The sequence below is a fragment of the Acidithiobacillus acidisediminis genome (assembly GCF_023277115.1).
Taxonomy (GTDB): domain Bacteria; phylum Pseudomonadota; class Gammaproteobacteria; order Acidithiobacillales; family Acidithiobacillaceae; genus Igneacidithiobacillus; species Igneacidithiobacillus acidisediminis.
The window spans coordinates 1,701,351-1,757,199 of the sequence record NZ_JALQCS010000001.1; the positions used below are offsets into that span (position 1 = coordinate 1,701,351).

The 55,849-nt window shown below is 57.4% G+C and carries 59 protein-coding genes and 3 tRNA genes (2 of these 62 only partly in view); 30 read left to right on the forward strand and 32 right to left on the reverse strand.

From position 1 onward, the window contains the following. The 16 genes in view from M5D89_RS08555 to M5D89_RS08630 are tightly spaced (at most 49 nt apart) and all read right to left on the reverse strand, a layout consistent with a single transcriptional unit that may run on beyond the window. A protein-coding gene (locus tag M5D89_RS08555) for a Ppx/GppA phosphatase family protein (protein WP_248885402.1) crosses the window boundary here: on the reverse strand, positions 1-1,016 show its 5' portion. 493 nt of this gene lie to the left of the window's left edge; 1,016 of the gene's 1,509 nt are visible here — the first part of the coding sequence; it begins with the start codon at positions 1,014-1,016; the stop codon falls past the left edge of the window. Positions 1,017-1,021: 5 nt separating this feature from the next. Continuing rightward, positions 1,022-1,735: a phosphate signaling complex protein PhoU gene (gene phoU / locus M5D89_RS08560; protein WP_248885403.1), complete on the reverse strand. Its 714-nt coding sequence runs from the start codon at positions 1,733-1,735 to the stop codon at positions 1,022-1,024. A gap of 11 nt (positions 1,736-1,746) precedes the next feature. Beyond that, positions 1,747-2,514, reverse strand: a complete 768-nt coding sequence (gene pstB / locus M5D89_RS08565) for a phosphate ABC transporter ATP-binding protein PstB (protein ID WP_248885404.1) — start codon at positions 2,512-2,514, stop codon at positions 1,747-1,749. Positions 2,515-2,559: 45 nt separating this feature from the next. Then, positions 2,560-3,912, reverse strand: a complete 1,353-nt coding sequence (phoR, locus tag M5D89_RS08570) for a phosphate regulon sensor histidine kinase PhoR (protein ID WP_248885405.1) — start codon at positions 3,910-3,912, stop codon at positions 2,560-2,562. Further along, positions 3,909-4,652, reverse strand: a complete 744-nt coding sequence (gene phoB / locus M5D89_RS08575; protein WP_248885406.1) for a phosphate regulon transcriptional regulator PhoB — start codon at positions 4,650-4,652, stop codon at positions 3,909-3,911. The genes phoR and phoB overlap by 4 nt, the downstream gene beginning before the upstream one ends. Before the next feature lie 22 nt (positions 4,653-4,674). After that, positions 4,675-5,739, reverse strand: a complete 1,065-nt coding sequence (gene mnmA, locus M5D89_RS08580; protein WP_248885407.1) for a tRNA 2-thiouridine(34) synthase MnmA — start codon at positions 5,737-5,739, stop codon at positions 4,675-4,677. 11 nt (positions 5,740-5,750) lie between these two features. Then, positions 5,751-5,945 (reverse strand): Fe-S cluster assembly protein IscX, encoded by a 195-nt coding sequence (gene iscX / locus M5D89_RS08585; RefSeq protein ID WP_248885408.1) that lies wholly within the window; start codon positions 5,943-5,945, stop codon positions 5,751-5,753. Then, positions 5,945-6,283, reverse strand: a complete 339-nt coding sequence (gene fdx, locus M5D89_RS08590) for an ISC system 2Fe-2S type ferredoxin (protein WP_248885409.1) — start codon at positions 6,281-6,283, stop codon at positions 5,945-5,947. The genes iscX and fdx overlap by 1 nt, the downstream gene beginning before the upstream one ends. Continuing rightward, complete coding sequence (gene hscA, locus M5D89_RS08595; protein ID WP_248885410.1) at positions 6,280-8,151, reverse strand: Fe-S protein assembly chaperone HscA; 1,872 nt, start codon at positions 8,149-8,151, stop codon at positions 6,280-6,282. The genes fdx and hscA overlap by 4 nt, the downstream gene beginning before the upstream one ends. A gap of 29 nt (positions 8,152-8,180) precedes the next feature. Continuing rightward, entirely contained in the window at positions 8,181-8,750 is a 570-nt protein-coding gene (gene hscB, locus M5D89_RS08600) for a Fe-S protein assembly co-chaperone HscB (RefSeq protein ID WP_248885411.1), read from the reverse strand. A gap of 43 nt (positions 8,751-8,793) precedes the next feature. Next, on the reverse strand, positions 8,794-9,117 hold the full coding sequence (iscA, locus tag M5D89_RS08605; RefSeq protein ID WP_248885412.1) for an iron-sulfur cluster assembly protein IscA: 324 nt from the start codon (positions 9,115-9,117) through the stop codon (positions 8,794-8,796). 10 nt (positions 9,118-9,127) lie between these two features. Beyond that, positions 9,128-9,526 (reverse strand): Fe-S cluster assembly scaffold IscU, encoded by a 399-nt coding sequence (gene iscU, locus M5D89_RS08610; protein ID WP_248885413.1) that lies wholly within the window; start codon positions 9,524-9,526, stop codon positions 9,128-9,130. Positions 9,527-9,550: 24 nt separating this feature from the next. Beyond that, the gene (locus M5D89_RS08615) at positions 9,551-10,804 is read right to left on the reverse strand and encodes an IscS subfamily cysteine desulfurase (RefSeq protein WP_248885414.1); all 1,254 of its coding nucleotides are present in this window, start codon (positions 10,802-10,804) and stop codon (positions 9,551-9,553) included. A gap of 11 nt (positions 10,805-10,815) precedes the next feature. Continuing rightward, the gene (locus M5D89_RS08620; RefSeq protein ID WP_248885415.1) at positions 10,816-11,304 is read right to left on the reverse strand and encodes an Rrf2 family transcriptional regulator; all 489 of its coding nucleotides are present in this window, start codon (positions 11,302-11,304) and stop codon (positions 10,816-10,818) included. 49 nt (positions 11,305-11,353) lie between these two features. Then, complete coding sequence (gene cysE, locus M5D89_RS08625) at positions 11,354-12,091, reverse strand: serine O-acetyltransferase (RefSeq protein ID WP_248885416.1); 738 nt, start codon at positions 12,089-12,091, stop codon at positions 11,354-11,356. Next, on the reverse strand, positions 12,091-12,879 hold the full coding sequence (locus tag M5D89_RS08630) for an RNA methyltransferase (protein ID WP_248885417.1): 789 nt from the start codon (positions 12,877-12,879) through the stop codon (positions 12,091-12,093). The genes cysE and M5D89_RS08630 overlap by 1 nt, the downstream gene beginning before the upstream one ends. A gap of 26 nt (positions 12,880-12,905) precedes the next feature. Here M5D89_RS08630 and M5D89_RS08635 point away from each other — a divergent pair, with 26 nt between their 5' ends. Next, a complete protein-coding gene (locus M5D89_RS08635; RefSeq protein ID WP_248885418.1) occupies positions 12,906-13,697 on the forward strand; it encodes an inositol monophosphatase family protein in 792 nt (263 codons plus the stop codon). 3 nt (positions 13,698-13,700) lie between these two features. Here the strand turns inward: M5D89_RS08635 and M5D89_RS08640 are convergent, their stop codons facing one another. Beyond that, a complete protein-coding gene (locus tag M5D89_RS08640; protein ID WP_248885419.1) occupies positions 13,701-14,567 on the reverse strand; it encodes an ATP-binding protein in 867 nt (288 codons plus the stop codon). Positions 14,568-14,629: 62 nt separating this feature from the next. Between M5D89_RS08640 and M5D89_RS08645 the strand changes: the two genes are divergently transcribed. The 4 genes from M5D89_RS08645 to argA are packed head-to-tail and all read left to right on the forward strand — an operon-like array spanning position 14,630 to position 17,159. Then, positions 14,630-15,187: a septation protein A gene (locus tag M5D89_RS08645; protein ID WP_248885420.1), complete on the forward strand. Its 558-nt coding sequence runs from the start codon at positions 14,630-14,632 to the stop codon at positions 15,185-15,187. 45 nt (positions 15,188-15,232) lie between these two features. Then, positions 15,233-15,529, forward strand: a complete 297-nt coding sequence (locus M5D89_RS08650) for a YciI family protein (RefSeq protein ID WP_248885421.1) — start codon at positions 15,233-15,235, stop codon at positions 15,527-15,529. Continuing rightward, the gene (locus M5D89_RS08655; RefSeq protein ID WP_248885422.1) at positions 15,529-15,837 is read left to right on the forward strand and encodes a BolA family protein; all 309 of its coding nucleotides are present in this window, start codon (positions 15,529-15,531) and stop codon (positions 15,835-15,837) included. Before M5D89_RS08650 ends, M5D89_RS08655 begins: the two co-directional genes overlap by 1 nt. A gap of 8 nt (positions 15,838-15,845) precedes the next feature. Continuing rightward, the gene (argA, locus tag M5D89_RS08660; RefSeq protein WP_248885423.1) at positions 15,846-17,159 is read left to right on the forward strand and encodes an amino-acid N-acetyltransferase; all 1,314 of its coding nucleotides are present in this window, start codon (positions 15,846-15,848) and stop codon (positions 17,157-17,159) included. Positions 17,160-17,170: 11 nt separating this feature from the next. Here the strand turns inward: argA and M5D89_RS08665 are convergent, their stop codons facing one another. From M5D89_RS08665 to M5D89_RS08700, 8 genes are all read right to left on the reverse strand, one after another. Beyond that, positions 17,171-18,148: a LabA-like NYN domain-containing protein gene (locus M5D89_RS08665; RefSeq protein WP_248885424.1), complete on the reverse strand. Its 978-nt coding sequence runs from the start codon at positions 18,146-18,148 to the stop codon at positions 17,171-17,173. 1 nt (position 18,149) lies between these two features. Continuing rightward, a complete protein-coding gene (gene ilvD / locus M5D89_RS08670) occupies positions 18,150-19,826 on the reverse strand; it encodes a dihydroxy-acid dehydratase (RefSeq protein WP_248885425.1) in 1,677 nt (558 codons plus the stop codon). Positions 19,827-19,924: 98 nt separating this feature from the next. Next, on the reverse strand, positions 19,925-20,977 hold the full coding sequence (locus M5D89_RS08675) for an AI-2E family transporter (RefSeq protein WP_248885426.1): 1,053 nt from the start codon (positions 20,975-20,977) through the stop codon (positions 19,925-19,927). Between the two features lie 5 nt (positions 20,978-20,982). Then, a complete protein-coding gene (locus tag M5D89_RS08680) occupies positions 20,983-22,206 on the reverse strand; it encodes a malic enzyme-like NAD(P)-binding protein (protein ID WP_248885427.1) in 1,224 nt (407 codons plus the stop codon). 5 nt (positions 22,207-22,211) lie between these two features. Next, positions 22,212-22,412, reverse strand: coding sequence for a 50S ribosomal protein L31 (gene rpmE / locus M5D89_RS08685; RefSeq protein ID WP_248885428.1), 201 nt, complete (start codon positions 22,410-22,412; stop codon positions 22,212-22,214). Positions 22,413-22,479: 67 nt separating this feature from the next. Continuing rightward, a complete protein-coding gene (gene rho, locus M5D89_RS08690; RefSeq protein WP_431307151.1) occupies positions 22,480-23,850 on the reverse strand; it encodes a transcription termination factor Rho in 1,371 nt (456 codons plus the stop codon). After that, positions 23,847-24,173, reverse strand: coding sequence for a thioredoxin TrxA (gene trxA, locus M5D89_RS08695; protein ID WP_248885429.1), 327 nt, complete (start codon positions 24,171-24,173; stop codon positions 23,847-23,849). The genes rho and trxA overlap by 4 nt, the downstream gene beginning before the upstream one ends. Before the next feature lie 140 nt (positions 24,174-24,313). After that, positions 24,314-24,406: transfer RNA gene (locus M5D89_RS08700), tRNA-Ser, on the reverse strand. Between the two features lie 114 nt (positions 24,407-24,520). Here M5D89_RS08700 and M5D89_RS08705 point away from each other — a divergent pair. Continuing rightward, positions 24,521-24,597, forward strand: a tRNA-Arg gene (locus M5D89_RS08705). A gap of 83 nt (positions 24,598-24,680) precedes the next feature. Continuing rightward, positions 24,681-25,916 carry a hypothetical protein gene (locus M5D89_RS08710; RefSeq protein WP_248885430.1) on the forward strand — a complete coding sequence of 412 codons (1,236 nt, stop codon included), beginning with the start codon at positions 24,681-24,683 and terminating at the stop codon, positions 25,914-25,916. 98 nt (positions 25,917-26,014) lie between these two features. Here the strand turns inward: M5D89_RS08710 and M5D89_RS08715 are convergent, their stop codons facing one another. Then, a complete protein-coding gene (locus M5D89_RS08715; protein WP_248885431.1) occupies positions 26,015-26,509 on the reverse strand; it encodes a DsrE family protein in 495 nt (164 codons plus the stop codon). A 229-nt stretch (positions 26,510-26,738) separates the two neighbouring features. Between M5D89_RS08715 and M5D89_RS08720 the strand changes: the two genes are divergently transcribed. The 6 genes from M5D89_RS08720 to M5D89_RS08740 all read left to right on the forward strand — a co-directional run bounded on the left by M5D89_RS08720 (position 26,739) and on the right by M5D89_RS08740 (position 29,026). Further along, positions 26,739-27,335 (forward strand): cytochrome P460 family protein, encoded by a 597-nt coding sequence (locus tag M5D89_RS08720; RefSeq protein ID WP_248885432.1) that lies wholly within the window; start codon positions 26,739-26,741, stop codon positions 27,333-27,335. A gap of 24 nt (positions 27,336-27,359) precedes the next feature. Continuing rightward, a complete protein-coding gene (locus M5D89_RS08725; protein ID WP_248885433.1) occupies positions 27,360-27,569 on the forward strand; it encodes a hypothetical protein in 210 nt (69 codons plus the stop codon). Continuing rightward, entirely contained in the window at positions 27,527-27,760 is a 234-nt protein-coding gene (locus M5D89_RS14435; RefSeq protein WP_431307152.1) for an IS1096 element passenger TnpR family protein, read from the forward strand. The genes M5D89_RS08725 and M5D89_RS14435 overlap by 43 nt, the downstream gene beginning before the upstream one ends. A 197-nt stretch (positions 27,761-27,957) precedes the next feature. Next, on the forward strand, positions 27,958-28,200 hold the full coding sequence (locus M5D89_RS08730; protein WP_248885434.1) for a type II toxin-antitoxin system Phd/YefM family antitoxin: 243 nt from the start codon (positions 27,958-27,960) through the stop codon (positions 28,198-28,200). 3 nt (positions 28,201-28,203) lie between these two features. Next, entirely contained in the window at positions 28,204-28,608 is a 405-nt protein-coding gene (locus M5D89_RS08735) for a type II toxin-antitoxin system VapC family toxin (protein WP_248885435.1), read from the forward strand. Beyond that, positions 28,553-29,026: a hypothetical protein gene (locus M5D89_RS08740; protein WP_248885436.1), complete on the forward strand. Its 474-nt coding sequence runs from the start codon at positions 28,553-28,555 to the stop codon at positions 29,024-29,026. The genes M5D89_RS08735 and M5D89_RS08740 overlap by 56 nt, the downstream gene beginning before the upstream one ends. A 130-nt stretch (positions 29,027-29,156) precedes the next feature. Here the strand turns inward: M5D89_RS08740 and M5D89_RS08745 are convergent. Beyond that, positions 29,157-29,233, reverse strand: a tRNA-Arg gene (locus M5D89_RS08745). Positions 29,234-29,361: 128 nt separating this feature from the next. On the opposite strand from M5D89_RS08745, the gene M5D89_RS08750 reads away from it, so the two are divergent. Continuing rightward, positions 29,362-30,663, forward strand: a complete 1,302-nt coding sequence (locus M5D89_RS08750) for an ISNCY family transposase (RefSeq protein WP_346347697.1) — start codon at positions 29,362-29,364, stop codon at positions 30,661-30,663. A 77-nt stretch (positions 30,664-30,740) separates the two neighbouring features. On the opposite strand, the gene M5D89_RS08755 is transcribed toward M5D89_RS08750, so the two are convergent. Beyond that, positions 30,741-31,457, reverse strand: a complete 717-nt coding sequence (locus M5D89_RS08755; protein WP_248885437.1) for a pseudouridine synthase — start codon at positions 31,455-31,457, stop codon at positions 30,741-30,743. 59 nt (positions 31,458-31,516) lie between these two features. On the opposite strand from M5D89_RS08755, the gene M5D89_RS08760 reads away from it, so the two are divergent. Beyond that, positions 31,517-31,828 carry an encapsulin-associated ferritin-like protein gene (locus tag M5D89_RS08760; RefSeq protein WP_248885438.1) on the forward strand — a complete coding sequence of 104 codons (312 nt, stop codon included), beginning with the start codon at positions 31,517-31,519 and terminating at the stop codon, positions 31,826-31,828. Here M5D89_RS08760 and hemW read toward each other — a convergent pair. Next, a complete protein-coding gene (gene hemW / locus M5D89_RS08765; RefSeq protein WP_248885439.1) occupies positions 31,798-32,997 on the reverse strand; it encodes a radical SAM family heme chaperone HemW in 1,200 nt (399 codons plus the stop codon). The two genes, M5D89_RS08760 and hemW, sit on opposite strands and share 31 nt — an antisense overlap. A gap of 21 nt (positions 32,998-33,018) precedes the next feature. On the opposite strand from hemW, the gene M5D89_RS08770 reads away from it, so the two are divergent. The 5 genes from M5D89_RS08770 (at position 33,019) to M5D89_RS08790 (ending at position 40,603) form a co-directional block, all read left to right on the forward strand. Further along, positions 33,019-33,576 (forward strand): LON peptidase substrate-binding domain-containing protein, encoded by a 558-nt coding sequence (locus tag M5D89_RS08770; RefSeq protein WP_248885440.1) that lies wholly within the window; start codon positions 33,019-33,021, stop codon positions 33,574-33,576. 69 nt (positions 33,577-33,645) lie between these two features. Further along, on the forward strand, positions 33,646-34,827 hold the full coding sequence (locus M5D89_RS08775) for a pyridoxal phosphate-dependent aminotransferase (RefSeq protein ID WP_248885441.1): 1,182 nt from the start codon (positions 33,646-33,648) through the stop codon (positions 34,825-34,827). A gap of 100 nt (positions 34,828-34,927) precedes the next feature. Then, positions 34,928-36,409 carry a TolC family protein gene (locus M5D89_RS08780; RefSeq protein WP_248885442.1) on the forward strand — a complete coding sequence of 494 codons (1,482 nt, stop codon included), beginning with the start codon at positions 34,928-34,930 and terminating at the stop codon, positions 36,407-36,409. A 13-nt stretch (positions 36,410-36,422) separates the two neighbouring features. Continuing rightward, positions 36,423-37,496, forward strand: a complete 1,074-nt coding sequence (locus tag M5D89_RS08785) for an efflux RND transporter periplasmic adaptor subunit (RefSeq protein WP_248885443.1) — start codon at positions 36,423-36,425, stop codon at positions 37,494-37,496. Further along, complete coding sequence (locus M5D89_RS08790) at positions 37,493-40,603, forward strand: efflux RND transporter permease subunit (protein WP_248885444.1); 3,111 nt, start codon at positions 37,493-37,495, stop codon at positions 40,601-40,603. Before M5D89_RS08785 ends, M5D89_RS08790 begins: the two co-directional genes overlap by 4 nt. Positions 40,604-40,608: 5 nt before the next feature. On the opposite strand, the gene M5D89_RS08795 is transcribed toward M5D89_RS08790, so the two are convergent. Beyond that, positions 40,609-43,347 carry a putative bifunctional diguanylate cyclase/phosphodiesterase gene (locus tag M5D89_RS08795; RefSeq protein WP_248885445.1) on the reverse strand — a complete coding sequence of 913 codons (2,739 nt, stop codon included), beginning with the start codon at positions 43,345-43,347 and terminating at the stop codon, positions 40,609-40,611. 297 nt (positions 43,348-43,644) lie between these two features. On the opposite strand from M5D89_RS08795, the gene M5D89_RS08800 reads away from it, so the two are divergent. Continuing rightward, the gene (locus M5D89_RS08800) at positions 43,645-44,040 is read left to right on the forward strand and encodes an SCP-2 sterol transfer family protein (RefSeq protein WP_248885446.1); all 396 of its coding nucleotides are present in this window, start codon (positions 43,645-43,647) and stop codon (positions 44,038-44,040) included. Positions 44,041-44,096: 56 nt separating this feature from the next. Here M5D89_RS08800 and M5D89_RS08805 read toward each other — a convergent pair whose 3' ends face one another. Both M5D89_RS08805 and M5D89_RS08810 read right to left on the reverse strand, forming a co-directional pair. Beyond that, positions 44,097-44,939: a tetratricopeptide repeat protein gene (locus M5D89_RS08805; RefSeq protein ID WP_248885447.1), complete on the reverse strand. Its 843-nt coding sequence runs from the start codon at positions 44,937-44,939 to the stop codon at positions 44,097-44,099. A gap of 91 nt (positions 44,940-45,030) precedes the next feature. Further along, a complete protein-coding gene (locus M5D89_RS08810) occupies positions 45,031-45,354 on the reverse strand; it encodes a hypothetical protein (RefSeq protein WP_248885448.1) in 324 nt (107 codons plus the stop codon). A gap of 159 nt (positions 45,355-45,513) precedes the next feature. Here M5D89_RS08810 and M5D89_RS08815 point away from each other — a divergent pair, with 159 nt between their 5' ends. The 9 genes from M5D89_RS08815 to M5D89_RS08855 form a co-directional block, all read left to right on the forward strand. Beyond that, positions 45,514-46,722 carry an IS4 family transposase gene (locus M5D89_RS08815; RefSeq protein WP_248885449.1) on the forward strand — a complete coding sequence of 403 codons (1,209 nt, stop codon included), beginning with the start codon at positions 45,514-45,516 and terminating at the stop codon, positions 46,720-46,722. Between the two features lie 813 nt (positions 46,723-47,535). Further along, the gene (locus M5D89_RS08820) at positions 47,536-48,669 is read left to right on the forward strand and encodes an efflux RND transporter periplasmic adaptor subunit (protein WP_248885450.1); all 1,134 of its coding nucleotides are present in this window, start codon (positions 47,536-47,538) and stop codon (positions 48,667-48,669) included. Next, on the forward strand, positions 48,666-52,184 hold the full coding sequence (locus M5D89_RS08825; RefSeq protein ID WP_248885451.1) for an efflux RND transporter permease subunit: 3,519 nt from the start codon (positions 48,666-48,668) through the stop codon (positions 52,182-52,184). The genes M5D89_RS08820 and M5D89_RS08825 overlap by 4 nt, the downstream gene beginning before the upstream one ends. Positions 52,185-52,201: 17 nt before the next feature. Beyond that, complete coding sequence (locus M5D89_RS08830) at positions 52,202-53,245, forward strand: hypothetical protein (protein WP_248886484.1); 1,044 nt, start codon at positions 52,202-52,204, stop codon at positions 53,243-53,245. Positions 53,246-53,304: 59 nt separating this feature from the next. Continuing rightward, positions 53,305-53,835 carry a hypothetical protein gene (locus M5D89_RS08835; RefSeq protein WP_248885452.1) on the forward strand — a complete coding sequence of 177 codons (531 nt, stop codon included), beginning with the start codon at positions 53,305-53,307 and terminating at the stop codon, positions 53,833-53,835. 13 nt (positions 53,836-53,848) lie between these two features. Continuing rightward, positions 53,849-54,322 carry a hypothetical protein gene (locus tag M5D89_RS08840; protein WP_248885453.1) on the forward strand — a complete coding sequence of 158 codons (474 nt, stop codon included), beginning with the start codon at positions 53,849-53,851 and terminating at the stop codon, positions 54,320-54,322. Between the two features lie 65 nt (positions 54,323-54,387). Further along, entirely contained in the window at positions 54,388-54,996 is a 609-nt protein-coding gene (locus M5D89_RS08845; RefSeq protein WP_248885454.1) for a tetratricopeptide repeat protein, read from the forward strand. 11 nt (positions 54,997-55,007) lie between these two features. Continuing rightward, the gene (locus tag M5D89_RS08850; RefSeq protein WP_248885455.1) at positions 55,008-55,622 is read left to right on the forward strand and encodes a tetratricopeptide repeat protein; all 615 of its coding nucleotides are present in this window, start codon (positions 55,008-55,010) and stop codon (positions 55,620-55,622) included. After that, positions 55,622-55,849, forward strand: partial view of a hypothetical protein gene (locus tag M5D89_RS08855; protein ID WP_248885456.1) — the start only. 300 nt of this gene lie beyond the right edge of the window; the window shows 228 of its 528 coding nt (coding positions 1-228); it begins with the start codon at positions 55,622-55,624; its stop codon lies beyond the right edge, outside the window. Before M5D89_RS08850 ends, M5D89_RS08855 begins: the two co-directional genes overlap by 1 nt.

Genomic DNA, 55,849 nt, shown 5'->3' on the forward strand with positions numbered 1-55,849 from the left:
TCAACCTCCTTATTGCGTTCCCGCTGACTGTGAAAGCGTTCCTGCAATCCTTGGACACTGATCTCCCGACTGTCCTCGTGATGTATACGCCCAAGAAGGTCATAAATGGCGCCTTCTCGCAATGCGCCCTCGGAAAAGCGCATCTCCTGCAACTGAAAGGCGTCGAATATGGCGCCGAGAATAGCGAGCCCTCCTGGAAAAACTGCAGCGCGATCGCTCTTCAGGCCCGCAAGGCGAGAGAGTGTGCGAAAGTTTCCGAGCGCGAGCATCTCCTCTTGCAACCAATGCAGACCGGGCGCGCTGATCCGCAGTCCGCGGCCATTCTCCTGCAGGATGCGGGAAATCGCCTTGATGGTTCCAGAGGAGCCTACGGCCTGATCCCAGCCGAACTGGCGATAGTCGCGTAAGGCCGGCTCAATCGCGAGGCGAACGCGCCGCTGGAGTGCTGCATAGGCATCTCGACTGATCTTGGCGTCGGGGAAATACTCGCGCGTGGATTGCACGCAGCCAAAATGCAGGCTCTCGCGAATTCCTGGACTGAAGCCACGACCGGCAATGATTTCGGTGCTGCCACCGCCAATGTCGACCACCAGACGCCGTTCTTCGGGCGCCAACGCCAGACTGTGGGCGACGCCGAGATAGATCAGTCGCGCTTCTTCGCGACCGGCAACGATTTCTACGGGTACCCCGATGGCCGTCTCAATGTCTGCGAGAAAGGTATCGGCGTCACGGAGCATGCGGAGCGTGTTGGTGCCAATTACCCGAATCCGCTCGCGGGGGACGGACCGCAATCGTTGGCCAAAGCGTTGCAGACATCCGATGGCGCGCTCCGCTACCTCGTTCTTTAGTCCGCCCTCGGGACACAAGCCCTCCGCCAGGCGCACCCCCTCGCGCAAGCGGTCCAGCAGACGCAACTCACTGCCCACCTCTTCGGCAATGACCATATGGAAGGAGTTGGAGCCCAGATCAACGGCGGCAAGAAGATTTGGCTGCAGCAGATGCTCGTCGCTGGGCATAAGATTCAATCCTGAAGCTGTTGGCTGACTTCCTCTAGGGGAATATGACGGACGTTGACGCCTTTGACAAGGTAGATTACGTATTCGCAGAGGTTGCGCGCGTGATCACCGACGCGCTCCAGCGCCTTGGCAACGAAGAGGGCATCAATGGCTGGGGTAATCGTGCGTGGGTCTTCCATCATGTAGGTAATAAGTCGGCGCATGGCAGCGCGATATTCCTGGTTTAGCTCTTCATCACCCTTGGCGATTTCGATCGCCGCTTCGGCATTACCGTTGGCTAGGGCGTCCATGGCGCGGTGGAACATGCCCAAGGCATAATCTCCCATCATCTTGATATCACGCAAGAATTTGCTGTTTACGCTGGCGCCGCTGCGTTGCATTGATAGGGTCATACTGGCGATTTTGACCGCTTTATCGCCAATCCGCTCGAGATCGGCAATTGACTTGATCAGGGTCATCACCAAGCGTAGGTCGCTGGCGGCAGGCTGGCGCCGCACCAGAATGTTGATGCACTCCTCCTCGATGCGAAGCTCGTAATCATTGACGATAGAATCGCGACCGATGATCTCGTTGGCCAGGTCTTCGTTCTGCTGCAATATTGCGGTCAAGGCGTTGCGCATCTGCTCTTCGACCACCCCTGCCATACGATGCACCAGCTCGTGTACCGATTGCAGCTCTTCGTCAAAGCGTTGCGAAACATGGGGATTCGAATTCATCATGGTGCTATTCCTTAGCCGTAACGACCGGTAATGTAATCTTCTGTTTGCTTCTTCTGGGGATTCGTGAAGAGTTGCTGAGTCGGTCCATACTCCACCATCTCTCCAAGATACATGAAGGCAGTGTAGTCAGATACCCGAGCTGCCTGTTGCATGTTGTGGGTGACGATGATAAGGGTGAATTGTTCTCGTAACTCTGCAACCAATTCTTCGATTTTCAAAGTGGCAATAGGATCGAGAGCCGAAGTTGGCTCGTCCAACAGAATCACATCGGGCCGCACCGCCACGGCGCGCGCAATACATAGGCGCTGCTGTTGCCCACCCGACAGACTCAGGCCGCTCTTTTTCAGGTTATCCTTCACTTCATCCCAGAGGGCTGCCTGGCGCAGAGCCTGTTCGACCCGTTCGTCCATTTCTACTTTGCGAAGTTTCTCATAGAGCTTGATACCAAAAGAAATATTGTCGTAGATCGACATTGGGAACGGGGTCGGCTTCTGAAACACCATACCCACTCTCGCACGCAAGAGGTTTACGTTAAAGCTGGGCGCAAGAATATCCTCCCCATCGAGCAAGACCTGACCGGTGGCGCGTTGACCAGGGTAAAGAGAGTACATGCGGTTGAATACCCGCAGCAGAGTCGACTTACCGCAGCCGGAAGGCCCGATGAAGGCGGTGACCTGATTGCCGAGCAGCTCCAGGTTGATACCCTTCAGCGATTTGATCTCTCCATAATAGAAATCCAGATTCCGAACGGAGATTTTGGCGTTTTCAGCCACAGACATAGATAGGCCCCCAGTCATTGGACTCGCACATAGTATACGTGATGATTATGACACTTTAATGACATTGGGCAGCGTTGTCTCTTGCCAGTAGTTACCGCGCCGCGCCAGACTGCCCGGTAGCTGAATGACAAATTCCGAGCCCCTACCCACTTCACTGAACACCTGCAAACGCCCGCCATAGCGCTCTGCCGTGTGACGCACGATCGAGAGCCCCAGGCCCGTACCGCCTACCCGACGGGATCGCCCCTTGTCGACGCGGTAAAAACGCTCGGTGATACGCTGCAGGTGCTCGCGCGGGATGCCATCCCCCGTATCGCGCACGCGTAAGACGAGACGATCTTCCTCAGTCGACCATGCCACATGAATATCCCGACCCTGGGGGCAATATTTCACAGCATTTTCCAGAAGGTTCTGCACAATACTGTGAATATCCATCGGTTCCGCGAAAACCCCGAGGCCAAAATCCAAATTCAGGTGGAGAGAGAGGTTTTTGCTGAGGATCGTGGGAAGAAGACTTTCCCGCGCCCGCTCGACGATCTGGGCCATGAAAAGGATTTCTGAACGTCTGGGGTCTGGCTCGGCGCTCTCAATACGAGCAAGGGAAAGGAGATCCTCGACCAAGGATTGCATACGTCTGCCTTGTTCCTCCATGAGGCGCAGTTGCGGTCCTGCCTCCGCATCCTGTCCCAGGGGGCCATCCAGGAGATTCTCGATAAAGCCCCGAATCACGGTCAAGGGGCTGCGCAGTTCGTGCGAGACATTGGCTACAAAGTCCTGACGCACCTGTTCCAATTGCCGCAAACGGGTGACGTCGCGAAAAAGTACCAAAGCACCGGCTCCACCGAGGGGATAGCGCAACACCTCGTAGGCCGAATCCGGTCGATCAGGAAAGGTCATCGCCAGATTGCTGGTACCGGCGCCACCCAAAAAGTCTTGCATCTCTGGCAAGCGTAACCAGAGGGACAATGGTTTGCCGAGGTCTTCCGGGTAATGCAGATGGAGAAGCTCGACGGCAGCGGGGTTCATCCATAACAGACGCCCTTCATCATCCATGAGCAATAATGCATCTGGCAAGGCTTGTAATGCATCCCGCAACTGCATGATTTGATAATTGAGTTTTTGTTGGTGCACTTCCTGACTGCGACGCCAGTGATACCCTTCGGCGAACGTCTCTTCCCAGATGCCACTACTCAAGGGCGGAATTCTTGTCTGTTTTTCTCGAAACCAGACTCGGAAGCGTAAAGCCTCCTGGCGATGCCAGCCAATCCACAAGGCATAAAATGCGAGGGCGAGCCAGAGAAATACCTGCAGCGAACTAGTGGACGCGCCCAGGAAATTCCATAGCAACAGCATCGCCAGGGGCAGCAACGCTGGCACCCAGGCACGAAGAAGATTCATGGGGCTTCGCTGACCACTTCCGATTGCTGCGGCAAAGGATTGCAACGATAGCCCTCACCACGCACGGTTTCGATAATATGCGCGTAGCCCACTTTCTCGAGGCAACGACGCAAGCGGCGGATGTGGACATCGACGGTGCGCTCCTCAACATAGGTTTGGCGCCCCCAGATGATGTCAAGCAAGGCTTCGCGACTGTAGACCCGATCTGGGTTGGTGACAAACAGTCGCAAGAGACGAAACTCTGTGGGGCCCATGGCTACCAGCTGATCCTGCAAAGTGACCCGATGCGCCTTAATATCGATATTCAGCGCACCAATCCGAATCCGATTGGGAGTGAGACCGCCGTAACTGCGACGCAAAAGTGCCTGCACCCGGGCGACCAATTCGCGCGGCGAAAACGGCTTGGTCAGATAATCGTCGGCACCGGATTCGAGACCATGCACCCGATCGCCCTCCTCTCCCCGCGCCGTCAGCAAAATGATGGGGATACTCTGCAGAGAATCACGTCGGCGCAGATTGCGGCACCAAGCGATGCCACTTTCGCCGGGCAACATCCAGTCCAGCACGATTAGGTGCGGCGCTGGATCATGCAGCAGGTCTTCCGCGGCCTCCGTGCTTGCAGCGCAAACGACCTCAAAGCCATGCTTCTGCAGGCTTAGGCGCAAAAGTTCCTGGATGCCTTCCTCATCCTCAACCACCAGGATACGAAAGATTTGTTGCTCGCTTGCCTCTTCGGCCATATCTACGCTCCCGCAGCTGCGATCATTCTGGACCAGAGCTGGAGCATTTGCCAAGTCTTTGAATGATGCCGCCCCCCAGTAAGCGCTCGCCTTGATAACATACCGCAGCTTGCCCTGGGGTAATGGCGCGTTGCGCGACATCGAGAACCAGACTGGCATGGCCATTTGCTCGCAGACGTAAGGTCGCGGCAACCGCTGGGGCGGCGTAACGGAGCTTTACCTCGACGCGGAGCTCTGGTTGCGATGCCGCGTCGGTCAGCCAGTGACAATCACCTATTTCCAGTTCCTTCTGGAGGAGCTGCTCGGCTGAGCCAATCTGCACGCGCTGGTTACTGGCATCAACGGCAACGACATACTGGGCGCTGCGGCTACCGCCGCCAATACCGCGACGCTGACCCACGGTAAAATTGATGATCCCGGTATGATTCCCCACCGTGTTGCCCTGCAAATCGACGATTTCCCCAGGCTGCTCCACTACCCCCTGTGCCCGCAGGAACTGGCGATAATCTCCCCCCACAAAGCAGATGTCTTGCGATTCCTGTTTCCCGGCGATCGGTAAGTTACGCTCATGGGCGATGCTGCGCACCTCTTCCTTACGCAGCTCGCCTAGAGGGAAGCGCAGATGCGGCAAGAGTTCGCGCTCGATGGCGTAGAGAAAATAGGATTGATCCTTGCGGGTATCGACACCCCGCCAGAGTTGCGGTTCTGGACTCGATTGCAGCCGCACGTAATGCCCGGTGGCCAGGAATTCGGCGCCCAACGCCTGCACCTCATGCCAGAGCGCAGAAAACTTCAGGATCTGGTTGCAGCGGGTGCAGGGATTCGGGGTGCGCCCATCCTGATAATCGGCAATGAAGGGCGCAACGATTTCGCTGCGAAACCGCTCCCGATAGTCCAACACCTGGTACGGGATGCCAAGTTGCGCACAAAGCTCCGCTGCATCTTCGATGTCTTGCTCGTCGCAGCAGCGACTCTTGGGCCAAAGGCGCATGGTGACGCCGAATAATTCATAACCTGCCTCTTGCATCAGCAATGCCGCAACCGCGGAATCCACCCCTCCAGAGAGGGCAATGGCAGCTCTAGGCATTGCCCGAAGCCTCAATCGCGCTCGGCAAGCCAGGCCATCTGGATTGCTTCGAGGATGTGCTCACTGGACTTTTCTGGGTCATCCTCAAAATCTGGTAGGTCGACAATCCAACGATGCAGATCCGTGTAGCGCAAATGCTGTACGTCGCAATCTGGGTAGGCCTCATCCAGAGCGATAGCGATCTCTTGGGTATCCGTCCAGCGCATCAGTGTCGCTCCTTTTCCAGGTTGATGGTGTATTTGGGAATCTCGACCACAAGATCAGCATCCGCTACCTTGGCCTGACAGCTGAGGCGAGAACAGGGTTCTAACCCCCAGGCTCGATCCAAGAGATCCTCTTCCTTTTCCTCGGCCGGCTCCAGGCTATCAAAACCTTCACGCAGAATGACATGGCAGGTGGTACAGGCGCAGGACATCTCGCAGGCATGCTCGATGGCAATGCCATTGCGCAGTGCCGCATCAATGATGCTCTCTCCTGTCTCGGCAGTGATCTCGGCGCCCTCCGGGCAGATTTCTGCATGCGGTAAAAAGTGAATTTGCGTCATGGTTTGCTCCATTCGTCGATGGAATGTCCAGCCATGGCCTTTCGCAGCGCTTGATTCATACGCCGTTCGACCAGCACCTCGGCTGCCTTTTCCACTGCCTCTGCCGCTTTCTGTAGGGCCTCTACCGAGCCGCCGCCAAGAACATGCAATAGATGCTCGCGTTCTCGATCAATCTGCGCCCGCTCCGCTGGCGTCAGCAGGGAGGCATCACTGGCGAGGGCCGAGTCCAATGCCTCACGTACCCGCTCGGCTTCCAGTCTCGCCTCGGCGAGTCGGCGTTGCTCGACGTCTTCCTTGGCATGTTGCAGGGATTCCTGCAGCATGCGGGTAATGACCGCATCATCCAGGCCGTAAGAAGGCTTGACCTGCACCTCCGCACGCACCCCTGTGCTGGTCTCCTCGGCACTGACCGCTAGCAGCCCATCGGCGTCGACTTGAAAGGTAACCCGAATTCGGGCCGCACCTGCGACCATCGGCGGAATCCCGCGCAGGCTGAAACGAGCCAGAGACCGATTGTCTTCCACCTTGTCGCGCTCGCCTTGCAGCACGTGAATGCTCATGGCCGTCTGGCCATCCTTGAAAGTGGTGAATTCCTGCGCCTTGGCTACGGGAATGGCGGTGTTACGGGGGATAACCTTCTCGACCAAGCCCCCCATGGTTTCCAGTCCGAGGGAGAGCGGCAACACGTCCATGAGCAAAAGATCATCACGTTGATTGCCGGCGAGAGCATCGGCCTGAATCGCAGCGCCCAGGGCAACCACTTGATCCGGGTCGATATCGGCAAGGGGCTCGCGCCCAAAAAATTCGGCGACGAGACGCCGCAGCAGAGGAACGCGAGTTGCCCCGCCTACCAACACGACACCATCGATTTCAGCTGACTGAATACCGGCGTCGCGCAGGGCGCGGCGACAAGGGGCAAAGGTTTTGCGGATCACTGGTTCGATCCAGCTTTCCAGCTGATCCCGATGCAGGTGCCAGTCCACCGCTTCCCCGTTGGGCAGCTGCAGGGCAACACTACCCTCCTCCATCTCGCTCAACCGCTCCTTGATGGAACGTGCCGCGAGCAATGCTTGGCGGTGCCACTCCGGACTGCTGTCCACCCGGTCAGCGAAATGGGCCAGAATTCGTTCAGCGATCAGATGATCCATATCATCGCCACCGAGAGCCGCATCTCCCGCGGTCGCCAGCACTTCGAATACTCCTTTCTGTAGGCGTAGCAGCGAAAGATCAAAGGTGCCACCACCCAGATCATAGATGGCATAGAGCCCTTCCGCGCCCTTGTCCAGACCGTAGGCCACCGCCGCAGCCGTGGGCTCGGCAAGCAGGCGCAACACCTGGAGGCCGGCGAGACGCGCGGCATCCTTGGTTGCCTGTCGCTGCGCATCATCAAAATAAGCCGGCACCGTAATGACCGCGCCAGTCAACTCTCCGCCCAGACTCTCCTCGGCGCGTTGGCGCAGGACGCGCAAGATCTCTGCCGAGACTTCGACGGGGCTTTTATCTCCCTGCGCGGTATGGAGGCGAACCATACCCTCCCCAGCAACGACTTGGTAGGGCAGTTCTCCTGCCAGTGTTGTCAGCTCCTCCGCACCACGCCCCATCAGGCGTTTGACCGAGGCAATGGTGTTGTGCGGATCCATTGCGGCCTCTGCACGCGCCTCTTCGCCGACGCGCAAGGTTCCGTCGGCGCGGTATTGCACGACCGATGGCAGCAGATAACGCCCTGCCGTATCGCGGAGTACCTCGGCTTGAGCGGAGCGGACCGTCGCAATCAGGGAATGCGTCGTGCCGAGATCAATACCAACCGCCAAGCGGTGCTCGTGGGGAGCCGTGGATTGTCCCGGCTCAGCTATCTGTAACAACGCCATGTAAGCTCCTCAGCGCGAACCGTGGGGCTTCAGGCAAAATCCCACTGCTCTTCGCTTTGATCGATTTCCGCCAGAAATTTGCGCAGATACTGCCATTCCTGCAAAAGTGGGGCAATGACCTCGGCTACCGGATCTTGGAAGGCCTGCGCAATGCCCTCATGGAGCTGCCGCTCCTCCGCCTTGGCCTGCGCTCGCAGGCTGTCCAGCACCGCGGGGTCTTTTGCATTGGCCGCCTCTTCTAAGGCCTCTCGCCTCTCCATCTGCCGCACCAACAGCTCGGGATCGCGTATGCTACCCATCTCCTCACCTAGGGCCGAGTGCCCAAAGTGCTGCGTGAACAGGTAATCCGCCCGCCGCAACGGATCACTGAGTACGGCCTGGGCTTCATTGATGCGCGTGCTCCACTCCAACGATTGTCGTTGAGATGCGCCGTCGGCTTGGGCGAAGCGATCTGGGTGCAGTGCTCGCATGCGCTCCAAGACTTGGCTGCGGATTTGGGCTGGATCAACGGAAAAAGCCACTTCCAGCCCGAGCACCGCAAAGAGGGACAGAGAGGGATCAAAGGGTTGCAGCGCCCCACACTCTGGGCAGATGGCCACCCCTGCTCCAAGCTCTGCCTGACAGGACCGGCACCGCGTCATGTCAGACCGTAAAACTCTCGCCGCAACCGCAGGTATCCTTGACGTTCGGGTTATTGAAGCGAAACCCCTCGTTCAGACCTTCGCGGGTAAAATCCAGCTCCGTGCCATCTAGGTAGAGCATGCTCTTGGGGTCGACAAAGATTTTCACGTCGTCCTGGGCACAGATGACGTCTTCCGCTTGTGGCTCGTCGACAAATTCCATGACATAGGATAGACCTGAGCAACCGCTGGTTTTGACCCCAATCCGGATACCTTGCCCCTTGCCGCGCTTCTCGATGCTTTTGCGCACCTGCCGCGCGGCGGCTGCCGTCATCGTCAATGCCATACGTCGCCCCTCAGTGTGTCTCAGCGGTAGCGCCAGACTTCTTGCGATAGTCTTCGATGGCCGCCTTGATGGCATCTTCGGCCAAGACCGAACAGTGGATCTTCACCGGCGGCAATTCGAGTTCTTCCGCAATCTGACTATTTTTGATGGTCATCGCCTCGTCCAGGGTTTTGCCCTTGACCCATTCCGTCACCAAGGAGCTCGAAGCGATGGCCGAGCCGCAGCCATAGGTCTTGAACTTGGCATCTTCGATGATGCCTTGCTCGTTAACCTTGATTTGCAGACGCATGACATCACCACAAGCGGGCGCGCCCACCATGCCGGTGCCGATACCTGCATCCCCTTTCGCAAAACCACCAACATTGCGGGGGTTCTCATAATGATCGATGACCTTTTCACTGTATGCCATGACTCGTCTCCTCTATTCGCAGAATCAGTGTGCAGCCCATTGCACGGAATTCAGGTCGATGCCTTCCAGATGCATCTCCCACAAAGGCGAAAGCTCACGCAGTTTGCCGACCTTGGAAGCGACCAGTTCGATGGTCTCGTCAATTTCTTCCTCAGTGGTGTAGCGTCCAATGCCGAAGCGGATGGAGCTGTGGGCCAGTTCATCGGATTTCCCTAGAGCACGTAGCACATAGGAGGGCTCCAGGCTGGCCGAGGTGCAGGCAGAGCCGCTCGATACAGCAATGCCCTTCAGGGCCATGATGAGCGATTCCCCTTCGACAAAGGCAAAGCTCAGGTTGAGATTGTGGGGCACCCGATGTTCCATATCCCCGTTGATATAAACTTCCTCCACCCGCTCCATGATGCCGTGCAGCAGGCGATCACGAAGCTGACGAATGCGCCGCCCATCGCTCTCCATACTTTTCACTGCAAGCTCCGCGGCTGCGCCCATACCGACGATCTGATGCGTCGGCAAGGTGCCGGAACGCATGCCGCGCTCGTGACCGCCGCCGTGAATCTGTGCCTCGATGCGCACCCGAGGTTTCCGTCGCACATAAAGGGCGCCTATTCCTTTGGGGCCGTAGATCTTGTGTCCTGATAGACTCATCAGGTCGGCCTGGATGGCTTCCACATCTACCGGCACCTTGCCCAGTGCCTGCACCGCATCTACATGGAAGATAATCTTTCGTTCCCGCAAGATCTTGCCAATCTCTTCCATGGGCTGAATGACACCAATCTCGTTATTGACAAAGAGTATGGAGGCCAGAACCGTATCGGGTCGCAGCGCCGCACGAAAGGCATCGAGGTCGACGAGGCCATTTTCCTGCACCTCCAGGTAGGTCACTTCAAAGCCTTCGCGCTCTAATTGACGACAGGTATCCAGGGTCGCCTTGTGCTCGGTGCGCAGGGTGATGAGATGCTTCCCCTTGCCCGAGTAGAAATGCGCCGCACCCTTGATCGCCAGATTACTGGCCTCGGTCGCACCCGAGGTCCAAACGATCTCTTTTGGATCGGCGTGGATGGCGGCCGCGACTTGGCTACGCGCCGTCTCAACCGCCTCTTCCGCAGACCATCCGTAGCTATGGGAGCGGCTCGCCGGGTTGCCAAAATTTTGCGTCAAATAAGGCAGCATTGCCTCTACAACCAAGGGATCGACGGGCGTCGTTGCCTGGTAGTCCAGATAAATGGGCCGCTCCCGCACTGCAGGGCTGTGTACCGTGTTTGACTGTACTGCGCTCATATCCACCTCGCTTACCCATGCGCTGGGCGTTGTTGCCGCCCGCGCTCCGTCATTCGTAATGGCAGGGAACTCTGCCTGTGCAATTTCAATTGCTGTTCCTGCACCAGCTGCGCCAGCGTGATTCCACTCAGAAAGCGGCTGATCTCCTGGCCCAGGGCCTCCCAGAGATCGTGGGTCAAACATTGTTGCCCTTCACCCTTGCAACACTGCACCGGATCACCACCGCACTGTGTGGTGTTGATGGACTCGTTTACCGCGCGAATGATCTCATCAACGGCCACATCAATGCCCGCGGGTCCCAAGCGATATCCTCCTCCCGGGCCCCGCACACTTTCCACCAAGCCATGCTTGCGCAAGCGCCCGAACAGTTGCTCCAAGTAGGCAACAGAAATTTGCTGACGCCGCGAAATGTCTGCCACGGTCACCACCTCGTCCTCCGCATGCAGCGCGAGATCGAGCATTGCAGTTACCGCGTAGCGACCTTTGGTCGTCAGTTTCATTGTCTGGCCCTCCTGGTTGGATGCTATCCTACTATCCCTACTGAATTAGTCAACTATTCCCAGGCAGGGTTCCGTCTGCACTGCTTTCGAGGGAGCAGTCGGGGCTTTCCGCAATTGAGATGGCGCCTGCTTGGGGGCGCAGTTCTGCCAGTTGCTCCCGCAATTCCGCCAGTTCCTTGTCCTGGTGTTGCATGTGCTCGAGCATGCACTCGACGGCTCGCGCCACGGGGTCTGGCATCTGCCCTGTCAGGCCGTAGGCATCAAAGTGTGCATTATCGCTGCTTTTGTTGATGACGCGACCGGGAATGCCAACAACGGTGACCCCGTCAGGCACATCCTTGACGACGACGGCATTGGAGCCGATTCGGGCATTGTCGCCTACGCGCAAGGGACCGAGGACCTTGGCACCGGCACCGACAATCACGCCATTTCCGAGAGTTGGATGTCTCTTTCCCGGTTGCCAGGAAGTACCGCCCAAAGTCACACCGTGATAGAGGGTGCAGTCATTGCCAATTTCTGCCGTTTCGCCGATTACCACCCCCATGCCGTGGTCAATGAAAAAGCGGGCGCCGATCTTGGCGCCGGGATGAATCTCAATGCCCGTCGCCCAGCGGCCAATCCCGGACAGGATGCGCGCCCCCAGGCGCCAGCCATGGCGCCAGGCCCAGTGCGAGATGCGATACAGCAGCAGGGCGTGAACCCCGGGATAAGTCAGCAAGATCTCAAATCGGTTGCGCGCAGCGGGATCGCGGGCAAAGATCGAGTCGAGATCATCGCGCAGGGACATTATCGTTCCTCAGGTAGACGAGCTGCGGCGCCGGCCCAGCGGGTCATTTCGGTCAAGATGCCACGCAAGATATCAATCTCATTCCGACTGGGGTGCGCGCGGTCAAAAAGTCGACGCAGGCGGCGCATCATATGCTCTTCCCGCGGTGCCTGGAGAAAACCGCTGGCCAGCAATACCGACTTCATCTGCGCGTAAAAACCCTCCCGATCCTGCACACTGGCCTCCTGCTCGGGAAATCCGTCGCTGCGAGGGGACGTCGGCCCGGCAGCCAGGTGTAATTCGTAGGCAATGATCTGTACCGCCTGAGCCAGGTTCAGGGAGTGATACAAGTCCCCCGTGGGAATCTGGATCAGGGTTTGGCAGAGATCGAGCTCAGCGTTGCTCAGTCCACTGCTCTCGCGCCCAAACAATAGGGCAACCGGGGCATGATGGGTATGGGCAAGCATGTCCGGCGCGGCGCTACGGGCGTCCATCTGCGGCCATTGAATGTGGCGATCACGAGCGGTAGTGCCATACACGCGTGCACAGTCGGCAATCGCGGTCCGGAGGTCATCGACCACCCGGGCTTGCTGCAACACATCTTCTGCCCCAGACGCAAGGGCGGTAGCCTCCGGATGGGGAAATAGTTGCGGGCGCACCAGAACCAGCCGAGTGAGGCCCATGACCTTCATCGCTCGGGCGGTCGAGCCGATATTGCCAGGATGGCTTGGCTCGACCAGAACAAGATGAATCTGATCCAGCCCCTGCGCACCGTGCAGGGACCCCTGCTTTTCTCTATACTCGCTCATGTGTTGAATCCCGAGCCAAGGTTGTCATGCAACATCCCATTCTTGTAACTGCGATCCGCGCGGCCCGCAAGGCCGGCGACATCATTAACCGCAATATCGACCGCGTCAATGAAATCCGTGTAGGCAGCAAGGGCCCGCACGATTTTGTCACCGAAATTGATCAACGCGCCGAGGCCGCCATCGTCGAGATCATCCAGCGCGCCTATCCCGAGCATGGCATTCTCGCGGAGGAAGGAACCCGCATCGAGTCGCAGGACTATGAATGGATCATCGATCCCCTCGACGGCACGACCAATTTCATCCACGCCGTGCCAAGCTTGGCGGTTTCCATTGGGGTGCGTCGGCAGAACCGCCTGGAACACGCGGTGGTATACGACCCGCTGCGCAATGAACTGTTCACGGCCAGCCGAGGCGGCGGTGCCCATCTCAATGACCGGCGCTTGCGGGTGAGCCAACGACGCGATTTGGACGACAGTCTCATTGCCACGGGTTTTCCCTTCCGCGATTTCAGCTATCTCGATGAATATCTGGCGATCTTCAAGAATCTGATGCAAAAAACGGCAGGTTTGCGCCGTGCGGGTTCCGCAGCCCTCGATCTCGCGTATGTGGCAGCGGGCCGCTACGATGGCTTCTGGGAGTTTCACCTAAAGCCTTGGGATGTCGCTGCAGGCGCTTTGCTCATTCAGGAGGCGGGGGGGCTCGCCACGGACTTCCACGGCGAGCAGGACTTTCTCCAGTCGGGCAATATCGTCGCCGGCAACCTACGCATCCATGCCTTACTGCTGCAACACATCCAGAAGGAGTTGCCACGTAGTTAGGGGTTACCGCGCCGTCGCAAGGCGCCGACTCCCTTCCCAATGGCGGGCAAAATGCTGCGCTACCCGACCACTGCGGGAGCCGCGCTGCAAGGCCCAACGTAATGCTTCTGCCCGCCATTCCTCCTCCCCATCGTTGTTTCCCAGCAGCTGCAGATGTTGCGCAACGATGGCGAGATACTGCTTTTGGTCAAACGGGTAAAATCCGAGCCATAAGCCAAAACGCTCGGACAAGCTGATCTTTTCCTCGGCCGTCTCGCCGGCAATGATTTCCTCGCCATGACGATGATATTCCTCATTTTCGGAGAACTGCCGCGGCAGGAGATGGCGACGATTACTGGTGGCGTAGAGGAGCACGTTGCTCGGTCTGGCCTCGACACCTCCATCGAGCAGGGATTTCAGGGAGCGGTAGCCGGGATCGTCGGCGCCAAAGGACAGATCATCACAGAACAAGAGAAAACGATACGCTCCAGCCGAATCGGCGCGCCCGATGGCGGTGAGAACGTCGGGAAGGTCGAGGATAGCTTGGCTATCGATCTCGACGAGGCGCAGCCCCTGCTCCGAAAAGGCGTGCAACAGGGCCTTGACGATGGAAGACTTGCCTGTCCCCCGGCCACCCCACAACAAGGCGTCGTTGGCAGGATAGCCGGCTACAAACTGGCGCGTATTCTCGAGCAGGATCGACTTGATCTCGTCGATTCCCAGAAGGTCATCCAGCCTGGGGAGATCCAGACGCTCGATGCCCTCCAAGCGTCCACCGAAGCTGCGATGTCGCCAGCGAGCGGCATGGACGCGCGAGAAATCCGGTAAGTTTTCCGCCCCATTACCGCCTACAGCGCGCAGTAGTTGCAACATCCACTCTTCTTGTTCCACTAGGCAAGCTCTCCTGCACCTCGATACACTAGCACCCTTACCCTACCCGGAATGGCGTCGCCGTGAAACTGCTCATCGATTTTTTACCGGTCATCCTCTTCTTCATTGCTTACAAGATCCACGGCATTTATTTTGCCACCAAAGTGCTTATCGTCGCCTCGGTGCTGCTCATGCTATGGCAATGGCGGCGCCAAGGACGGGTGGAGAGCATGACGTGGATTTCCACCCTCCTGATTTTGGTTTTCGGCGGACTCACCATCTACTTTCATAACGCCACCTTTATCAAATGGAAACCCAGCATCCTCTACCTGCTTTTCGCGCTGGCCTTGCTGTGGACGCATTGGCGAGAAACCCCCTTGTTGCAACGTCTGATGGGCGCGCAACTGCCTGCGAGCCTGCCCAATAGTTTCTGGCGACGGCTGAATCGCTACTGGATCCTGTTCTTTGTGGTTCTGGCGGCCTTGAACCTATTGATTGCCTATACCTTTCCCACCGCCATCTGGGTTGACTTCAAACTTTTCGGTCTTCTGGTTCTCACCGTGCTTTTCGTGATCTATCAAGCCGTTCTGATTAGCCGAGCTCTGCCTCCTGATGCCCTGCGAGGCAAGGATTCGCAGTAGATCGGACTATGCTAGACTAGAGCGCCTCAGACAGCGAGGGCCGTTATGTATTACTGCATCATAGGTATCGATAACCCGGGCTCACTGGCCCTGCGCAAGCAGGTGCGCACGGAACATCTGGCACGGCTGCATCAGTTGCAGGAGGAAGGACGCTTGCTGACTGCTGGTCCGTTTCCGGCGGTCGACAGCGAAGATCCGGGCGAGGCGGGTTTCAGCGGGAGTTTGATTATCGCGCGTTTCGATACCCTGGCCGATGCGCAACACTGGGCTGCAGCAGAGCCGTATTTGAGTCACGGCGTCTATGCGGATGTCAGCGTGCGTCCCTACAAGGCGGTGTTCTGATGAATAAGGAACTCATTGAAAATGCAGTACGTGCCGCCCTGGAACCGCAGGAATTGCAAATTCGCGACCGTAGCGAAGCCCATGCGGGCCATGCAGGGGGCGGAGATGGTGGCCATTATGAGTTACGCATCGTAAGTGAACGCTTTGCCGGGCTCCCTCCCCTCGCCCGCCATCGCTTGGTCTATGCCGCGGTCGATGGCATTGGCGAGAGTATTCATGCCTTTGCCCTGCAGACCCTGACCCCCGAGGAAGCGGAAACACAGCGGCAAAAGCGACCTCCGCGGCGCGGTATTCCCATCGTTTCCTGACGGTTCTGATGCCGAAAAGCGCCTTCGTTCGCCATTTCCGCGAGTCCTCACCCTATATCCACCGCTTTCGTGGACAGACCTTCGTCATCAATTTTGGCGGCGATGTCCTTGTCGAAGGTCATTTTTGGCATATCGCCCAGGATATTGCGCTCCTGAACAGCCTTGGGATCAATGTGGTTCTGGTCCATGGCGCTGGACCACAGATCGATGCGGCCCTGGCCCGCGATGGCCTCAGTTCCGAGCGGGTAGAAGGCCGTCGAATTACCACAGAAGCCATTATGGAGCGTCTGATTGCGGCGGTGGGCGGGGCACGTTTGCAGGTTGAGGCGATACTGTCCGAGGGGCGTCTGGACTCACCGATGGCCCATGCCGGGCTGCAGGTGAGTAGTGGCAATTTCATCATTGCCCAGCCCATCGGAATTTTGGCGGGCGTCGATTACCAGTACACGGGAGAAGTGCGCCGCGTAGCCATCGAGGCCATCAATCGCCATCTCGCCGCTGATGAGGTGGTTCTCCTCTCGCCCATCGGCGTTTCTCCCACCGGAACTCTGTTCAATATCCGTGCTGAAGATATTGCCGTGGCCGCCGCCATGGCTCTGAAGGCAGCAAAATTGATTTTCTATGCGGATTTTCCTGGCGTTGTTGACACAGAAGGCGCACTACTGCGCCAGATTGTCCTGTCCGAGATTCCTGCCCTTCTTGCATCCTCCTTACCTGATGCGATTCGCGAGCATCTCCTTAGCGCGGAAAAGGTCTGCCGTGCCGGTATAGAGCGGGTACACGTTATCCCGCGCCGGGAAGATGGCGCGCTGTTGCGGGAACTGTTTACCTGCGATGGTTTGGGTACGATGATCTCCCGCGATCCCTTTGAGCACCTGCGTCCGGCGACGCGCAGCGATGTCCCCGGCATCATGGCGCTGATTCGCCCCCTGGAAGAAGAGGGGATCCTGGTACGGCGCGGACGCGAGCGCCTGGAACGGGAAGTAGAGCAGTTCACAGTCATGGAGCGTGATGGCAAAACCATCGGCTGCGTCGCCCTCTATCCCTATCCGGAATATGGCATGGCAGAGATTGCCTGCCTTGCGGTGGATGAGCAGTATCGGCAAGAGGGGCGCGGCGAGCAGCTGCTGGATTACGGTATAGCCACGGCGCGCAAGTTGGGCCTACAAGAAGTCTTTGTACTGAGCACGCAAAGCAGTCATTGGTTTCTGGAGCGCGCCTTCCGACGCGGTAATTTGAAGGAGCTTCCCATCCCCAAGCAGGTGCTGTACAACCTGCAGCGACGCAGTGGTATTTTCTTGCGTCGCCTACGCGATAACTGAGGCGATTTCGGTCAGTCTTCCGTCGCGGATGCTGCGACCAAACTTCCGGCTGGCTGCGAGTTCTCTTCCGGCTCTTCCGACCTGACCTTGGCTGGTAGCAACTCCATCTCGCGATGGTCTAGGCGTGGAGCGGCGTTGTACTTTCCATCGTAGCGATAGACCACGGTACAGCGCTTGGCGACGAAACCCCCGCGCTCCATCTCGCTGGATTCGAGGTCAAATTCAAGCACAATGTCGCGGCTGGGGAGATCAGAGACATCCAGCTCGCGGGGCAAATCGGAAATATGCACAAAGGCCGAACTATAGGGGGAGTCATCCTGCCGCGTATCGGTCACCCAGAGGCGAGCACTGAGCTCCCGTTGGAAGCGGATGAAACCAAAGCCACGTTCGGCCTCCCAGCGACTACAGATCCCGCGCACGCGAGAACCGAAATCACCCCACTGCACCTTGCCATCGCCGCGCGCAGGGAGCAGGCCGGGAATCAGATAGCCCGAATAAAAGGCATCTGCCTCATGCTGTAATTGCTGGGAAACATTGCGAAAACCCAATACCTCGACGCGACAACCGCGATTCTGCAAAGCGCGGACAACCTGCAGAAAATCTCCATCTCCAGTGAGCAGGAGCACCTGATCGAGACGCTCCGATTGCAGCATGACGTCCACCGCTAGGTCGAGATCAGCATTGGCCTTGGCCACGGCGTTGCCCTCTTCATCGGTAAACCAGCGCACGGGCTTTTCGATGATCTTCCAGCCGAGGTCCCGCACCGCCTGCTGATACGCGCGAATCCGATCACGGTAGTCGCTGTCGATTCGTGTTCTCTGTCCATCGACGGCCATGTAGGTGTTGAGCCGGATCAGCTGCGTCGCAATGTTCTCATCGCCACGCGCGGCGAAGCGGCGCAGGACGTCGTAGCGCATGGCGTAGCCGCCGTTATAACGAACATTTTCAGCATCCACATAGACGCCGACCCGCAACGAAGAAACAGACAAATCAGGACTCCAGAATGGCGCCCATGGCGGCATTGGTGACGAGCTTGCGATAACGGCGCAACCAAGGGGATTTCAGAGGCTTTTCCACCGGTACCCAGCTCTCTCGACGTTTGGCCAGTTCTTCATCGCTGACACGTAGCTGCAGGCTGCCATTATCGAGGTCGAGCTCGATGATGTCACCGTCGCGAATCAGGGCGATAGGTCCTCCCTCAGCTGCCTCCGGCGAGATATGGCCGATACAGGCCCCGCGGGTTGCGCCGCTGAAACGCCCGTCGGTGATCAGGGCAACACTTTCCCCCAATCCCATACCCATGATGTTGGCCGTAGGGGTAAGCATCTCCGGCATGCCCGGCCCACCCTTCGGTCCTTCATAGCGGATGACCACGACCTGCCCGGCCTCGACTTCACCAGCCAAGATCCCCTCGGCAGCGCTCTCCATACTCTCAAAAATCTTTGCAGGTCCGGAAAATTTGCGCATCGCGGGAATGACGGCACCGATCTTGACGATGCCGCCTTGCGGCGCCAAGTTGCCAAATACTGCCCGCAGACCGCCCGTCGGGGAGATCGGATCCGTAGCCAAGTGGATGATCTTACTGTCGCGTACCTCGGCACTCTCGACGATTTCACGCAGGCTCCGGCCACTGACGGTGGGTTTATCGAGGTGTAGCACCTCAGGGTTACGCTTGTGCACCTCATGCAGGATGGCGGGAATGCCGCCAGCCCGACCGATATCCTCGATATGCACGGTGGACAGCGCCGGCGAAACTTTTGCCAAGTAGGCAACCTTCTGTGCCAGTTCGTTGAGCCGGGCCAAGGGATAGTCAAATCCGGATTCGCGCGCAATGGCCAGGGTATGTAGAACGGTATTGGTAGATCCCCCCATCGCCATATCGAGGATGAAGGCGTTGTCGATGGCCTCAAAGTCGACCAATTGCCGCATCGTTGGGCCGCCCGCCGTGACCAGAACCATGATCCGCTCTGCTGCTTTACGCACCAAGTCGCGACGCTCCCGGGCGGTGGCCAGCACCGTGCCATTTCCCGGCAGAGCAATACCCAGGACCTCCATCAAACAGTTCATGCTATTGGCGGTGAACATGCCAGAGCAGGAGCCACAAGTTGGACAGGCCTTATCCTCGATCTCCTTCAGGCGTATCTCGCTGATTTGCCCACGCTTGAACTGACCCACGGCTTCGAAGGCCGTGACGAGATCCACAGGGGTGCCATCCTCCAGCTTGCCCGCTTCCATCGGCCCGCCCGAAACGAATACCGTGGGAATATCGCAACGCAGGGCACCCATGATCATGCCTGGAACGATCTTGTCGCAGTTAGGAATACACACGAGACCATCGAGGTGATGAGCCTGTACGACCGTTTCGATGGAGTCGGCAATCAGCTCCCGACTGGGCAGGGAGTACCGCATGCCATCATGGCCCATGATGATTCCATCATCGACACCGATGGTATTGAACTCAAAAGGAATACCTCCGGCGGCACGGATCGCGTCTTTGACGATTTTGCCAAACTCCTGCAGATGGACATGTCCCGGAATAATATCGATGTAAGAGTTGGCAACACCGATGAAAGGTTTATCCATATCGGCATCGGTTACGCCACAGGCCTTCAGCAAAGAACGGTGAGGGGCTCTCTCGAAGCCCTTTTTGATCATATCGGAACGCATTGGTCACCTCGAAGTATTGGGCGCAGCGGCCTTGTTCATGGGCTCAGTATAGAGCCCTCTTGCGCAAAGACCAAGGCAAGACGGGTGAATGCCTCGCCTCAGTCCGTGGTCCTGGGCAAAGTCTCAACATAGCGCTGCCATAGCGTCAGCGCTACCGCCAACAGCACTGGCCCGAGAAAAATGCCGAGAAAGCCAAAAGCCAAAATGCCGCCCAGGACACCAAACATCACCAGCAGAAACGGGAGATGCACGGCAGCGGAGATGACCCAAGGGCGAATAAGGTTGTCGACCCAACTCACGACTAGCGCTCCCCAGAGGAAGAGACCGACGCCGGCATAGTAATGGCCCTGCCAGAGCAGCCAGAGACTGGCTGCTCCCCAGACCAGCGGGGTGCCGAAAGGGATCAGGGAAAAGAGCATGGTGAGCAGAGTCAGCAGAATCGGTGCGGGCATGCCGCTGACCCAATATCCGATACCAGCCAGCAGCCCCTGGGCAATGGCGGTGGCAAAAATTCCGTAGACTACGGCACGCAATGTATTCCCCACCGTCTGCAGGATTTGCGGAAATTGCGGTCCCAGCAGGCTCGCTGCGACCTTTTGTGTCTGCTCCAAAAAGGTTTCGCCATGCCGGTAAAACACCAGGCTACTGATCCAAATCAAGCCTAAGCTGCCAAATACCTTGCCCAATCCCCCAGCAAAGACCCCCACGCGTGTCGCCCAGGCCTGTAAATCGGGACTAAGGGCGCCGGGATAGAACGAACTCCGCCAGGCCGCGGGCAGTTCCCGCCAGATTGCCGTGAACCAAGGAAATTTCTGCAGCGCGATCAGCGGCTGCCAGTGCCAATCTTCCTGACTCCAGCTGCGTAGCAACGCCTGGATTTCATGAAACAGTTGTACGCTGAAGAACAGGAACGGGAGCAGAAAGACGAGGGAAAAGAAAACGGTCATCACGATTGCGCTGGGCCAAGCCGGCAAACGCCGACAGAGCCAGCGACGCAAGGGCCAGGTGATGTAGACGATGATCGTGGTCCAGACCAAGACCGCAAAGAAGGGAGCGAGGACCTGCCAGAGAAGAACCGCAAATAGCGCCAGGACAAACGCGACAACGGCGAGGCGCCACAGATCGCGAACCGCTAGATCCGCGATGCGCATTTGCCCTAGATCCGTGCGACGCCGCTGTCTCGTGCCGCCTGGGCCACCGCACCGGCAACGAATTCACGCAAGCGGGGGTCGAGAGGTTTGGGAATGATATACTCAGGACCAAACTGTAAAGCACCCGGCGCAAGGCCGTAGGCTGCACAGAGCTCTGCCGGCACTTCGGCCCTACTCAGGGCCGCCAAGGCCTCAACGGCTGCTGCCAGCATGGGCGCGTTGATGGTCCGGGCGCGCACATCCAGGGCGCCGCGGAAAAGGAAAGGAAACCCCAGGACGTTGTTGACTTGGTTGGGGAGGTCCGAGCGCCCGGTGGCAATGATGGCATCGGGCCGCAAGTTACGGGCCTGCCAGGGGTCGACTTCCGGATCTGGGTTCGCCAGGGCAAAGATCACCGGGCGCGGCGCCAGCTGCGCCAAAAGCTGCATGGGAATGGCTCCGCGCACCGATACACCAATCAGTACATCCGCATCGGTAATCATCTCGCGCAGGGTCCAACCCTCTGGCGCCAGGGCATGGGGTCGATGCCATTCACTCAAATCCTGGCGACCCCCGTGCAGGACTCCGTGGACGTCACTCAGGTAGCAGCGCTGCGCCCCCAGGGTCCCGAGGATGTTGGCAATGGCGAGCCCGGCGGCACCCGCGCCCACAATCGCGATCTTGATGTCGGAGAGATTCTTTCCTTGCAGTTCGAGCGCATTGCGCAGGGCGGCAGCAACGATCACCGCCGTGCCGTGCTGATCATCATGAAAGACGGGGATGTCGAGACGCTCTTGCAGCGCCCGTTCCACATGAAAACAATCCGGGGCGGCAATATCTTCCAGATTGATGCCGCCAAAGCCCGGAGCAATTGCGGCAACGACGTCGATCAGGTGCTCGGCATCTCGCGTTTCCACTTCAATGTCGAAGGCGTCAATGTCGGCAAAGCGCTTGAACAGGACGGATTTGCCTTCCATGACCGGCTTGCCCGCCAGTGGGCCCACCTTGCCCAAGCCAAGCACCGCAGTGCCGTTGCTGACTACCGCGACAAGATTTCCCTTCGCCGTGTAGTCATAGGCCTTGTCCGGATTGACGGCAATCTCCCGCACCGGTTCCGCCACCCCAGGCGTATAGGCCAGGGTGAGATCATCCTGACTCGCGCAAGCCTTGCTGGGAACTACGGAAATCTTACCTGCCGGTTTCGCGGCGTGGTACGCCAAGGCGCGCTCGCGTAGGCTCTCCGTAGTCATAACGCTTACTTGCCGTAGCGCTTGCGGAATTTCTCCACCTGGCCGGCCGCAGAAACCGCACGCTGCTTGCCCGTGTAGAATGGATGGCACTCGGAGCACAAGTCGATGTGCAGATCTCGCGCCGCCGTGGAGCGCGTCTTGAAGGTGTTGCCGCAACTGCAGGTTACGGTGACTTCTTCATATTTCGGCTGAATTTCGAGATTCATGGTAAACACTCTGTATTTTCAGAAAGGGACGGATTATAAGCAGTGCACTGCGCAGGGTCCAGTCTCATCAACGATTCATGGAATCGAAAAATTCCGCGTTGGTCTTGGTGGCACGTACCTTGTCCAGCAGGAACTCCATCGATTCCATGGGATCCATGGGGGCAAGAAGCTTGCGCAACACCCAGATCTTGTTGAGCAGCTCTTGAGGGATGAGCAACTCTTCGCGCCGAGTACCTGATTTGTTGAGATTGATCGCGGGGTACACGCGCTTCTCCGCCAGACGGCGATCCAGATGTACTTCCATGTTGCCGGTGCCCTTGAACTCTTCAAAGATCACTTCGTCCATTTTGGAACCAGTTTCGACGAGCGAAGTCGCGATAATCGTCAGGCTGCCGCCCTCTTCGATATTGCGCGCTGCACCAAAGAAACGTTTAGGCTTTTGCAAAGCATTGGCATCCACACCACCGGTCAACACCTTGCCCGATGATGGCACCACGGTATTGTAGGCGCGGGCCAGGCGGGTAATGGAATCGAGCAGAATGACCACGTCATGCTTGTGCTCCACCAGTCGCTTGGCCTTCTCCAGGACAATCTCCGCTACTTGCACGTGACGAGTGGCCGGTTCATCAAAGGTAGAGGAGACCACTTCGCCCTTCACGGAACGCTGCATCTCCGTTACTTCTTCCGGGCGCTCGTCGATGAGCAGAACAATCAGGTAGCATTCCGGATGATTGCCGGTAATGGCATGGGCAATCTGTTGCAACAACACCGTCTTACCCGTCTTTGGCGGAGCCACAATGAGGCCGCGCTGGCCTTTGCCGATGGGCGAGATCAAATCAATAATGCGTGCTGACGGTTCGCCATACACCACTTTGTCCGATTCCAGACGCAATGACTCTTCAGGGAATAGCGGCGTCAAGTCGTCAAAATTGACCTTGTTGCGCGTTGCTTCCGGACCCTCGAAGTTGATGCTCTCTACCTTGAGCAGAGCAAAGTAGCGCTCTCCTTCCTTGGGTGGGCGAATCTGACCCGATACCGTATCGCCAGTCTGCAAGTTGAAACGCCGCACCTGGGAGGGTGATACATAGATATCATCCGGCCCCGCCATATAAGAGCCCGACGCAGCGCGCAGGAAACCAAAGCCATCCTGTAAAATCTCCAGAACGCCGTCCCCGTATATGGCATCGCCATTCCGGGCATGCGCCTTGAGAATATTGAAGATGAGCTCCTGCTTCTTTTGTCGTGACGCCCCCTCAATACCCAAACCCTGGCAGAGCAAAGCCAGCTCCGTCGCCGTTTTGCGCTTCAGTTCACTGAGATTGACTGATGCTGCGCCCGGAGCGGGACAAAACGCCTCCTCTTCTTCAAGCAGAAGGTCTTCGTTGGGAAAGGATTTGGGAGTTCTTTGCGGCTTACGACGGGGTCTTGGGGTATTCAAAGTTGACTATCCAAAAAGGCAGTGAGCTGCGCCTTGCTGAGGGCACCAACCTTGCTAGCTTCCAGCTTGCCAGCTTTAAACAAAAGCAAGGTCGGAATGCCACGGATGCCATATTGTGGCGGGGTGCTGGGATTTTCGTCGATATTGAACTTGGCAACTTTCATACGATCGGCGTACTCACCAGCCACTTCTTCGAGTATGGGGGCAATCATTTTGCAAGGGCCACACCACTCCGCCCAAAAGTCAACCAAAACAGGTTTGTCAGCCTGCAGGACTTCCGCCTCAAAACTCTCGTCGGATACATGAAGAATAGCGTCACTCATTGGAGAAAACTCCTCTGCACAAGATACAGATCAGGAATTTAGCCCTGGAACCAGGGACACAAGATAGGACCTTTAGATATTGTCTTAACCCTATACCGCACGTGCGGCATAATCAAGCGTTTGCAACCTCCAGGTGGAACTGGCGGAGAGAGAGGGATTCGAACCCTCGATGGAGTGTTTAGCCCCATACTCCCTTAGCAGGGGAGCGCCTTCAGCCTCTCGGCCATCTCTCCGTGGGGCGGAGTGTAACGCGGAGTTTTGGTGTACGTCAAAATCGCGGCAGGACGAAATGCGAAGGCGCCCAAGTCTGGCAGCTACAGATCGCATGTCCTACAATATTATCGTCTGCGCCCATAGCTCAATCGGATAGAGCAACGGCCTTCTAAGCCGTAGGTTGGGGGTTCGATTCCCTCTGGGCGCGCCAAGTCTATGCCCTCCGTCTTTGGCTTCCGGACCGCAGCCCGCAGGAGTCGCATGCTGGAGATGGGAGCCAACAAGGAGTGAGTCGTGAATAGCTATACCGCTCATCCCCGCCAAGGGGACAAATCGAATTCTGTGTTTTTTGAGGAATGGTTGCCGCGTCTTCTGGAAGAGCGCGATCGCATGGGGCTGACAGAACTGATCCGCCGCATCGATGCGTTAATGATCACTCTGGAGCCGGGACATTCCGCCGCTTATATCCGCGAGCTGTGTCTGATGACACCGTACAATTATTTGGTGACCCTGGATACGGATCAGCATCTGACGCACATCTTGCGGATCAACATGAATTTTCCTGATGTCTTGGTGCGCGAGGTCAAGGATCCCGATCTGCGCGGAATCTTTCGCAGTTTGAACGAGGTATATCCGATCGGCTCGAAAAGGCCAAACTCTCGTTACATGGGAGAGATATTTCAAGTCAGCAATCTCCATGAGGTGGTAGAAATACAAAAATCGAGGGAGGTCCGATTTTTCAATCAGGAGCAGATTCGGCAGATGGAGCTGCCCGGAAACATGGCCATCGTCAAGCCATCTCCATACACCCACAATGTCGTTGGCTATTGGGAACGCCCCGATGACGATATCCGCGTCTATGCTTTGGGTAATTCTGGAATCGATCCGCAAATGCAAGAGGCCTTTGAACAGGCGCAGGCACTGCGAGAACAGCTCAAGATCAGCGAGCTCCTCCTCCCTATCGATCATTTGGCAACGCGGGTATACAGCCAGAACCGGGAAGTAGCGATCCTCGAGTACCTTGGCCTGTCTAGTTACTATTATTGGGGTTCGTATGACATTCCCGATCAAAATTCTTCCACGAATGTTACTAAGAGCCTGCATTTTGACGATGTTCTCTACAGCCCGGCGAAAGTCTTTACCGCGGCTGATCATCCCTACTTCTGTAACCACCTGTTGCAGGTGCCGTCACCCACAGAGTCCTTCGTGCGGAACTTTGGGCCACGCTTGCACCATATTGCCGTTGCCGTTCAGGATGGGGAAACCGATGGGAAAACCAACATCGACTATGTCGTGTCACGCCTCGCAGAGTGCGGGCAAGAATTTCTGTTGCAGGTTATCGGTTCTGAGCAGGAAGGACTGAAGCAAATATTCTCGCGTGCCTCGACCCATACCTCGCTGATCATCGAATACGTCCAGCGCTTTCATGGGTTTCAGGGCTTCTTTGCGAAGCAAAACGTGGCAGATCTCACGGCTGCAGCCGGCGCTGATGAAAGTTTGCGCAGCCTCGAGGCGGAGGCAAAAAAATAGCTTCCTATTGATTGTATGGGGGTGAGCAGAGGAAAGGATGCTTCCCACACACGCCGCACCCCCTCCCCTGCGGTAATCCTTCTTATACATTCCTTGTCTCAGTAAACGGGAACAAGAGCATACCCTTTCTCCTGATAAGCAATGACGGAAATAAAACCACTCTCGACCGGATGCACATCAGGAATCAAACTGTTTGGCTGAACATCCATTCCGTGCATGGCGACACCGCAAGCTTGAAATTCAATCCCCAGTTTGCTGAGATTCCCGATCTCCTTTTGCAGGTCAGCTATCGGCCTTTCATCCATATAGGAAATGCCGCGCCGATCCTTGGTCAAAAATGCCACGTCTGGACCAATGAATACAACGATAAAATGGGGTGTAACATGCTGTTGTAAAAACTGTTTCCTGGTAAGGCCGATCACGCGTACCAAATGATCGACTGCCATGGGATTATTGATATTCACCAAAAACACGGCCTTCGCAGAGTGTAATCCTGACAACGCTTGCGCGTCGCTTAGGGTAGTAGCGGCAGCGTAAGAAGACAGAGAGAGCAGCAATACTAAAGTAGATACTACTATTCTAAATAATTTCACGCGCGTTTCTCCTCGTTATGACGCCACAGGAACAGAGCTGTCGCCGACAAAATAGGGCAGCACAACATCACAATCGAGTATAGTGCATTTAGATTCGCCTTGGATAACGTACCTGCCTCTAGCTATGCGATAGCTCTCCGGTCTCGCGCGCCAGTGTAACTGTCAACTATTTTCCAGCGATAGAAAACGGAGTACAGTCAAGATAGGATTGCAGGACGGGAGAGACATCATGTATCGAATCAGCGTGTTACCCATCGGAATCGTGGCACTACTTTTCGGAATTGGCTCAGCTTTCGCGGACAATGCTCAGGTTCCAAGCCCCCAAGTCCTCTGGCAGCAGATCCAAGTGTTGCAGAAGTACCATGCCTTTTTGCCAGAGAGTCATCCGTTCCAAGTGGGCTCGCGGTCCGTGGATGTCTACACAACGGATCTCGCCAATACTCCTGCAATCCAATCTATAAAAAGATCTGGAAGTATCGTCAGAGTGACCAGGTACGAGGACGGGAGCCTATTAGTAAAGGAAAATTTTAACAAAGAAAAGAAATTGACAGGCATTACCGCCATGCTCAAAGCCAAGGGCTATGATGCAGGAGACCGCAACTGGGTCATGGCTGCTTACAAGCCAGATGGCTCGGTGGCCGCGTTTGGCAAGGTGGGCTCCTGTATTGCCTGCCATGTGATGGTGACAAAGCAAGACTTTATCTTTGCACCGCCTCCCCAGCAACTGCTCTCCGTAAGCACATGGAAAGCGTTTTTTCCCAAACAAAGCATGAATCCAGCCTACGTGGCCTTGATCCAAACTCACCCAAAGTCAGTGCTACGCTAATCTGTATCAGCTAGGTAGGGAAGAATGAAAAAACTCATCGCTACAGTAACCCTCATCATTGGGATCCTTATGGTCCTTTTCGGCCTGTTGTTTTTTCTGCAGGGCTTGGGGTGGTTTCCCTACCCAAGAAGCAGTTTCATGATTGATAAACAAGTTTGGGTCACCAAAGGTGCCATTCTGTTTGCATTAGGGTGGATCCTGATCTACCTGCGTCGGAGGTTCTCGCGCCGCTGACTCTGGCAATAACCACAGAACCTCCAGCTCGAGTTTGGGAGCTGCAGGCCGCAAGCGGTTCGGCCTATGTAGCGGCAGGAGCGGGCGCTTGCCCTTACGAGAATTCGGGCGGCATTCCTGACTACCAGCAGTTTTTGGACGCCTGCCGTGAGAATCCCAAGAGCAAAGAGGCTCGGGAATTCCTCCGCTAGGCCGAAGAGGACTTTGACCCCAATGGCTTTGATCGTTATGCCGCCAACGCGGCATTGTTACGGTTAGCTTGGAATAGCTGGATCTGGCGGAGTTTTTTCCGTTCCCCGGCGGAGGAATGGGATAGCGTTCCACTGGGAAATTGCCCTCATCCAGGAAGCGGACTAAACTGGACCAAGTTGAGCCGCAGGAGTAGCCCATGATTACCGTGAACATCCACGAAGCCAAAACCCAGCTCTCCCGGTATGTGGACCAAGCTGCTGCCGGCGAAGAGATCATCATTGCTCGGGCGGGTAAGCCTGTGGCTCGTCTCACCGCCTTACAGGCGCCCAGGCAGCCTCGTCCATTGGGTCTAGGAAAGGACAGGTTCTCCTATCCAGAAGATTTTGACGGATACGCTCAGGCAGAGCTGGAGTCCCTCTTCTACGGCAAAAGCGAATAAGGTGTGGCACAGCGTTTTCTGCTGGATACCAATGTGCTCCTGGCCCTGTTGCTACAACCCGAGCGGCTGCCTTTCGATGCTCAGGAAGCTATCCGTAATCCGGAGCATCTGGTGTGGTTCAGTGCTGCCAGCATCTGGGAGATTGCCATTAAGTGTTCTCTGGGCAAGGCCCAGTTTTCCTTCCGTCCCGAGGACATTCATCAGTTGGCCTTGGACTCTGGATTGACGGAATTGCCCATACGCTCTGAGCATACCTATCAAGTGGCCCAGTTACCCTGGCACCACCGAGATCCCTTCGATCGCCTGTTGGTGGCCCAGGCCATCTGTCTGCCCTCTCCACTGTGGACCACAGATGCTTCCCTCGCCGTTTATTCCCCTCTCGTCCATATCCTGGCTTGGGCATCCTGACCCGGCCATCCATGACGAAATTGTCCTCGAAGCCGAAATCTGCAGCGACCTTGCTTCCCAAGGCTGGCTCTACACACCACCTCAAGGCACCACCATCAGCCCAGATGATCATCGCTATGATCGCGATCAAGCCCTCTTCCCGCCGGATCTGCTGGACTGGATACAAGAGACCCAACCCCAGAGCTGGGAGCGCTTGCAGAAGGCCCTCAGCCGGGACAAGATCATTGCCTGCACCCTGCAGACCTTTCCGACCTTGCTGAAGAAAATCCGTAAGCTGAACGAGGCAGAGGCCTCCCGGGGGGAACGGATACGCCGTTTTTGGGACCCGCGGGTCTGTATGAGGCAGTGCGGGGCAGGGCGGAATAACAGACTGGTGGAGCGTAGAGTGATGCACCATGGACGAGTCTACTGGTACTAGTCCACGACGCTACAAGCAGCTGCAGATTTCTCTTGTACTCCGATAAATGGAATTGGACGCCAAGCGCCTACCATGTGTCTACCGGATAGAAAAATGGCACCCAGCTTATTTGCTGAGTGCCTGTTTTATATGGTGCGCTCGGAGAGATTCGAACTCCCGACCTACTGATTCGTAGTCAGTTGCTCTATCCGGCTGAGCTACGAGCGCTACGGTCCGCGAAGCATACCTACCACTACCGCCGGAGTCAATGCGCCGTAGAAGCTCTTGTTAGCCCCAAGCAGTAATGTCCCCTTTGTCCAATTCTAGAATGTCCCCTTTTGCGTTGTGGGGGCGGCATGGGCGAGGAGTACAACACGATGAGCTATCGAGAGATGGATCGACTGGAGTTGCTGCAGGCTCTGATGGGTAAGCAGCTCCGGCAACGGGAGGTCGCCGAGCGGCTGAGTCTGAGCGTGCGCCAGGTCAAACGCCTTGTCGCACGGTATCGGGCCGAAGGGGCCGCCGGGCTGGTGTCCCGGCAGCGCGGCAAGCGGCCCAACAACCGGATTTTGGACTCGGTCCGTGAATCCGCCATCCAGTTGGTGCAGACGCACTACGCAGACTTTGGGCCAACGCTGGCTCGGGAGAAATTGGAAGAACGACATGGCTATCAGCTCTCTACGGAGACGTTGCGCCAGTGGATGATGGCCGAAGGTCTGTGGGTGGCGAAGCGGCGCAAGGCGGCCCGTATCCACCAACGACGGCCCCGACGCCCTTATCTCGGTGAACTGGTACAGATCGACGGCTCGCCCCACGACTGGTTCGAGGAGCGTGGCCCCCGCTGTACCCTCATCGTCTTCATAGACGATGCTACTAGCCGCCTGATGGCTTTGCATTTCGTACCAGCCGAGACTACCCAAGCGTATATGGAGACGCTGCGAGCGTACCTGAAAGCGCATGGTCGCCCGGTAGCCCTGTACTCCGACAAGCACAGCATCTTTCGCGTCAATCACCCCGATCAGGAGGGAGTACCCACCCAGTTCACTCGCGCCCTGCAGACCTTGGATATCCAAGCCATCCACGCCAACAGCCCGCAAGCAAAGGGGCGGGTCGAACGGGCCAATCAGACTCTACAAGATCGCCTGGTCAAGGAGCTACGCCTGCAGGGCATCTCCGATCTGGAGGCTGCCAACGCCTTCCTGCCGGAGTTCCTGGCCGATTACAACCGGCGCTTTGCTGTCTCCCCGCAACATCCCCAGGATGCGCATCGTCCCGTACTGCACAACCCAGAAGAATTGTCCCTGATCTTCTGCCTGCAGCACACCCGCAAGCTCTCCAAAAACCTGAGTTTTCGCTTCCAGAACCGCGAATACCAACTCACGAATTACAGCAGTGGCTACCGCCTACGCGGTGCCAGTGTAACCGTCTGCCAAGCCTTCGACAGCAGCATTACCTTGCTGTATCAGGGACAGCCCCTAACCTACCGGATCCTCGCCGAGGGTGAGCCCCCCATCCCCTTGGACGATGAGAAAAGCCTGCACTTACGTATTGAGCAAGCTGTGAAGGAGCAGGCCCAACGGAGCCACTGGAAACCCGCGCCCGACCATCCCTGGCGACGATACCCTCAGTCTAAGCCCGCTCACACATCCACCCCCTGAACTCCCTCCAAGGGGACATTCCTGTCTTGCTCAAAAGGGGACATTCCTGCTTTGGGTTGACATGCGCCGTAGGTGCTCTACCGAGGGTATAGGGTTTCGATTTCACTTTTGCTGAGTTCGCGCCACGCACCTGGGGCAAGTGGACCGAGTTCCACTGGGCCGATCGCTATTCGAATCAGACGCAAAACGGCGCTGCCTTGGCTGGCTAGGAGTCGGCGAATTTGCCGGTTGCGCCCTTCGGTCAACGCAAATTCCAGCCACTGCGTCTTACCGCCACAGCGTAATTCCGCAATTTTCATTGGTCGGTAGCTGATTTCATCAACCGTTACTCCACGCGCCAGCGTCGCTATTTGGCTTGCTGTTAGGGGTGGGCGAATTTGTACGTGATAGCGTTTGACGAGGTGTGTCTCCGGATCCAGCAATCCCTGGGCCCAGGCGGGATCATTCGTGAATAAAAGCACGCCACTGCTCGCCTGATCCAGTCGGCCAATCGGGGCCAACCAGAGATCGTCGGGCAGGAGATCGTAGACCGTTTGCCGGTCCTTACTGTCTTCTCGGGTAACCAGATAGCCGCGGGGCTTATGCAGAAGGATAACCTGGCGCTTCGGCTTGGTTACGATCTCGCCAGCGACGGTGATGGGCGCTTGATCCAAGGGAAATCCTTGTTCCGGATCAAGAATGATCTCCCCGTCTACCCGCACCCTGCCTTCCCGGATCCACTGCGCCGCCACCGTGCGCGAGCAGAATCCGCGCTTGGATAGAATGCGTGCGAGGCCGAAGCGTCTTTCTGGCATCCCGAGAGATCCTCGCCTATTCTTAGCAACGGACATCAAGAAACCTACGGAGATGACTCATGGCCCACGAAAGCATACATGAAGCGCTGGATACATTGCGTCCCGAGACTCTGGATATACACCGCGCCATCTCTTCCTTAATGGAGGAGTTCGAGGCTGTAGACTGGTACCAGCAGCGTGCTGATGCTTGCCAAGACCCCCAGCTCAGGGCGGTGTTGGAACACAACCGTGACGAGGAGATTGAGCATGCCGCCATGGTACTGGAATGGTTGCGCCGCAAGTTGCCGCGGCTTGATAAAGAACTACGGGAATATCTCTTTACCGAAGGATCCATTACCGGTCACGAGGCGGAGGCGATGGGCCGCGACTGAGTCTTCGCGCCTGCGTCTGGAAGAAATCGCTGGCAAAGTTGATTCAACCAATTCATACCCAACGATGTGGGGCGCCAATGGCGCCCTTCTCTTTGCATCAGCCCCTCCTGCGCGGCCTGACGGAGGCGCGGCTCCACGAGCAGAAAACTCACCCCAGTGCGTTCCTCAAACATGGATTCGTCGAAACCCTCCAACAGACGCAGCGCGTTGAGGAAGAACTCGAATGGTCGGTCTGCAACAGGCACCCAGTGACCTTCCCCAAAACGTTCTCCATCTTTCAAACAGCCATCCATGTAACTCTCAGGGCGAGGCGTCTTGCGGCTGCGCCAGATGCCCTGCCCTGGAACAGTGATCTTGCCATGCGCACCGGCACCAATACCCAGGTAATCGCCAAAGAGCCAATAGTTGCGATTATGCCAGCACTGATGTCCTGCCCGTGCATGCGCCGAAACCTCATAGCGTTGTAGTCCTGCGTCTGCGAGTTCGGCACGCAGTGCTTCTTCCATCTCTGCGGCAGTATCGGCATCAGGCAAGCCCTGCGGCGCCTGATGCGCAAAGGGTGTGCCTGGCTCCAGAGTCAGCTGATATAAGGACAAGTGCGGTGGCCGATGTTGCAAGGCTGCACGCAGGTCGCTTTGCGCGGCGCTCAGATCCTGCTTGGGCAAGGCAAAGATCAGATCCAGGTTCCAGTTGCTGAATCCGGCCTTTTGCACGGCTTCGATCGCTGCGTGGGCTGCCCGCGCATCATGAATCCGGCCCAGCGTTTGCAGGGCAGAATCAGTGAAGGATTGTACGCCCAGGGAAAGACGGTTGATGCCTGCGCCACGAAAGTCGACAAAGGCCGCCGCATCCACCGCCCCGGGATTGGCTTCTAACGTGATTTCTGGTTCCGAAACCAGACGCAGGCGCGCACGGATGGCGGAAAGCAGTCGATCCAGACTGTTCGGCGGAAAGAGGCTTGGGGTGCCGCCGCCAAAGAATATGCTGTGCACCTGCCGTCCCCAAATCCGCGGCAGTTCCTGTTCGAGGTCAACGATCAACGCATCCACATAGCGTTCCGCCGGAAAATCACTCGCCGCATAGGAATTGAAATCGCAATAGGGACACTTGGCTTTACACCAAGGCAGATGCAAATACAGTGAAAGGGGCGCTACACTAAGTTCAGGCATGATGGCTATAGGGGGCAAAAAATGACGGCGCCGCGGGATGCGCATGAATGGTATGACCTATTCTTACTCAGTTCCGTGTTGTTTCCTAAGGCCCAGATGGGTCTGCGCATCTTTGAGCCACGTTATCTCGACATGATCAGCCGCGCGATGCGCTCTGGCCGCCCGTTTGGCATTTGTCTTGCCGAAGTCGAGGCGACCCCCGCACAGGTCGGCACTTTGGCAGAAATTACCAACTGGGACAGTGAAAATGGCCTATTACTTCTAGAAATTACGGGCATGCAACGCTTCACCGTGCAGGAATGGCAACACGCCAACGATATCACAATAGCGCGCATTCATCTCTGGCCGGATGAGCCGGTGCTGCCGCTCGCCTTTGAACACGACTGGCTCAAGCCGATCTTGCAACAGGTTACCGAGGACCTCGATGCCGCAAACCTGGACGCCAGCCGTGCCGGGATGATTCTGGCGCAGGCATTGCCCGTGCGAGCTTCGGAGAAGCAGCAGCTGCTGCTACTGCAGGATCCCTTGGAACGGCTGCGCCGCATTGCAACGATCCTGCGAAAGTCGGCCACTTCGTAAAACAGTTGCTTTTCCATCGTGAGGGCTTACAATTTGCCGCTTTTCCGGAATACAACTGAGGACTGCGCTGTGGATATTCGCCTCTCCCGCCGCGTTACAACGGTTCGCCCCTCCCCTACCCTGGCTGTCACGGCGCGCGCAGCGGAACTCAAGCGGCAGGGGAAAGATATTGTCAGCCTCGGCGCCGGAGAGCCCGATTTCGATACCCCGGAGCCGATCAAGGATGCCGCCAAGTCGGCGTTGGATCGTGGTTTTACCAAATATACCGCAGTCGGGGGCACCCCGGAGCTAAAGGCGGCAGTTGCGGCCAAGTTTGCCCGCGACAACGGCTTGGCGTATTCCCCTAAAGAAATCTTGGTTTCCGTTGGTGGAAAGCAGAGCTTTTTCAATCTCTGTCAAGCCTTACTCAATCCAGGAGATGAGGTCATCATCCCCGCACCGTATTGGGTATCCTACCCCGACATGGTGCTCCTGGCCGAAGGCAAACCCGTCATCTTGCCTACGGATGCCCGATCCGAATTCAAGATCAGCGCCGCGCAACTGGCTTCGGCAATCACCCCCGCCACGCGTCTGTTAGTCATCAACAGCCCGTCCAACCCTTCGGGCAAAGCTTACAGCGAGCAGGAGCTCGCTGCGCTGGGCGAAATACTGCGCGCGCATCCTCAGGTCCTCATCGCCAGCGATGATATGTATGAGAAAATCCTCTTCGCTGGCCCGAGCTTTGTAAATATTGCCAACGCCTGCCCGGATCTGCGCGCGCGTTGCATCATTATGAATGGGGTATCCAAGGCCTATGCCATGACGGGCTGGCGCATTGGCTACTGCGCCGGACCGGCGGCGCTGATTGCCGCCATGGAAACCGTGCAGTCGCAGAGCACTTCCAATCCCTGCTCCATTGCGCAAGCGGCGGCGCAATTTGCCCTGGACAGCGGAGATACGCTCCTGACACCCATGCTCCAGGCCTTCGAGCGTAGGCATCAGTATGTCTATGAACGCCTGCACGCCCTGCCCGGCGTTGCGGTATTGCCCTCGGATGGCACCTTTTACAGCTTTCCAGGATTTCATGGGGTTATGGCCAGTAAGGGAATCGAAGAGGATTTGGCCCTGAGTGAAGCGCTACTGGAGGCCGGTGTTGCGGTGGTACCGGGCAGCGCTTTCGGTTGCCCTGGGCATCTGCGTTTATCGTTTGCCACCAGCGACGAGAATCTGCGCCTCGCCCTCGACCGCATCAGCGGCTTTGTCCTGTCGTGAGCCTCTTATTCCCAATGTATTTCTCCTCCGCTGGCGAGAGTAAAGTTCTTCTGCTAGGGTAGCAACTGTCGCAAAACCGATTGGGGCAGGACTCCTGCAGATGCCGATTTGCCAAGGCCGGAACCGTGGTGATAGAGGGGCTATTGCCGCGGCCTGCCTCTTTCTTGTACTTTCGGGCAGTGCCGCCGCGGCGCCGTTGGATTTGTTATGGCATGACCCCTTTGACACTCAGGGCTTCACGCCGGAAAGACTGGGGCAACCCTGGCGCAGGAGCGTGCCGGATCTTCCACACGCGCAGCTCCCCAAAAGGCAAGTCATCCCCAAGGCCCAGAGTCTTGCCGCGCTGACGGCCTATGCCCTTGCCCACAATCCACAAAGCCGAGTTGCGTGGGAGAATCTGCGTGCCGCAGCAGCTGGAGTTGGCGTTGCCGATAGCGCCTATTTGCCCAGTCTCTCCCTCTCCGCCAATGCGGTACGCTCGCAGAGCAACACGACAGCCGGCTTCAGTATCCCGGTCTTGAACAGTAGTTCCGAAAGCCTGAGCCTGACCTGGACGCTGTTCGAGTTTGGCCTACGCGCGGCACAAAAGGATAATGCCCTGGCACAACTGTATCTTTCGGGTTTTGAGAACAATCAGGCCCTGAGCCAAGTCGCTCTGAGTGTCACCCAAAATTATTATCAGTTGATCGGCGAACAGGCTTTGGTGGAGTCTTACCGGCAAACGCTGCGTGAAGACAGTGCAAATCTGGATGCGGCCATACTCAAGCAGAAATCCGGTATGGCCACTATTGCCGATGTATTGCAGGCAAAATCGGCCCTGGCACAGGCCACGGCACAGTTGCTTTCGGCGCAAGCGACACTGCGCTCGGATCAGTCGGCCTTGGCGGAAAGTTGTGGGTTGCCACCAGACAATCCAATCTCCCTGGCCCCTTTGAATGTCCACCAACTGCCACCGCCGATCCGTCCCTCCATGGCAGCACTGATCCAGTTGGCCACACGCGCCAATCCACTGGTGCAGGAGGCGGCAGCCCGTATTCTTGCCGCGCGCGCCACGCTTCGTGAGGACCAGGCGCAGGGTCTGCCAAGCCTGGGGTTCTCCGTATCCGGCGGAAAACGCTTTCAAAATGCCCTGCAACCTTCCGAAAATTGGGCGATCGCCTTTAGCTTGAAGGTGCCTCTTTTTACTGGGTTTCAGCAGAGCTATGCCATACAGGAAGCACGACATCAGGCACGTAGCACGCAAGCCAGTTTGCGCGAAGAGGAACAAAGCATTGCTTTAACGGTGGCGCAGGATTATCAAACGGTGTTGGGCGCCCGTTCCGCAGCTCGTGCAGCGCAGTTGGCGGTACAAAGTGCGCGCGCTTCGCTGGCAGCCATTCGCGCCCAGTACAAGGTGGGCTTGGCAACCATGCTGAACTTACTCAGTGCCCAAGCCACGCTTACCACTGCGGAGCAGACCCGCGTCCAGGACATCACCACGGCCTATACCCAACTTGCCAATCTTGCCAATGCCTTAGGGATGATTGGCCTGCCCAAGGATCGAGCGGTCCTTCCCACCCTCGGTGCTGCGTCCAAGGAATGACATGCGTGTAGCGATGAGAGCTTTGTTTTTGGCCGGTCTTGCCCTTCTCCTTGTCGGCTGCGGGCAAGCAAAGAAGCGCCATCCGCCGCCCTTACAGGTAAGCAGTACCGATGTACAAAGCGGCGATCTAACCCTAAAGGTGCAAACCCTGGGGCAAGCGCTCGCGTCACATAGTGTGACGATCGTGCCCGAGGTCAGCGGGATCTTGCAGCAGGTTGCGATCCACTCCGGGCAGCACGTCCGGAAGGGGCAATTACTTTTTGTCATCAACCCAGCAAGCGCAGCGGCGCAAGTAGCGCAGGATCAGGCTAATGTGCAGGGTGAGATTGCCCAGCAGCGCTATGATCAGGATCAGGTCGACGCCTATCGGCCACTGCTGCAAAAGGACTATGTCACCCGACAGACCTATGAGCAGGCCCAATCCCAGGCGCAAAGTGCTGCGGCAGCCATTGCTGCCGATCGCGCGGCTTTGCAGGCGGCGCAAATCAACTTGGCACATACCCGGATTCACGCCCCGATCAGCGGTGTCGTTGGCTTGCTTCAGGTCCGTTCGGGCAATCTGGTTACGGCGAACAGTACGCAGCTCATCACCATCCAACAGACTCAGCCCATGCAGGTTCAATTTAGTCTGCCGGAAAAATATCTTGCTGATCTGCGCCAAGCGGTCGCCGAAAAGACCGGAACGGTAGAAATTTGGGATGAGAACCACCAACAGAGGCTGGCGACAGGAACACTTACGGCCATCGACAATACCGTCAACAATGCCTCGGCAACGGTCACAGCGCGGGCGACGGTAGCCAATAAGGCACAGCAGCTCTGGCCCGGAGAGTATGTTCAGGTCGACTACAGCGCCAAGGTCTTGCATCACGTCGTTGTCATACCGGCCACCGCGCTGCAGCAAGGGGTTTCTGGTCCTTACGTTTATCGTATCGAGGGCGGCAAGGCGGTGATGCAACCCGTACATTTTCTCGGGCAAGACGGGCGGCAGGTGGCGATCACTGCGCCTGCGATCATCGGCAAAGAAATCATTGTCGGGGCGCCAGCGCGCCTACACCCAGGCATGAAGGTAGAGACGGAACGACAATGAATCTCTCGGCCCCCTTTATTCGCCGCCCTGTCGCTACGACGGTACTGGCCCTGGCGGTCGCTCTGCTTGGTCTCTTTGCCTACCTACAGCTGCCAACAGCGCTATTGCCCAATGTGAGCTTTCCCATGGTGATGGTGACGGCGCAATTGCCCGGCGCGAGCCCGAAAACCATGGCAAGTGCGGTCGCAACACCGTTGGAGCGGCAATTTGCCAGCATTCCAGGCATCAATTCGATGAGTGCGGTGAGCGAAAACGGGGTGGTCCAAATCACCCTGCAATTCAATCTGGGCACTTCGGCACTCGGGGCCACACAGGAAGTATCCAACGCTGTGGCGCAAGCACAGCATCTCCTCCCCTCCAGCATGCCCGAGCCGCCCAGCGTGCGGCAGATGAACCCATCAGCGCAGCCAGTCTTCTACATTGGCATGTCCGCGCCGAATATGCCCCTCTACGCTCTCGACAAGTATGCGCAGACCAAGGTGGCCACTGCGCTGTCTGGTGTTGCGGGGGTTTCCAATGTGCAAATCTATGGTGCCCAGACCTATGCCGTGCGCATCTATCTCAACCCCTACGCGCTTTCTGCGCGCGGATTGAGTCTGCAGGCGATTCAAACGGCAATCGGCAATGCGAATGTGAACCTTCCCGGTGGCACCCTCGATACCGGCCCGCAGGCCTTCGCTACGCGGGTGCATGGACAACTGCACGATGCCGCCGCTTTCAATCACTTGGTGCTTGCTTATGCCGGCGGTCAGGCCGTACCCCTGAACGCGGTGGGCAAAGCGACCAACAGCACCCAATATAATCAACAAAAGACCTGGATCAACAAAAGCCCAGGAATCGTTCTTGCCGTGGTGCGCCAGCCAGGGAGCAATACCGTCGCTATCTCCGATAAGATCCGCGCCCTGCTGCCGAAGTTGCAGGCGCAGATGCCGGGTGGGGTAAAATTGGATCCTGTTTTTGATCTGGCGGATTATGTCCGTGCCGCCATCCAAGAAGTATTGGTCACGTTGGCGATTGCGTCATTCTTGGTTGCCGGCGTGATGTGGCTGTTCCTGCGGCGGCCTTCGGCTACGTTGATTGGCGCCGTTGCCATCCCGCTCTCTCTCTTGGGCAGTTTTCTTGGGATGCGGCTTTTGGGCTTCAGTCTGAACACGCTGACACTGCTGGCGTTGACTCTGGCGGTGGGATTTGTGGTGGATGACGCGGTGGTAATGTTGGAGAACATCAACCGCCATATTGACCGTGGCGAGACAGGAATTACTGCAGCGTTGAATGGTAGCCGCGAAATCAGCTTTACCGTGCTGTCGATGACCTTGTCTCTGGCGATCATCTTTCTGCCCTTGATCTTTTTGGGCGGCTTCGTCGGTCATCTGTTTGCAGACTTTGGCGTCAGTATCGCCATGGTGATCCTGATTTCCGGCGCGGTTGCCTTAACGATAACGCCGATGCTTTGCAGCCGGTATCTGCGTCCGAATCATCCACACCACCTTGCGGAGCAGCAAGATCCGGATCGTCTGCCAGAAAATGGCTGGTTTCAACGGGCATTCAAGGCTAGCCGCGATTTCTATATGCGAACGCTGGAGCGCACCCTGCGTCATCGCAATTGGATGCTGTTTTTGGCATTTCTGTTTCTACTCGGCAGCGTGGGGATGGCCACCCTGGTACAGAAGGCGTTTTTACCCTCCCAGAATTCCGGATTTATCAATGCCAATATCGAGTACCCTTCCAATATGACCTTTGTGGAGATCGAGCTAGAACAGGGAAGAATTGCAAAGATCGTCAAAACCAACGACAAGATTCAGTCCGTTGTGTCTTCGGTTGGCCAGGGCCCCGGCGGTTTTGGGAATCGCAGCACCGGACATATGTTCATCCACATCAAAAATGGCTTTGCCCCACAGACCGCAGAGATCATCAGCGCGTTGGACCAGAGCACGAAATTCTTTCACAATGTGCAGATTGTCTACCAAGGCCCACAAAGCGCACACTCCGGCACCGCCAGCGGCAATGGCAGTTATGTCTATGAATTGGTCGGCGGAAGCTGGGCCGAGCTGCATCACGCCACCCGCAGAATGACCGCAGCTTTGCGGCAGATACCACAATTACGTAATGTGAACAGCAGTCTGCAAAACGATAGTCCGCAAATCATTCTGCAGATCCATCGTGCCCGTGCCACTGCCCTGGGGGTAACTCCAGAGGCCATTGAAAAGACCCTAGGTCTTGCCTTTGGCGGCCAGGAAGTGGGGACGATCTACGGTGCGAGTGATCAGTATGAGGTCATCATGGAACTCGAGCCGCAATATCAGCAGGATATCAACGCGCTATCGACGCTCAGTGTCCCTGGTGCTGGCGGGGCCTTGGTGCCCCTTTCTGCGGTAGCGAGTTTTCGCTACAGCGCCGCGCCGGAAAATCTCATGCAGCACAACGCTCAGGCGTCGACGACGATTTCTTTTAACTTAACTCCGGGTACAACGCTTGGGACGGTTCTACCGGTCATCCAGAAACGCGCGAAACAGGTTTTGCCGGCGGGAATAGTGGGAGAATTTGGCGGTAATGCGCGCCAGTTTCAGTCGGCATTCAAAAGCCTACCATTCCTGCTCGTGGCTACGGTGTTGTTGATCTATGTGGTGCTCGCCATTCTGTACGAGCACTTTCTGCATCCTCTCACCATCCTCACGGCCCTTCCCCTCGCAGCCTTTGGCGCCTTATTTTCCCTATGGATCTTTGGCCTGCCGCTGGATCTTTATAGTTTTATCGGCATTATCATGCTGCTCGGGTTGGTCAAGAAGAACGGGATCATTCTGGTGGATTTTGCCGTTAGCCGACGGCGCGAAGGTGCCTCGGCACAGCAAGCAATTCTTGATGCCTGCCGGATTCGCTACCGCCCGATCATGATGACGACCTTTGCCGCAATTCTGGGTGTCTTGCCCATTGCCATCGGCTTTGGTGCCGGTGCCAACAGCCGCGTGCCACTGGGTGTTGCGGTCGTGGGCGGCCTGCTGTTTTCGCAGTTCCTGACCCTGTACATTACGCCGGCATTCTACCTATGGTTTGATCATTGGCGCAGCAAGAAATCGACGCAAACAGCGGTCATGCAAAGCGCATCATGAAAAACTCAAGACAGCGGATTTTCGTCGGCTCTCCACGTTTCCAACTCCGCCGCTGTCATCGGGCGAGCATAATAATACCCTTGATAAAGTGGACAACGAAGCTGATGTAGCGCCTGGATTTGTCCAACTGACTCTACGCCCTCCGCGACTACTGGCAAATCCAGCATCTCTGCCACGTAAATCATTCCGGAAACGATGGCGTAATCCTTGGGATCCTGCAGAATGTCACGAATGAAGCTCTGATCTATTTTCAGGGAGCTGACAGGCAGTTTCTGCAAATAGCTGAGCGACGCATTACCGGTACCAAAGTCATCCAGCGATACTTTACAGCCGAGCGCTCGGCATTGGGTCAAGGTCTCCCGCGCGCGTTCAAAATCCAGCATCGGCGCCGACTCGGTAATTTCCAGTACAAGATTTTGGCGAACGACCTCGCTGTACTCGCCCAAGGTCGCCTCCAAATCTTCCAAGAATTTTGGGTCCAGCAAATACTGGGCACTGATATTGATCGAAATTTGCGGAAAGAAAGAATGAGATGCCCACTGCCGCATATGCTCGAGTGCATGACTGAGAACAAAACGACCGACACGTGGTGCCAACTGCGGATGATCCAGCGCCTCGCTGAATTCCGCGGGGCTGAGCAGTCCGCGGAGAGGATGCTGCATACGCAGCAACGCCTCTGCACCAACCAGTTCGCCGCTGATCTGCACAATCGGTTGGAAATATAGTTGCAGATAATCATGAAGGAGGGCTGCTTCCATCAGGCGTAAACATTCCACCTGCCTGTCCTGCTGCTCTTCCATGTCGATGGTAAAAATCGAGATGGTATTCCCGCCTCGATTCTTGCTGGCATACAGAGCCAAATCCGCATGCCGTATCAGATCGCCGCAGGATTCCACCACATCAATCGGGAAAAAGGTCATACCGATGCTCGCGCGCGCAGTAATTTTTTCCCCCGCAACATCTACAGGAAGACCGACCTTCTTCACGATTCTCCGTGCGAGTATTTCCGCCTCCTGGGTATTGCGAATATCGTTCACGAAAAAGGCAAACTCATCACCCCCAAATCGGCACAACAGGTCTCCCCCACGAAGTTCGTCGCGGAAGCAACGAGCGACGTGTTGCAAGAGGCTATCGCCGGCGGCATGGCCGAGGCGATCATTCACCAACTTGAAGTTATCCAGATCCAGGAAGCCAACCATCAATAATGTGTCATGCCGTCTTGCTTGGCGCATGGCCTGCTCTAGGTGTTCCTGATAGAGAGCTCGATTGGGAAGCCCTGTCAGAAGATCATGAGTGGCCTGATAGGAGAGTCGGGAGAGAAGATCGTGCTTCTCAGTGACATCGTGGAACACCAGCACCGTGCCTAACACCACATTCTGTAGATCGCGAATAGGCGCCGCAGAATCTTCAATACTCCTCCGGTTCCCGTGGCGATCGATCAGGATGGTATGATTGGCCAGCCCGACGATCCGACCTTCCCGCAGAGCCCGTTCGGCAGGATTTTCCACGCTGCGACCATCTGCCTCATTGACGATGCGGAAAATTTTCGTTATCGGCTTCCCTCGACCTTCAGCCAAGGTCCAGCCAGTCAGCTCTTCCGCTATGGGGTTCATATTGGTAACGAGGCCGTTGCAATCGGTGCTGATGACCCCATCGCCGATCGACTGCAATGTCACCTCCGCATGTTCCTTCGCTTCCCAGATCACGTTTTCCGCATGCGCGCGTTCGGCTTCGCGGGTGCGGTTCAAGCGCGCCAGGTAGCGATAGGCTGCGCCACCCAGCAACAGCAGCATAATCGCCCCCCAGGTAGGCCACTGCATGGCTTTCCACCAGAGTCCGGCAAGGCCCGATCGACCAATGCATTGGCCGGCGATCAAATGATAGTCAGTAACGGAGCGGGCCGCACACACCCGCCAGGCATGCGCTGCAGAGCTATAGCCAGAAAAGGCATGGATTTCCGGTGCGGAGGTTCCCAACCAGTGCCGGACTACGGTGCCAGTTTGAATTTCCGCGTAGTTCACGCGAGCGGAATACGGATATCGGCTGAGGAGCATCCCATCTTCACGCAAGAGAAAGGAGGCGCCCGGGTGAAGAATGGGAAGTCCGGTCCAGGCGGGAAACAGGCCGTCTGCCAGAGGAATCCAGCCAATCAAAAAGGAGGGGTGCGGTAATTGTTGAGATAGGGGTTGAAAGACTGGAAATCCGAGTGAAGAGGAGGCAGAGGACCGCGTACCATCGCGTAATAAGGGGCCGATACAAAACGTCTGACTGGCCAAGCAATGTTGCAGGCCCGCCTGTTGCGCCGGCGACCACTGCTTCCCCTGTGATGGGCCATGCAAGGTCCAGACTTGGCGCAAAACGCTGGGCACCTTGCCTTCGATCAGAATCTCGTTTGTGGTGAACACGCCTACGGTATTGATCGGTGTCAACTGCGTAAGGCGCCGTAGCGCTGGCTGCAGGTTGTGTTCTCCATGCAAGTACTCTGCGCGGAGCAGGGAAAGATTCGCTTGAATGCCGTCCAGTTGCAGACTCGCCGAATGCGCCAAGGCGATGGCGTTTTCCTGGAGTGCTTGCCCCTGTCGCGCCGTCGCCTCGTTCCAGGTGCTGAAAGCAAGGATCAGCCAGGCAAAGATCACCAAAAGCGACGAGATCAGCCACGCCCACCAGAGCCATCTTGTGGAATAATAGTTCGAGGTCGCAGACTGCCTCCCCGGGAGATCAAGCGCTGATTCAGACTCGGTCATTTGCGTATTATATCAAGAGTAGCTTTGCGCACACTTATAGCGAATCTACAGGAAGATGTCCAAAGCACTTGGCCCGAGGCTTTGCGGCGCGCCCAGAAGAGTGGGTTCCCAAAAAATCGTTGCATTTGCTTTGGGTCTACCGTTGCAGGTGACCTCAGATGAAACGCCATGCACCGGCCAGGAAATGGCATCCATTTGTTTAGTTGGCAGAAATCACGAGATAAAATTTGGCACTGATCGTGCTTATCTTTCTTCAGGCTAGTCTGGCCGGATACGCAAAACTTAGGAGAGTACGATATGGCAGAACTATTTTCTCCCCCCTGGATGGAACGATTCGCCGCTGAATGGAACAAAGAGCCTGAATTGGCCACCGCTTTGGCGCAAATCGACTTCGCTTCCAATATTGCTTATGGCTTTGTCGAAGAAGAGGGTCCGCGCGGATTTTTACAGGTAACGAAGGGGCAAGCGGTAGCCGCTGGTCCCTATCAGGGTCAGTCGGTGAACTGGGACATTCGCGCCAGTGTGGATCAGTGGATGAAGTGGATATCCAGCCCGCCGGGAATGACCGGTCTGGGAATGGCCTTTACCACTGGCAAGATCAAGTTCAAGGTAGGGGACTACAAAAGCATGTTAAAAGACCCACGCATGGCTGGTCCCTTTGTGAAGAGTTTCTCGGTGATGGGACGCGTATAAGGGCCGCAAAAAAGGGGCAGAAACCACTGCCCCAAGATACAGCGGAGTGCACTCAATCAGCCATTGCCATTTTCTGCGTAGCCATCGTCCTCAGGGCTGTGCGCCAATGCTACCTGCACCTTCTGAGCCAATGCCGGGTCCAGAGCCCCGAGAACAGGAATCAAGCTTGCCGCACGTTGTGCTTGCCCCTGCTGGATCAGGAGCATGGCAGCATGTTCAAAGCTTTGCGCTGCCTTTTCCCGCTCCCCGTTCATATAGTAAACATTGCCCAATTCGCCGTAGGCGAAGGCCGCATCTGGTACCTGCGAGATGAGACTCTGATAGCCCTTGATTGCAGCAGGAATATCATGATGCCAGTAGGCAGAGCGCGCGGACATGAGTTCCTGGTGTTGATCTGCGGTCAATTTGGGTGCTGGTTGAGCAGTAGCCATGCCCGGGGCTGCGACAGGCGCTACGTTTAGCGTCTTTTGTGCAGCTTGCGCCTTGGGTTTGACTGTTTGGGCTTGTTCCTCGTGCGCGGTAATGCCCCAGATGAACAAAATGATGATCACGACGACCAGCAGAAACACCAGGGATGGCCAGGAGAAGACCCGACTGGCGACACTCTTTTTCGGTTGTCGTGGGGGTAAAGGCGGGTAGCTTGAACCACCTGGCGGAAACGTTCCTGCACCACCCGAACCCACAGAAGGTGCGCTGGTTCCCGAGCCACCCACGCTCGGCGCGGCAGTTCCTGACGACACTTCCGGCTCTGCTTGGGCATGCTGCTCGGCAACTACGTCCTGCTCTGGAGCGACATGAGCCGCGCCCGGCGATTCGGTAGCAACGACCTCTACAGGTTCTGCAGTGGTCGGGGTACTCCCTTCCTCTTCTACAATTGGTCCTGCATCTTTCTTCGTCATACTTTACTCCTGTCTGTAGACGGACATTGAAACCTGTGGGAGATAGCCTTGTTTCATGGGCAGCGATCTCCCAGAAGCGAGCAGGATGGGCTCAGGGATATCCGTACCCGTAGGGGGAATACGTCGGGCCATAACCATAGGGCGACCCGTAGCCGTAAGGCCCAGACGGTGGCGCATAACTGGGTGCAGGCTGAGGATATTGTGGCGCTTGGTCGGGGCGCGGCCCATAGCCGGGAGCCGCCGGATAGGGAGCTTGCTGCTGGTAATTTGGATAGGCCGGCGGGTAGCCATTGTAGCCACCGTCATAGCCACTACCATAACCACCACCGTAATAGCCATTATAGCCCTGCCCGTACCCGCCATAGCGTCCACTGCTGAAGTTCATGGGACCGCCATGCGGCCCACCGAAGCTCATGTTGCCCATGTCCCATGGACCACTGTTGCCGGTAAAGGGGCCACCATAGCCGCTGAAAGGACCACTATTTCCTGAAAAGGGATTGCTAAAGCCAATACTGTTTAGATAGATTACTTTCTGTCAGAATGCTCTCCTGTTCTGTTACTTGGGGGCATGACGATGGCACGAACCAAAGCACAACTCTCTTCGGGCGCTCGACTAGCGGACTATCTGACGGTGGGATATCTGGCAATGCGCTGTCCTATCAGCAAGGTGCGTGAGACCCTGGCGCAATATGAGGTGGAAAGCCAGCGGCGACGTGGATTGCCACACGAAGTATTGGTCTATTTTGTGCTGGCGATGGTGCTGTATGCCAACGTAGCTTATGAGGAAGTTTTGCGCCTGGTAATCGAGGGATTACGATCCGTTCTTGGGGATGATGGGCTGGCCCAGGCCGTCGTCAGCAAAGGGGCCATATCCCAGGCGCGGACCCGCGTAGGGGCAGGACCGTTGAAAACGCTCTATCAACAGCAAGTCGGTCCACATGGTCCCGAGGGCATGACTGGGGTGTGGTACCGAGGCCTACGGATCATGGCCATAGACGGCTCCACGCTGGACATGCCTGATGAAGCCCCCAATGCAGAGCGATATGGATATCCACCCTCTGCGCGAGGTGCATCCGCCTTTCCCAAGCTCCGCTTTGTCGCCATGGCGGAATGCGGTACCCACACTTTGTGTTACGCCGAGTCGGGTCCCTATGCACAAAGTGAGAGAGAACTTGCCCGCGCTGTCATGGCTCATGCCGACGCCTCTATGCTGGTGACAGCTGACCGCGGCTTTTACAGCTACGACTTCTGGAAGCTAGCCCATGCCACCGGTGCCAACCTGCTGTTTCGCCTGAGCAGCACCCTCACCTTGCCCCGTGAACAGGAATTGCCAGATGGATCCTACCTCAGCACGATCTATCCCAGTGGAGCGAACCGAAAGCAGGATCGCCAGGGTATCCGTGTGCGGGTCATTGAGTATACCTTACAAGGTATCCCAGACGCCGAGCCGAGCTATCGACTGATCACCAACTGGATGGATCCGGTACAAGCCCCGGCACAAGAATTGGCAGCACTATACCATCAGCGCTGGAACATCGAGTCCAGTTTTGATGAACTCAAGACCCACCTGGCGGATCGTCGTGTCGCGTTGCGGAGCAAGCGTCCGGAATTGGTCGAGCAGGAGTTCTACGCTCTTCTGCTGGTCCATGCTGCCATCCGCCACCTGATGACCGAGGCCGCAGCACAAACAGATCAAGCGGCTCAGGATCTATCCTTCATCCATGCGGTGCACGTCCTTCATCGCCGTCTACCTGCGGTCGGCGCTATTCCCCCCTCAGGGTAGGGCAGACTGGCTTCTGGGCATCCTGAAGGAAATCGCCACGGTTCGCGCCGTCACGAGCCGGGGTAAGCGCAATCCACGGGGGGTCCGCAGAAAAATGAGCAGCTATCCGATCAGGGATCGCGGCGATCCTCTCAATGTCGACTGTAAACCAGACCCAATGGTGATCGCTAAATAAACAGTATTGTTGCTAAAGCCACTTCCCCAGGGAGATCCACCCCAGGGAGACCCGCCCCAAGGGCCCCAAGCCAACGCAGGAGCGGCCACCATAAGCGCTGATACGCCCACTGCCGCAACTGTCCCCACGAGCCACCGCTTTTTCTGTAACAAAGTCTTCATCGAAGAACTCCTATATACTTAGCTACGATCTGCATCCGACAGGATTGCGTACGCGCCGCACGTCCCTTCGGAACCCAGCAATTCAAATCCGGAATCACCGCCAATCTGATAAGCATATTACATGCCATTATCTAACTACTTGTTATAGTTATACTATTCTCAAGTTGAAGGAAAATAATCTGCAACAGACTGATGACTCCCCCATTGTTTTCAATGGGTTATCGAGAGTTAGGCTGTTGCACGGATTGCAACGACTCCTGAGGGTCAACAAGCTTAGGCATTCGCCCTTATTTATCTGCAACGCAACAGTTGCCTTGCAACACATTAGCACATTGTTTTTTATCACGTTGTAATGAGCTTTCTGCAACAATATCCGTCACAAATTTAATAATTTCACTAAAATACAAACAGTTACAATTTGGCACGAACTATGCTTCCGTTTCGTCAGATTACGATTTCTCGAGGGTTTCGTTCGCTATGCAACTCCGTCCTCTGTACTACGCTTATCTGCTGCTCGGTCTTGCTCTTGCCACCTCTTCTGGCCTTGCCTATGCGGGCCCCAGCCTGCTCCGAGTAAGCACAGCTCCAGCCTTGGGGCCAGTACTCGGGGCGCGCGCCATCCCCGGTCAAGTGGTCGTGTTGCGGGCACAGAGTGCCGGTCGCGTCGAGTACGTTGCCGGCCCCGCAGGTACGCCCGTGCGCAGTGACGAGATTGTCGTTGGTTTGGGCACTAACGCCTTGCGCGCCCAGCGCGCGCAGGCCGAGGCAGCCTATCAGGCGGCGCAAGTGGCCTTGGGTAATGGGTACTCCCAGTATCAGGTGCAGCTCTATAACTACGGGGGCGGCAATTCCTGGAATCCCTTTTCTTGGTTCGGCCAAGCCTTTGCAGCCATGATGGGCAACCAGCGGAACCCGTGGGCTACCTATCTCGCCGGCCTGGATAATCGTCGCGCTACCGCGTTGCAGGCGCGCAGCAATCTGGAATCGGCGGCTTGGCGCATTCGCGAGATTGATGCGGAAATCCGGGATGCCTACGGGGTCTCGCCCTTTTATGGTGTCATTCTGCAGAAGGACGTGAACCCCGGGGACGTCGTACAACCGGGGCAATCGCTCTTGGTGTTGGGAGGGGCAGGTCCGGCGCAAATTCTCGTCGAGGTGCCCACCGGCATGAGTACCGATTTGCGCTGGGGTGACACACTGGAGGTACGCTCCCCGGAGAGTCGTGGCACCGTCAGGGCGCGTATTATTCAGATCGCGCCCGAGGCCAACGCCCAGACGCACACCATCGCGGTAAAGCTGGCCTTGCCCGGACATACCGGCATTCGCGCGGGGGATTACGTTACCGTTCGCCTTCCTGCCGTGTCGTCGGCATCCATGGGCGTTGCCATTCCCCGCTCCGCCCTTCTTCCAGGACGCAGCCTGCCTTCCGTCCTAGTGGACGTTGCCGGGGTCACGCAATTACGGGTGTTGCGCCTCGGGGAATCCCTCGCCAATGACCGCGTGCAGGTATTGGCTGGCCTGCGTCCAGGAGAAATCATCGTCAATGATCCGCCCGCTGGCATTGGCTCGGGTTATCATCTGGTAACGTCTAGTACGGGAGCGAGTTCATGACTGCGCCAGCGTGCAACGGTAACGGCCAGCATTCGCAAGAGGACAGCCCGGTTGCGGCGAAAAATCTGGGCTTGGCAGGCAGCATTGCAAAGATTTTCATTAACTCCCCACTGGCCCCGCTGTTGCTCATCGTCTTACTTGCAGCGGGGGTGCTGGGCCTGCTCTCCACCCCTCGCGCCTCGAATCCGCAGATTTCGGTACCCATGGTCGACATCTTTGTGCCGTACTCCGGGCACTCACCGGCAGCGGTGGCACGGATGGTTGCCGATCCCCTGCAGCAGTTGATGAGTGAGCTTCCTGGTGTTCGTCATGTGTATTCCGTGTCGAATCAGGGCGAAGCGATGGTAACGGTACGCTTTGATGTGGGCGAACACATGGCCCCGTCGCTGGTAGCGGTCTACAACAAGCTGGCAGCGAATATGAACCGGATCCCTCCCGGGGCCGGTAAACCATTGGTGCGTGCCAAGGGCATCAACAGCGTACCCTTCATGACCTTCACCCTGTGGTCGAACAACGTGGGTCCGGGAACCCTCAACGAGATCGCCCAAAGTGCGTTGAAGCGGCTGAAGGAAGTGCCCGATACGGGGGAGAGTTTCATTATTCACGGCCCTACCGATGCCCTGAACATTGATATCCACCCCAGCCGATTGGCAGCCTACGGCTTGACTCCTCAAGCCGTAGCCGAGACGGTGCAATCCGCCAACCAGGAGCTGCAGAGTGGCAGTGCCGAGGGGAACAATGCGCACCTCTCAGTCCTCAGCGGCGGCTTTTTGCGCAGCCCGCAGCAGGTGCAAAATCTCGTGGTGGGGGTCTTTCACGGTGCGCCAGTCTACCTTTCCCAAGTAGCAAGGGTGCGCTATGGCCCGGCAACCGCCCACAGCTTGGTCACCTACACCACAGGCAAGGGATATGGTGGCGTGCCGGTGACCAATGCCCCCGCCGTCACCATTGCCCTGGCAAAAACTGCGGGAAGCAACGCCGTGACGGTGGGCGCGGCCCTCATCGCCAAAATGAAGACCCTGGAAGGCTCGGTAATTCCTTCGGATGTCCATGTCAGCATCACGCGCAACAAAGGAAAAAGCGCCAATGACAAGGTCAATTCGCTGCTCTTCAAGCTATTGGTAGCGACGGCCGCTGTCACCCTGCTGATTTTCCTGACCCTGGGCTGGCGTGCTGCGGCGGTGGTGGTGATTACCATTCCATTGATCTTGCTCATCACGGTGTTTGCTGCATGGATCGTTGGTATCACGATCAATCGAGTCAGCCTCTTTGGCCTCATTTTCTCCATCGGCATCTTGGTGGACGATTCCATCGTCATCGTCGAAAACGTCTATCGGCGCTGGCTGTTGGAGAATGCCACTTCCACCGACACCCTCATCGACGCCGTGCGCGAGGTTGGTAATCCGACGACCCTGGCTACCTTTACGGTGATTGCAGCACTGCTGCCTATGGGCTTTGTGGGCGGCATGATGGGTCCCTACATGGCACCGATCCCCGTGCTCGGCTCCGTAGCAATGTTGTCTTCCCTGTTCATTGCCTTTGCCTTGGCGCCGTGGCTGATTCTGCGTTTCAAGCCCAGCCTGAAGGTCTTAGAACGAATGCATCATCGCGAAGCCAGACAGGCGGCCTGGCTACGCAAGTTCTTCGCGCAGACCCTCATCCCTCTGGTGCGGCGCAAGCTTTATGGGCGTCTTTTTCTTACCGGCATCATTCTCGCTTTCTTTGGCAGTCTCGCGCTATTTCTGGTGGAGTGGGTTCCCTTCACCATGCTGCCGCATGGCAATTCCAACGCCTTCAACGTGGTCGTGAACCTGCCCGCCGGCACCGCGCTACCGCAAACGGCAAACGCCACCTACGCCATCCAGGAACGCTTGCGGGGTATGCCGGACGTGTATGCCGTACAGAGCTACGTTGGCACACCAGAACCGTATGATTTCAATGGCATGGTGCGACACTACTATCTGCGCAACCAGCCTTGGCAGGCGATGATTCATGTGCAGTTGGTCAGCGGCAGTCGGCGCTCTGCTTCCAGTTCAACGCTGGCCAAGGAAGCGCGCAGCCGTATCGAACAGGTGGCTGCGAGTTGGGGGGCACGCATTCAGGTGGTACAGACACCGCCCGGGCCACCCGTGCTCGCGCCCGTGGTTGCCGAGGTCTATGGCCCGTCTACCGCTGTTCGCGATGCCGTCGCACACCATCTGACCACGGTATTTGAACACAGCAAGAATCTGACCGACGTCAACAATACCCTGATGGCGCCTCATGATTTGCTGGCCTTTCATGTCGACGCCACGCGCGCGGGCATGGCGGGAATCCGTAACGCAACGGTAAATCATACCCTGGCGATGGTGATGGGCGGCTACAGCTTGGGCGATTTCCACCCATTTGGCCAGGATTTGGCGGTGCCAATGCGCCTGCAGGCGCCTTTGTACCTGCGCAGCAATGTACAAAATTTGGCCAACCTGCCCGTCCCCTCGCCCTACTATGGCTCCGTACCGCTGTACAGCCTTGGGAATTTCTCCCGCGTTCCTGCGCAGGCACCGATCTATCAACAGGACCTGCGGCCCGTGCAGTATGTGATGGGTGATTCCCAAGGCCGCCTGGACGCGCCCTTGTATGGGATGTTGGAGGTGGAGTCGGCCCTCAGCCAGTACGTTGCGCCTACCGGCAAGGCATTGGGCATTGATTGGATCAGCCAACCGAGTGGCGACCAGGCAAGCATCAAGTGGGGGGGAGCCTGGACGGTGACCTACCGCACCTTTCGCGATATGGGTGCAGCCTTCATGGTTGCGTTGGTGCTGATTTACATGCTGGTGGTCTGGGAATTTGGCAACTTTGTCATTCCCGCCATCATCATGGTGCCCATCCCCCTCACCTTGATTGGTATCTTACCGGGACATTGGCTCTTTGGTGCCAGTTTCACTGCGACCTCGATGATTGGCTTCATTGCCTTGGCCGGTATCATCGTGCGCAATTCGATTCTGCTCGTCGACTACTCCCAGCAGAAGGTGGCCGAGGGTTACCCCGTGCTCGATGCTCTGATCGAGGCATGTGCCACGCGCACCCGCCCTATCGTTATCACCGCGCTGGCGTTGATGCTCGGTTCGGCAGAAATCATCACCTCACCCATCTTCCGCGGTATGGGGATCTCGCTCCTGTTTGGGGTGCTGGTGTCCACCGTTCTTACCCTTCTGGTGATTCCCATGGGTTGCGTCAGCGGTCGGCGCGCCTTTTGTCCCGCCAGTGTTGACCTTGGCGATGGCAGAAACCCAGTTCGCGCGCCCTTCCCCATGAGCCAGCGTAGGTGGATTTCAGTACAGGCCGGAGAGTATCCGTTAACGCGGACGGAGACCTTGGCGGCTGACGGGAAGCGCGCGTCTTCGCGCAATAAGCCTTCGACCAAATCCAAAGGCTTTGCACTGATTGCTCTGGTATTACATAGCTTCTGGAAAGATTTTTACCAGTTTATTGCGGCCTGGCGTCGCTTCCTTTCGCGTTATTTTTCTAAGCAATGATCTCGAGGAGACCACCAATGACAGCAAAGTCTTCACCGCAACCCGGTCGCGTTCTCGCTATAGCCATTACCCTCAGTTTTTTTGCTGCCGCGACGGCCTCTGCGGCTCCCTATGAGGGGATGTCATCTGTAGGTTCTGGGGTCTATCCAAGTTGGGATGGCAGCAGCGCTGCTGCTCCGGGACAGCCGGGACCTTCGGGAATGATCCCCTGGCAAGGCGCGCCACAGGCGAGCGCCAGGCCGACCCAATTTCCCTCCGCGCCGAACGCCGGACCCAAAGCGCCTTGGTCAAACTACCCGAACACCCGTCCCACTGCGGCTTGGCCGGCAGCGCCCACCTGGGCGAATTCGGCCCGCTCCGAGCCTGTAGCTTATGTTCCCCCACCCCCAGGTCCCTATCCAGTGTCACCACGCGAGATGAGCGAGGGGGCAACCGGGATGCCAGCACAGGCAGCACCGCGTTCTGGCTACGGCCCAGCGGCTGGCCCCGAGGGCTATCCGGAGACTGGGCCGCAGGGGCCGATGCCCTATGGTCCCGCAGCGGAAGGAGTTGGCCCGCAAAGACCCTATCCACCGATGCCTCCGGCGGGGATGATGCCACCTGGCTATGGTTCCGGCCCCGGGCCGATGGCATACGGACCCATGCGCCCAGGCCCAGCACCCATGCCCCCCCGCTGGGCGGGACCAGAACCGTATGGGCCACCTCCCGCAGCGTATGGCCCTCCCCCGGAGGGACCCTACCCACCCGTACCGGAGATGGCTGGTCCGCGTGGCTACCCACCACCCTATCCCGGGATGATGCCACCGGCCCCCGGCTATGGGCCGATGCCGGGCCGTTTTGGGCCTCCCCCGGAAGGACCTTACCCACCGCTGCCACAGATGAACGGTCCACGTGGCTACCCACCACCCTACCCAGGGATGATGCCCCCTCCTCCCGGCTACGGTCCGATGCCCGGTCGTTTTGGCCCTCCTCCCGCAGGGGCGTATCCGCCACCGCCGCCAATGGCTGCAGGGCCCTACGGGCCACCGCCTTGGGCACAAGGCCCGTGGGGGCCCAGATAGATACGCAGCGTTGCCCTGATGCGCGCTGTGTTGCACGAAAAGTAGAGAGGTGAATGAACATGAAGAAGACGAGATTGATGGTTGCATTGGCTGGAGCCTTGGCGTTGGCCATACCGGTAAGTGCCCTTGCTTGGGGCCCGTGGGGGGGCGGAATGCCGTGGTCGGGATGGGGTGGTGGTTCCCCCTGGTCGAGTTGGGCTCCCTGGGACGGGGGCGGCTACAGTAATCCCTGGGATAGCAGCTCTGGGCCCTGGAGCGGCTATGGCGGCCCTTTCAACGGCAATTCTGGACCTTGGAGTATGGGGGGTTTCAGCATGCAATTCCCTCACGGTGGGCCGATGAATTTTGCCGGTGGGCCATGGAATGGCTGGGGACAGCCTTGGTCCGGCTGGGACGGCGGTGGTTCCCCCTGGTCGGGTTGGGGGGGTAACGAGATGCCCTGGTCCGGAGGCGGAATGCCGTGGTCTGGAGGCGGAATGCCCTGGTCCGGCTGGGGTGGGGGCAGTCCTTGGTCCAGTTGGGGCAGCCCTTGGGGTGGCATGAGTCCCATGTCGCCTTGGGGACCCATGTCGCCCATGGGCATGTGGTAAGAGGAGCGCGGAAATGAATACAACAACATCGTATCGCTTTGCCGCTTTGGCTGCTGCGCTGCTCGTTGCCGGACTAGCGAGTAGTCCGGCCCTAGCCTGGGGCCCTTGGGGCGGCTGGGGACCCTGGGACAACGGGATGGGGCCATTCTCTGGGTTTGGAGGTCCCTTTACCGGCAACATGGGGCCATGGAGCATGGGCAATATGCAGATGCAGGGCCCCCATGGCGGACCCATGCGGTTCAGCACTGGCCCCGTCGGAGGCTACGGTGAGCCCTATCAGGGGTACTATGGAGGGGCGGGTTATGGCCATTCTGCCTACTCTTCCGGCTACCGACCCTATGCACCGACTTACCCGCCGGTGGGCGAGGCCTACTACGGATATCCTGAACAGAACGGATCGGTGACGATGCCACCCGCGCCCCAGGAAGGCGCAACGCCAGCGAGCAACTTCGTTCCCCCTCCACCCGGGCCTTTCAGCCCGTACTGAGCTGTCCGGTGCTGCCAGGAGCGATCCAGCAGTACCGCGTAGCCTTCCGCAAGGAGGATCCAATCATGGTGAAATTTCTCGGGCGACTCGTCTTCTTGGTGATTCTGGTGATCATCGTGCTGCTCGGCATCGTCGCGATCCAGCATCCAGATACCTGGCAACACGACTGGCAGACGATGCGCAGCTTCTTTGTGCGACAGTGGAACGAGGTACAAGGGAAGGCGTCGCCACCGAGCACTGCCAAACCCGCACCTCCCCCAGAGGCGGTAGCACCCCAAGCATCGATTGCCGTTCCAGCACCAGTTCCGACATCCCCCACAGCACTTGCGCCAATTGCAGCGCCGCCGCATGCGCAGGAGGGCACCCTCAGCAATCGGCAACTGACCCTGCTGATGGCCGCGCGGCGGGCATATTGGCAAGGAGATTTCCCCGTTGCCATTACCGATTATCAGGCCCTGATTACGGCTCGGCCAGATCAAGCAGCCCTCTACGGGGAACTGGGTAATGTCTTATGGCGCTCCGGACAGAGCATCGCCGCCGCTACCGCGTATGCCCACGCGGGCAGCCTGTTGCTGATGCAGGGCAAATATCGTCAAGCAGCGGCTCTGATTCCTATTCTGAGCCACCTCGATCCGGGTGCTGCACAACACTTGCAGCAGGAGCTCGCACAATGACCGCTCGGAGAATGACGCATAGGAACTTAATTCATATCGTCGGTCCGGTTGCGGCGATCACCCTACTCGCTTGGGCGGTCGATGGTACTGCCGTGGCTGCGGAAATCGCGAAAGAGGCACCCGCTGCGGCGCCGACAAAGGTCTCTCCTTCTGCCCAAGCAACCGCCAAAACAGCCTCCCCTGCGCGCGTTGCTGGTCCAGCGAAGGAGAAAGCCTCCACCAAGGTGGCGCCAACGGCAACGCATCCGGTTAGCTCGGCCGTGCGCACAAAAAAATCCGTATCTGCCAAGACGCCAGCAAAACCGCCGGCAGAATCCCTGGTCGCCATGGCCGATCAGGCACGCGCCGCCTATTGGCATGGCGACATCGCCAGGGCCATTGCGGATTATCAGGCACTGATCAAACGGCACCCCCAGCCTCGCTGGTATGGTGAATTGGGCAATATCTATTACCAAACCGGACGACCCCGTCAGGCCGCAGAGAGTTACTACCATGCCGCACGCGCGCTGATCGCCAAGGGTCGCCCGTTGGAGGCTGGTGCCCTTCTGCCAACGCTGCAACGTCTTGACCCCGTGCTGGCGAATAAACTCCTCGCCAGTCAACCCTCACACAAGGAGCCTCATTGATGACACAGGAGCTGCGGCAAGATACTGCAGATCATCACAATCTCGCCGGCCTTTCCGATCGGCAACTCCGCCTGATCGTTTTTGCGGCCCTCGCTGCTTTTCTGGTTCTCGCGGCCTATGAATTCTACTTAGCGGTCGAGATGAGCAGCGATCTACGTGCCATGACCAAGCAGGTGCAGGCCTTGAGCCCCAATGTACAGCGGAATATGGACAGTATGGCGGCAAAC

Excerpts from the sequence above, each read along its gene's own strand:
- M5D89_RS08730 (WP_248885434.1), top strand. The coding sequence starts at position 27,958 with ATGATTACCGTGAACATCCACGAAGCCAAAACCCAGCTCTCCCGGTAT.
- hemW (WP_248885439.1), bottom strand. The coding sequence starts at position 32,997 with ATGCCTGAACTTAGTGTAGCGCCCCTTTCACTGTATTTGCATCTGCCT.
- M5D89_RS08850 (WP_248885455.1), top strand. The coding sequence starts at position 55,008 with ATGACGCATAGGAACTTAATTCATATCGTCGGTCCGGTTGCGGCGATC.
- M5D89_RS08820 (WP_248885450.1), top strand. The coding sequence starts at position 47,536 with ATGCAACTCCGTCCTCTGTACTACGCTTATCTGCTGCTCGGTCTTGCT.
- M5D89_RS08840 (WP_248885453.1), top strand. The coding sequence starts at position 53,849 with ATGAATACAACAACATCGTATCGCTTTGCCGCTTTGGCTGCTGCGCTG.
- M5D89_RS08720 (WP_248885432.1), top strand. The coding sequence starts at position 26,739 with ATGTATCGAATCAGCGTGTTACCCATCGGAATCGTGGCACTACTTTTC.
- iscA (WP_248885412.1), bottom strand. The coding sequence starts at position 9,117 with ATGGCATTGACGATGACGGCAGCCGCCGCGCGGCAGGTGCGCAAAAGC.
- M5D89_RS08615 (WP_248885414.1), bottom strand. The coding sequence starts at position 10,804 with ATGAGCGCAGTACAGTCAAACACGGTACACAGCCCTGCAGTGCGGGAG.
- M5D89_RS08785 (WP_248885443.1), top strand. The coding sequence starts at position 36,423 with ATGAGAGCTTTGTTTTTGGCCGGTCTTGCCCTTCTCCTTGTCGGCTGC.
- M5D89_RS08725 (WP_248885433.1), top strand. The coding sequence starts at position 27,360 with ATGAAAAAACTCATCGCTACAGTAACCCTCATCATTGGGATCCTTATG.
- M5D89_RS08680 (WP_248885427.1), bottom strand. The coding sequence starts at position 22,206 with ATGACTACGGAGAGCCTACGCGAGCGCGCCTTGGCGTACCACGCCGCG.
- iscU (WP_248885413.1), bottom strand. The coding sequence starts at position 9,526 with ATGGCATACAGTGAAAAGGTCATCGATCATTATGAGAACCCCCGCAAT.
- M5D89_RS08815 (WP_248885449.1), top strand. The coding sequence starts at position 45,514 with ATGGCACGAACCAAAGCACAACTCTCTTCGGGCGCTCGACTAGCGGAC.
- M5D89_RS08755 (WP_248885437.1), bottom strand. The coding sequence starts at position 31,457 with ATGCCAGAAAGACGCTTCGGCCTCGCACGCATTCTATCCAAGCGCGGA.
- phoB (WP_248885406.1), bottom strand. The coding sequence starts at position 4,652 with ATGGCCGAAGAGGCAAGCGAGCAACAAATCTTTCGTATCCTGGTGGTT.
- trxA (WP_248885429.1), bottom strand. The coding sequence starts at position 24,173 with ATGAGTGACGCTATTCTTCATGTATCCGACGAGAGTTTTGAGGCGGAA.
- iscX (WP_248885408.1), bottom strand. The coding sequence starts at position 5,945 with ATGCGCTGGACGGATACCCAAGAGATCGCTATCGCTCTGGATGAGGCC.
- M5D89_RS08760 (WP_248885438.1), top strand. The coding sequence starts at position 31,517 with ATGGCCCACGAAAGCATACATGAAGCGCTGGATACATTGCGTCCCGAG.
- M5D89_RS08620 (WP_248885415.1), bottom strand. The coding sequence starts at position 11,304 with ATGAAACTGACGACCAAAGGTCGCTACGCGGTAACTGCAATGCTCGAT.
- hscA (WP_248885410.1), bottom strand. The coding sequence starts at position 8,151 with ATGGCGTTGTTACAGATAGCTGAGCCGGGACAATCCACGGCTCCCCAC.
- M5D89_RS08795 (WP_248885445.1), bottom strand. The coding sequence starts at position 43,347 with ATGACCGAGTCTGAATCAGCGCTTGATCTCCCGGGGAGGCAGTCTGCG.
- M5D89_RS08790 (WP_248885444.1), top strand. The coding sequence starts at position 37,493 with ATGAATCTCTCGGCCCCCTTTATTCGCCGCCCTGTCGCTACGACGGTA.
- rpmE (WP_248885428.1), bottom strand. The coding sequence starts at position 22,412 with ATGAATCTCGAAATTCAGCCGAAATATGAAGAAGTCACCGTAACCTGC.
- M5D89_RS08810 (WP_248885448.1), bottom strand. The coding sequence starts at position 45,354 with ATGAGCTTCGGTGGGCCGCATGGCGGTCCCATGAACTTCAGCAGTGGA.
- M5D89_RS08770 (WP_248885440.1), top strand. The coding sequence starts at position 33,019 with ATGACGGCGCCGCGGGATGCGCATGAATGGTATGACCTATTCTTACTC.
- M5D89_RS08655 (WP_248885422.1), top strand. The coding sequence starts at position 15,529 with ATGAATAAGGAACTCATTGAAAATGCAGTACGTGCCGCCCTGGAACCG.
- M5D89_RS08650 (WP_248885421.1), top strand. The coding sequence starts at position 15,233 with ATGTATTACTGCATCATAGGTATCGATAACCCGGGCTCACTGGCCCTG.
- phoR (WP_248885405.1), bottom strand. The coding sequence starts at position 3,912 with ATGAATCTTCTTCGTGCCTGGGTGCCAGCGTTGCTGCCCCTGGCGATG.
- M5D89_RS08740 (WP_248885436.1), top strand. The coding sequence starts at position 28,553 with ATGCTTCCCTCGCCGTTTATTCCCCTCTCGTCCATATCCTGGCTTGGG.
- phoU (WP_248885403.1), bottom strand. The coding sequence starts at position 1,735 with ATGATGAATTCGAATCCCCATGTTTCGCAACGCTTTGACGAAGAGCTG.
- M5D89_RS08630 (WP_248885417.1), bottom strand. The coding sequence starts at position 12,879 with ATGAGCGAGTATAGAGAAAAGCAGGGGTCCCTGCACGGTGCGCAGGGG.
- M5D89_RS08780 (WP_248885442.1), top strand. The coding sequence starts at position 34,928 with ATGCCGATTTGCCAAGGCCGGAACCGTGGTGATAGAGGGGCTATTGCC.
- M5D89_RS08750 (WP_346347697.1), top strand. The coding sequence starts at position 29,362 with ATGGGCGAGGAGTACAACACGATGAGCTATCGAGAGATGGATCGACTG.
- M5D89_RS08805 (WP_248885447.1), bottom strand. The coding sequence starts at position 44,939 with ATGACGAAGAAAGATGCAGGACCAATTGTAGAAGAGGAAGGGAGTACC.
- pstB (WP_248885404.1), bottom strand. The coding sequence starts at position 2,514 with ATGTCTGTGGCTGAAAACGCCAAAATCTCCGTTCGGAATCTGGATTTC.
- fdx (WP_248885409.1), bottom strand. The coding sequence starts at position 6,283 with ATGACGCAAATTCACTTTTTACCGCATGCAGAAATCTGCCCGGAGGGC.
- mnmA (WP_248885407.1), bottom strand. The coding sequence starts at position 5,739 with ATGCCTAGAGCTGCCATTGCCCTCTCTGGAGGGGTGGATTCCGCGGTT.
- M5D89_RS08845 (WP_248885454.1), top strand. The coding sequence starts at position 54,388 with ATGGTGAAATTTCTCGGGCGACTCGTCTTCTTGGTGATTCTGGTGATC.
- M5D89_RS08825 (WP_248885451.1), top strand. The coding sequence starts at position 48,666 with ATGACTGCGCCAGCGTGCAACGGTAACGGCCAGCATTCGCAAGAGGAC.
- M5D89_RS08675 (WP_248885426.1), bottom strand. The coding sequence starts at position 20,977 with ATGCGCATCGCGGATCTAGCGGTTCGCGATCTGTGGCGCCTCGCCGTT.
- ilvD (WP_248885425.1), bottom strand. The coding sequence starts at position 19,826 with ATGCGTTCCGATATGATCAAAAAGGGCTTCGAGAGAGCCCCTCACCGT.
- cysE (WP_248885416.1), bottom strand. The coding sequence starts at position 12,091 with ATGTCCCTGCGCGATGATCTCGACTCGATCTTTGCCCGCGATCCCGCT.
- M5D89_RS08800 (WP_248885446.1), top strand. The coding sequence starts at position 43,645 with ATGGCAGAACTATTTTCTCCCCCCTGGATGGAACGATTCGCCGCTGAA.
- argA (WP_248885423.1), top strand. The coding sequence starts at position 15,846 with ATGCCGAAAAGCGCCTTCGTTCGCCATTTCCGCGAGTCCTCACCCTAT.
- M5D89_RS08635 (WP_248885418.1), top strand. The coding sequence starts at position 12,906 with ATGCAACATCCCATTCTTGTAACTGCGATCCGCGCGGCCCGCAAGGCC.
- M5D89_RS08835 (WP_248885452.1), top strand. The coding sequence starts at position 53,305 with ATGAAGAAGACGAGATTGATGGTTGCATTGGCTGGAGCCTTGGCGTTG.
- M5D89_RS08830 (WP_248886484.1), top strand. The coding sequence starts at position 52,202 with ATGACAGCAAAGTCTTCACCGCAACCCGGTCGCGTTCTCGCTATAGCC.